A 57,671-nucleotide genomic window follows, 5' to 3' on the forward strand; every position below is an offset into this window, starting at 1 on the left:
CCACGGAAAGCGTCCGCCGGTAGTGATGAGATCGTGAGATATCTTACTTTTCTTTTAAAAAAGGCTGTTGAGAATACTTTCTCAACAGCCTGAGGCATCCGAACAACATTTGTTCGGATGCCTTTGTGGTTACTATTTTTTTCAGTTTTCTTAATAAAAATCAGGTTAAGTTTTTGGGATAAACCAGGAGCCCATGTGAGTTTTCTCTTCGATATAGTCAATTCCCAAAGCCTGTAATTCCTGCTTTAATTTCTGAGATACTTCCTCAGTTTCAGCGAAGGCAGAGTATCCGGATTGAATAGATTTTATCTTCTCCTGTGCTAATTTACTTCTGCTGATGACTTTCATCTTACACGCCTCCTTTTTAAATTAGCTCTTCTTTAGTCAGCTGTTAATTATTCGAGGGTTACCATGAATATTAGTGGAATTTTTAACTAACGTCACAACCTGTAAAGAAACAGTACTTTTGTGATTTTTTTCGCGAATGATCAAGTTTTGTCATAGGTATTCAACTATAGTATACCCATTCTAACTCCTTAATGGAACTAAGATATCTCTATTTTCAGAAAAAAGTCAAATTTTTATTCAGCTGGAACAATTTTCACTCTCATTTCCAATGAGGGCAGCAGAAACAGCTGTTCCACTTTAAGCTGGTACCTTTTTTCGTTAATGATAAATATTTTGTTTTGAACCGTCTTAAGCAAAAAGTAGTGAGAGTTGGCAACTGTTTCAATATCTTTGTTTCTCACATCTTCCAATTCGCTTTCTACTGCACTCCTTAACTCATGAAGCGTGAGTTCACTCAGCTTAACTTCTTCCTCATTTATAAATTCTATTTTAATATCCTGAACGGTCAATAAGCGCTGGTTCTCTTTATTTCGCTCATCCTTGTCTTCTCTTAATATTGCTATCGTTTTCTCATGCTTTTCAATTTGGGTTTGCTGATCCCCGATTTCAAGAACCAGTTTTTCATGAACACCGCCAAAGTGATATAAAAAAAAAGTCCATCCAAACAGCAGGCCTATGAAAAAACCGGCAAAAAAACGCTGCCAGCTTTTATCTCTGTAATATGGTGGAATTCTCATTTGAACCCCTCTTGGGTAATCCACTGAATCAGTACTGTTCCGCTGTGTGCCCCAGATAATGCTGCGAAAATCATGATTAATGTTTTAAAGATGTCTGCATGGGTGCCTTCAAATATTCCCCGTTCAAGTGTGGAAATTGCATCAAATGTCCCTCCTATGGCAGCTACGAGCGCCCATATCTTTAAACTGGAGGCTAAATCGTACATAATAGATAAAGGAGGTTTACCAATCAGGTAGGCGCCTATTCCCCCGACTATGGTGCCGCCTATTATAACTCCAAAGGCTACAAAGAAATCGATTACAAGTGTAGCCAGAAAATCCTTATCCATAAAGAGTCCCCCTTGCCAAACAGGCTCATACTTAATGAGTATGGACTGGCAGAGACAAGTATGACAAAATAATTTCATATAAAACAAACGTATGTTTGTATATAATGTAAGTTAAATGATTTTTAAAATAAGGTTTAATTAGAAAATGCATTTGCTGCAAAATTTGCAGTGGTGCTCATAGAAGGAGGACACCTGATGGCTTTCGTTCATCTGCATGTACATAGTGAATACAGCCTTCTCCAAAGTGCAGCAAAAATTCCGGCTCTAGTAAGGGAAGCAGCAAAAATGGGATATAAGGCGATGGCATTAACAGATATTGATGCGATGCATGGCGTCATTCCTTTTTATAAAGAATGCCTTGAACACGGAATTAAACCGCTGATCGGTGTTGAACTTGGGGCGGCGGAGAAACATTCTGAAGCGAGAGGGGAAGCTCCGCACCGTCTCCTGTTCATTGCCCGGAATAATAAGGGTTACCGCGCGCTGTTAAAATTAACGAGCAAAGCGCAAACGAAAGAAAATGCAGCCGTACCTTATATTACCTTTGAAGAACTTGAAAGTGACCTTGAAGGTGTAATTATAATCAGCCCTTTTGAAAATGGGGAAATTCAGCATTTAGTTGAACAAGGAATGAAAACAGAAGCTGATAAGCTTTTGGCTATGTTCCGGCGGCTGGCAGGGGAGGAAAACGTTTATATTGAAATCCAGAATCACTGGAGGAGGCAGGAAAGAGAACGGCTGCTGGCTATTCGTGACTGGCTGCTTGAAAATCAGGTTCCGGCAATAGCAAGCAACCATGTGCATTTTATAAAAAAGGAACAGATTGATGCTCACCGGACCTTGCATGCTATCAGGCTTGGAGAATCTCTTTCTGAACTCCCGGAATATATTTCTTCTCAAGAATATTATTTAAAAGACAAGGATGAAATGAAGCAGGCTTTACCATCATGGCAGGAGGCAATAGAAGAATCAGGACGAATAGCAGAACGCTGTCATGTAGAGATACAGCTTGGTACCCCCGTGCTGCCCCACTTCCCTGTCCCGGAAGGACAAAGCGCAAGAAATCTGCTTCACTCCCTCTGTGTCAAAGGGGTTAAGGAGAGATACAGCTCACCTGACAGCTTTGTATGGGAAAGGCTGAAGTTTGAGCTGAACGTTATTTCTAATATGAAATATGAAGATTATTTTCTTATCGTAGCTGACTTTATGAATTATGCTCATGAAAAGGGCATAATGACAGGCCCCGGCAGAGGTTCTGCCGCAGGTTCATTAGTCGCCTACGTATTAAAAATAACTAACGTTGATCCTGTAAAATACGGGTTGCTCTTTGAACGGTTTCTTAACCCTGAACGTGTTTCAATGCCCGATATTGATATTGACTTCTCCGACCAGCAGAGAGATGAAGTGATTCATTATGTAGCAGACAAGTATGGGAAAAATCATGTGGCTCAAATTGTCACTTTTGGAACTCTCGCAGCAAAAGCAGCTATAAGAGATGCAGGAAGAGTGTTAGGCATTGAGCCTTCTAAAATTGACAAGGTGGCTAAGTTAATTACTGGCCGGTCTAAGCTCAGGGAAGCTGTAAAAGAAAACACCGTGTTAAAAGATCTTGTAACTGCCGATGACGAGCTGATTGAACTGTTTAAAATCGCAGGTCATATAGAAGGGCTGCCGCGTCACATTTCCGTACATGCGGCCGGAGTAGTAATCAGTAAGGAACCGTTGACAGATGTCGTGCCTCTTCAAAAAGGGCATGAAGGTCTCTTTTTAACCCAGTATCCTATGGGAGACCTGGAAGATATCGGGCTTTTGAAAATGGACTTTCTAGGCCTTAGAAATCTAAGTTTTATTGGCCGCATTTTAAATCTCATTTATCAGCGTACGGGTGAAAGATTAAGTATTAGCAGCTTTCCGCCTGATGATAAAAAAACGTTCGACTTATTAGGCCAAGGAGACACGAGCGGAATTTTCCAGCTTGAGTCTTCAGGGATGAAAAGTGTGCTGCTCAGGTTGAAACCGAGCCACTTTGAAGATATCGTCGCTGTAAACGCTCTTTACAGGCCAGGACCAATGGAAAATATTCCATCTTACATTGAACGAAAACATGGGCAAGCCGACGTCACATTTCCTCATCCGGATTTAAAAGAGATATTAGAACCAACCTACGGTGTACTTATTTACCAGGAACAAATTATGCAAATTGCATCTAAAATGGCCGGCTTTTCACTGGGCGAAGCTGATGTATTAAGAAGAGCTGTCGGTAAAAAGAAGAGGGAAGTCCTGGAAGAAACAAGAGCCCAGTTTGTAAATGGGTCTGTGAAAAAAGGATATTCTTATTCAGAGGCTGAAGAAGTTTATAACTTAATCGTCCGCTTTGCAGATTACGGCTTCAACCGCAGTCATGCCGTGGCGTACAGTATGATTTCATACCAGCTCGCCTACTTAAAAGCCAACTATCCTCTGGAGTTTTTAAACGGATTAATGGACATGTTCATTCACCATCAGGAGAAACTTGCTGATTATATAGCTGAAGCAAAACGAAAAGGTATATCTGTAAACAGACCATCTATAGTTCACAGCCTTGACCTTTTCCATACAAAGGACGGAACCATATGGATTGGCCTTGCGGCTTTAAAAAATGTCGGCTTGCCGACAGTAAAAAAACTTATTGAAGAAAGAGAGAAGGGCCATTTTGAAAGTTTATTTGATTTATGTGCAAGGTTACCGGGAAGGTTACTGCCGCGCAGAGCCCTTGAATCCCTAATATTTTCCGGCACACTGGATGATTTTAAAGTGGACAGGGCTGTGCTGATGGCCTCTCTTGACGATGCGCTTGCATATGGGGAGAAAGAGAGAGAGAAACAGACAGACGGTCAACAGGCGTTATTTTTTGAAGAAGCAAGTTCCCCTGTTTATACGAAGGTGTCTCCTCTGTCTGTAAAAGACCGGCTCCGTTATGAGAAAGAGGTGCTTGGTTTTTATGCTTCCGGGCATCCAGTTGGAGAAGAGGCAAAATGGCTGGCAGAATATGGGCGTAAAAGAATTTTTGATGTAAAAGAAATTAATGATGCTTACAAGTCAGTAAGAGTAGCGGGTTTTATTGAAGATATTAGAGTCATACAGACAAAAAAGAAAGAACAAATGGCTTTTTTACGTTTGTCCGATGATTCAGGTGAAATGGAAGTGACAGTCTTTCCAAAAATTTTCCGTTCTTTTAAGACAAAACTTCAAAAAGAAGAAATGATTTTTGCTGAAGGGCGGATGCAGGAACATAAAGGGGACTGGAAACTGATCTTGGATAAATGTATCAGCCTCGAAGACCTGAAAAGGAAAAAGCAGGAGCAGGACAAACCGGTCCTGTATTTATTTATATCAAAAGTCCAGGAAAAAAAGGGAATCCTTGAAGAGTTAAAAAAAGTGCTTCAGGATACTCCGGGAGAGGTGCCGGTCGTTCTGAAATATGAATCAAGCGACAAGGCGCTCAGATTGTCAGAAATGTGGAATGTGAGAGACGACGAGGCTTTTATCCTAAAACTTCAAGGGCTTCTTGGAAGCAGTAATGTTTATCTTAAAAAACCAAGGGTGTAACCAACAGGATAATTTGGTATAATGTTAGTTGTTTAAGGGGTGGTCAGACCACTAAATTATCGGGAAAAAGGGAGATGGGGTTTGTGACGACACTAAGAGAAGAAGCATTACATATGCATAGGGTGAAAAAGGGGAAAATTGAAACGAAAGCAAAAGTACCTGTCCGGAATGCAGATGACTTGTCGTTAGCTTATTCGCCAGGAGTTGCAGAACCATGTAAAGAAATATTTGAGGATCCGCAGACAGTTTATGATTATACAGTAAAAGGAAATATGGTCGGCGTTATTTCTGACGGTACTGCCGTTCTAGGTTTAGGGAATATAGGACCTGAAGCGGCTATGCCTGTCATGGAAGGCAAGGCTGTCTTATTTAAGTCATTTGCAGGTGTAGACGCTTTTCCAATCTGCCTGAACACGAATGATGTGGATACCATTGTTAACACTGTAAAATTAATGGAGCCGACTTTCGGCGGAATTAATCTGGAAGATATTGCAGCTCCAAAGTGTTTTGAGATTGAGCAACGGTTAAAAAAAGAGATGAATATTCCAGTATTTCATGACGATCAGCACGGCACAGCCATTGTGACAGCTGCCGGCCTGCTGAATGCCTTAAAACTGTCCGGTAAGTCACTGGCAGAAATTAAAGTAGTGGTCAATGGTGCGGGAGCTGCCGGTATAGCAATCATTAAATTATTAAAAAGTATGGGATGCAAACATTTCATTTTATGCGATTCCAAAGGGGCCATCTATGAAGGACGACCTTACGGGATGAATAATCTAAAACACGAATTAGCTCAGGTTACTAATTCAGAAAAACTTGAGGGCCCTCTTGAAGAAGTTATTAAAGGCACAGATGTATTTGTTGGAGTGTCCGTCGAAGGAGCTCTTACCAAGCAGATGGTGGAGTCTATGAACGAAGCGCCTATTATATTTGCTATGGCTAACCCGGTTCCTGAAATCATGCCGGAAGACGCAAAAGAAGCAGGGGCCAGCGTAATAGGCACAGGAAGGTCAGATTTCCCTAACCAGGTTAATAATGTACTGGCATTCCCGGGAATTTTCAGGGGCGCTCTTGATGTTTATGCCACCCATATTAATGAAGAAATGAAGGTAGCGGCTGTAAAAGCAATTGCTGACCTTGTCGGCGAAAATGAACTTAATTCAGATTACGTCATTCCGGCACCTTTCGACCCGAGAGTAGCTCCGGCTGTTGCTAAACATGTGGCACAAGCTGCTATGGAAACAGGCGTAGCCAGACGGCAGGTCAACCCGGACGACGTAGCAAAGAAGACAAAAGAGCTGACAATCATTGACGGAAACGAAGAATAGCCTGCCTGCTCTGCGCATATGTCATAACAGGGTTCTCTTATTTTTTAAAGAGAACCCTTCCTGCTCAATAGAATGCGTTTTCAGGGGGGACAGGGAGAAGATATGAAGAGTGAAGCTGGAAAGGTATATCTGAATATTCTAAAAGAAATCAATCAAATTATGAGCCATGACCAACTTAGCGCCGGAGACAAACTTCCATCAGAAAGGGAGCTGGCTGAGCGTCTTCAGGTAGGGAGGTCATCTGTACGGGAAGCGTTACGGGCTCTTGAACTGCTTGATCTGATAGAGACTCGGAAAGGGGAAGGGACCTTTATTCAGGAGGCGGGCAGCCACCGGCTTGCTGAGATTCTTGCCAGTTTCTTTCTTAAAGATGAAAAAGCAAGACAGGATGTGACAGAAACCCGAAGAATTATTGAAATAGAAGCCGTCAGATTAGGATGTCAAAGAGCGGAAAAAGACCAGCTGGACAAGCTGCAGATGCTTATTTATGAAGCGAGAGATAAGTGGTCAGAAGGAGAAATACCAGTAGATGAAGATTATCTCTTTCATAAAACGTTAGTCCAGTCCAGCCAAAATATACTGCTTTATAATATATGGCGCCCGTTGGTCGAATACGCTAAGATTGCTTTAAAGGACTCGCTTGGCAGAGAAGGAAGAACCGGTTTTTCTATTAAAGAGCATGAGATTATTTACGAAGCCTTGCTCGCCGGAGAGGAAGAAAAAGCAGTCTCCGCTTTAAAACATCATTTGGAAAACAGCCGTTTCTAAGTCTTTTTTTGTTTATTTACTGGACTTATACCGGCAGATGAACTTGAATTCATTAGTGGGAAAGTGTATGATGGAACAAATTTCTGGAAAAATTAGTTAGGTGATATGATGCGGCCGTCAGAGGTCCGCATGGACGTTTTTTTAAATGAGGTGAAAGTGTGATAAGAGATTTATTTTCTAAGAAAAAAAAATATGCGACCATTCCTTCTGAACAAGCGAAACAGGAAGTTCCGGAAGGATTAATGACTAAATGTCCCCAATGTAAATCCATTATGTATATAAAGGAATTAAGAAAAAACCAGATGGTGTGTGATCAGTGCGGCTACCACCACAGGGTTACTTCTTCTGAAAGAATAGCCATGACACTTGATGAAGGGAGCTTTGAAGAATTCGATGCTGAGATGATTTCAAAAGATCCCCTCCAATTCCCTGAGTATGCCGATAAGTCAGCAAAGGACAGGGAAAAGACAGGTCTGAATGAAGCAGTCATAACGGGTAAAGGAACAATTGAAGGAATGGGAGTAGTCATAGGTGTGATGGATCCGCGATTCCGAATGGGAAGTATGGGCTCCGTGGTAGGAGAAAAAATGTCCCGGGCTATTCAGCGCGCGGTTGATGAAAGAAAGCCGTTTATTATGTTTGCTGCTTCAGGCGGCGCGAGAATGCAGGAAGGAGTTTTCAGCCTCATGCAGATGGCTAAAACAAGTACTGCATTAAACCGCCTCCACGAAGAAGGTTTACTATTTATAAGTGTGATGACCCACCCTACCACAGGAGGGGTGTCTGCCAGCTTTGCCTCACTTGGGGATATTAATTTAGCAGAGCCTCAAGCGCTAATAGGGTTTGCTGGACGGAGAATTATTGAGCAGACAATCCGCCAGAAGCTTCCTGATGACTTTCAGACTGCTGAATTTCTGCTGAAACATGGCCAGCTCGATCAGGTGGTGGCCCGTAAAGAAATGAAAAAAACGCTGCAAAACATTATAGATATCCACAGGCCGGCTCACACGGGTATAAAGGAGGACTGAGAGGGATGGCTGAACAATTGCCATTTGAAAAACCAATTATTGAACTTAGAAATAAGATTTCGGAGTTGAAAACTTTTACGCTGGAAAAAGAAATTGATCTGTCAGGTGAAATTGAAAAGCTGGAGACCAGACTCGAACAGCTGGAAGAAGATATTTACGGCAATATGGGCGGATGGGAGCGAGTGCAGCTTGCCCGCCACAGTCAAAGGCCTACTACAATGGATTATATAGAAAGAATTTTCACAAATTTTATGGAACTTCATGGTGACCGCTTCTACGGAGATGATGAAGCCATTGTAGGAGGGATCGCCAAATTTGAAGGGGAGCCCGTAACAGTTATTGGCCATCAGCGCGGGAAAGGCACGAAAGAAAATTTAAGAAGAAATTTCGGAATGCCGCACCCTGAAGGCTACCGTAAAGCTTTAAGACTAATGAAACAGGCAGAGAAATTTAAAAGGCCTGTTATTTGCTTCATTGATACAAAAGGAGCTTATCCTGGTCAGTCGGCTGAAGAAAGAGGACAAAGTGAAGCGATCGCAAAAAACCTGATTTCCATGGCGGGATTAAAAACTCCTATTATATGTATTGTAATAGGTGAAGGAGGCAGTGGCGGAGCCTTGGCACTTGGCGTGGGAGACAGAATTTATATGCTTGAAAATTCCACTTACTCTGTCATTTCTCCTGAGGGGGCTGCTGCTTTGCTGTGGAAAGACTCAGGCCAGGCAAAACGTGCAGCTGAAACGATGAAAATTACCGCACCTGATTTAAAAGAGCTTAACCTTATTGACGATGTTATTCCTGAGATTCGCGGCGGCGCCCACCGTAATGTCGATACCCAGGCTGGCTATATCCGGCAAACCTTAAAAACGGCGCTGTTGGAGATGTCAAAATATGACTCTGGCGAACTTGTGAACAAACGTTACGAAAAATTTAATAATATTGGCGAATTTGCCCATGTAAACGGTGTCATGCCTGCGGAATAAGACATAAGCTTTCTCTGATTAGGGAAAGCCTTTTTGTATGAAGTCTGATCTCTATTGTGTTTAATAAATGAAAGTGTTATTTTTAACACATATTAAATAACAGATGCTGAAACTAGAGGTGAATAAGACTATGAAACGAATTGGTGTATTAACAAGCGGTGGTGACTCACCGGGAATGAATGCAGCCATACGTGCTGTCGTTAGAAAGGCGATTTTCCATGGCGTGGAAGTTTACGGTATTTATCAAGGCTATGCCGGGTTGATCAGCGGAGATATTAAGAAACTTGAACTGGGTTCTGTAGGCGATATTATCCATCGCGGCGGAACCATACTTTATACAGCGCGCTGTGAAGAATTTAAGACACCGGAAGGTCAACAGAAAGGTGTAGACCAGTTAAAAAAATTTGGAATTGAAGGACTTGTAGTCATTGGCGGGGATGGTTCTTTCAAAGGTGCCCAGAAACTGGCTGAACAAGGTATTCCAGCCATTGGAATCCCTGGAACAATCGACAATGATATTGCAGGAACTGACTACACGATAGGTTTCGATACAGCACTGAATACAGTGATTGAGGCAATTGATAAAATTCGCGATACAGCAACATCCCATGAGCGGACATATGTCATTGAGGTCATGGGGCGTGATGCAGGTGACCTTGCTCTGTGGGCAGGGCTCGCTGACGGCGCAGAAACAATTATGGTTCCTGAAGTCGACGAGGATATGGATGTGATTATTAAACGTCTGAAACGTGGACACGATAGAGGAAAGAAACACAGCATCATTGTAGTTGCAGAAGGAGCAGGGTCCGGTGTTGATATAGGTAAAGAAATTCAGCAGAAGACGGACTTGGAAACACGCGTAACTGTATTGGGGCATATTCAGCGGGGAGGCAGCCCAACCGCCCAGGACCGGGTACTCGCAAGCCGGCTTGGAGCTTTGTCCATCGAACTTCTTCTCGACGGAAACGCTGGAAAAATGGTAGGGATTGAAAACAATGAACTTGTAGCTCACAATTTTGAAGATGCTTTAGCGAAGGAACATTATCTTGATGAGAAAATGTACAAACTTTCCAAGGAATTATCAATATAGTAATAAAATGCTCCCATAGAGAGTGTTCTCTCTAAAATTTAACCGTTGGCTGGGACAACTAGTTTGTCCTGGTTTTCGTGTGGGAAAAAGACAAGTGAATCAAATTAGGATCGTAAAATTAGAGGAGGACAAAGTAATGAGAAAAACTAAAATTGTATGTACGATCGGCCCAGCAAGTGAATCGAAGGACAAATTAACAAATATTATTAAAGCCGGTATGAATGTGGCCCGCCTTAACTTTTCACATGGCGATTATGAAGAGCACGGAGCGCGGATCGAAACCATTCGTGAAGCAGCTAAAGAAACAGGAGAAAACGTTGCTCTTCTACTCGATACTAAAGGTCCGGAAATCCGTACACAGACGCTTGAAGGAGGAGAAGCAGAGCTGGAACAGGGCAGTACGGTACGAGTCTCTATGACTGAAGTTGTAGGAAATAAAGATGTTATTTCAGTCACTTATCCTGGCTTAATTAATGACGTTCACGTCGGTTCCTTCCTTCTTTTAGATGACGGTTTAATTGAGCTGAAAGTAACAGAAATTAAAGAAAACGAACTTATCACTGAAGTAGTGAACAGCGGGGTACTGAAAAATAAAAAAGGCGTTAACGTACCAAATGTCAGTGTTAACCTGCCGGGTATTACAGAAAAAGATGCGAATGATATTATCTTCGGTATTGAACAGGATGTTGATTTCATTGCTGCCTCTTTTGTGCGCCGGGCATCGGATGTACTGGAAATCCGCGAACTGCTTGAAAAGCATGATGCAGGGCATATTCAAATTATCCCTAAAATCGAAAACCAGGAAGGTGTCGATAACATTGATGAGATCCTGGAAGTTTCTGATGGTTTAATGGTAGCCCGTGGAGACTTGGGAGTGGAAATTCCAGCTGAAGATGTGCCTCTTGTCCAAAAAGTGCTAATTAAAAAATGCAACAAGCTGGCTAAACCGGTCATTACTGCGACTCAGATGCTTGATTCCATGCAGCGCAATCCGCGCCCTACACGTGCTGAAGCCAGTGACGTGGCAAACGCGATTTTTGACGGTACAGATGCGATCATGCTTTCTGGTGAAACAGCTGCAGGGACATATCCTGTAGAATCTGTGCAAACAATGAATAATATAGCCCTTAAAACTGAAACTGCTTTAAAATATGAGGATATTTTGCGTAAACGTTCCAAAGAGAGCGAACACACGGTAACTAACGCAATTAGCCAGTCAGTTACTCATACAGCGCAAAACCTGCGTGCTGCAGCTATTTTAACATCTACTGAAAGCGGACATACAGCAAGAATGATTTCTAAATACCGTCCGGAATCTAAGATTGTAGCTGTTACCAGCAACGAACGTGTGTCCCGTTCATTAGCACTTGTGTGGGGCGTTCATTCTCAAGTTGGTCCTGCAGTCGAATCTACCGATGAAATGCTTCAATTGTCAGTGGATGAATCCCTGAAAACAGGCCTCGTAAAAAATGGTGACCTTGTTGTTATTACGGCTGGCGTACCTGTCGGAGAGAAAGGGACGACAAACTTAATGAAAGTGCATGTGATCGGCGAAGTAGCAGCTAAAGGCCAGGGAATTGGCCGTAAATCTGCTAAAGGAAATGTTGTAGTGGCTAAAACAGGAGATGAGGCTCTTTCTAAGACTAAAGAAGGAGATATTATTGTCATTACAAATACTGACCGCGATATGATGGACGCTTTTGAAAAAGCTTCAGCGGTTATTACTGAGCAAGGCGGTTTGACATCCCACGCAGCGGTAGTAGGCCTTAACCTTGGTATCCCTGTTATAGTAGGTGTTGAGAATGCAACATCTATATTCAGTGACGGCGATGAAATTACAGTAGACAGCCAGCACGGAAAGATTTACAAAGGACAAGCAAGTATTTTATAATAAGATACAGAAAGAGAAGGGATACTCTCCCTTCTCTTTTTAAATAAGAGTTAAGCTTTAAAAATGTTTATAGGGGCGGGATTTCAGCGGAGCGCGCCAGAGCATATGATTAAAAGCTTAACGAGAGGAAGAATGAAAATGGGAAAACTATTTTTACTTTTATTAATCGTTGTTCCTGCTATGGAAATTGGTGTATTAATATTATCGGGTAATACACTGGGGATTCCGGTAACCATATTACTTATTATTCTTACAGGGGTCCTCGGTGCAGCTCTTGCAAAAAAAGAAGGCTTAAATGCCATCAGGACAGCCCAATTGCAAGCTTCTCAGGGACAAGTGCCAAGCGGTGTTCTTTTGGACGGTATTTGTATATTAGTAGGTGGAGTTGTTTTGTTGACGCCTGGTTTTATTACAGACGCCTTAGGCTTCTTTCTGTTAATTCCCCAAACAAGGACTGTGTTTAAAGGTTTTTTACAGAAAATATTCCAAAAAGCTGTTCAATCAGGCAGTTTCGTGTATGTGTCGAATAACCGGTGGAACAGAAAACCATAATGGAAATTTTAAGAATGTCACAAAAGTCTGCTTTTGTGACATTTTTTTATGAACAGGCTCTATTCATAAATGAATTCATTCTTTGCCTGTAGTGCAGTCTTTTGCAGGGAGTGTACCAGCCTATTTATTTCTCAATAAAAGTTTTAATTTCTCCTGCTATATTTGCTCTGTTTAATGATTGGATAAAAATTAAAATAAATGGTCCTATTAAAACGCCGCCGAAACCAAATATCTGGTAGCATGCGAAAATGGTGAACAGCATGACAAGAGCTGGCACCCCCATATGATGGGAGACTATTTTAGGTTCGGAAATCTGCCTTTGAAGGACTACCACTCCATATAATACAGACAGGCCAATGGCCATATGCCATCCTTCATTAAGAAATGAATATATAATCCAAGGCAGGAACACCAGACCTGTCCCGGCATAAGGCAAAATATCAACTGCAGCAATAAGAAGAGCGGCCGTGAAGGCGTGGTCTACCTTCAGTATGAGAAGTCCGGCAAATACAATAACGCCTGTTATTACCACCAGGGTCAATTGTGCCATAAGATAATTCCCAAGCGCTGATTTCCATTCTTCTTTGATTCTGACTAAAAAACGGATAATGTGCTGAGGGACATGGTTAGTTATCCCCATGACCAGTTTTGGCCAGTCTTTCGTTATAAAAAAGGAGGCAAGTAACGAAAAAAGAATCATAGTCAGTGCGTGGGGGAAAGCGACGAGAATATCCCGAAGCTGGTTGAGGATCAGCTGAAGAATTTTTCCCAGCTGATTACCTGCCTCATTTAACAGCTGTTCAAATGACTGGTCAACAGCGACGGCGGACTCGTTCCCAAGTTTTGAGGTAAATCGGGTGATGTCAGATATTAAGGGAAAAACATACTGATTAAAAAACCCATGAAAAGTGCGGATAATTTCTTCAACATAACCCGGTAAAACCCCTGTCAGGTAAGACAACCCGTGAATGAGTTCTGCAACCAGGAAAGTAATTAAAGTCATCAATAAAAGGATAAACATGCTGATCACAGTAAAAGTAGCTGCAGAGCGGTTCCAGTGCCAACGATGTTCTAAATAGTTTACAAACGGTAAAAACATAAAGGAAAACAGCACAGCCAAAATAAAGGGATAAAAATAAACAACGGATATATAGGCCACTATAATAAATAATGCAAACAGTATTGATAGTAAAAAGAGGCGTTTCCAGACTTTAAGAGAAATATCGTTGTCCATACCTTTAATCACCTGCCGTTTTCAATTCTTATAAGAATGTATGCATGTCCCCTTTATTTATGAAGGGGTATTAAGGCTGCAGGATTTGAGGGTAAAAGCCATTGTGTTAAAATAACACAGGTATGTATTCATAGAGAGAGGGAGAAAACAAATGGCAAATTCAACGATTTTTATGCTTATCCTTTTAGCCGTAGGAATATTCGCTAAAAACCAGTCCTTGTTAATTGCGGTGATATTTCTGCTTGTTGTCAAGTGGGCTGGATTAGGGGATAAAATACTGCCTTTTGCCCAGCAAAAAGGCATTCAAATCGGAGTGACTATTATTACAATTGCTGTCCTGGTACCGATTGTGACAGGAGAAATAGGTTTTAAGGATCTGCAGGAGGCTTTAAAATCTTCCTATGCCTGGATTGCTCTTGCTTCTGGTATTTTTGTAGCAGTGATTGCAGCAAACGGGATAGAATTATTACAAAATGATCCGCATATTACTGTAGCGCTCGTTTTTGGGACAATTCTTGCCGTTGCGGTATTTAACGGAGTAGCAGTAGGGCCGTTAATTGGCGCAGGTATAGCTTACATGGCTATGAGAGCAGCGGAACTTTTATCCTCTATTGGAGGATAAAAGTTCCACATGAGATAAATATTCTGATTAGTTAAAATCATAGGATAACTCTGAATCTTGGTTTGTTTTAAAAATTTTAAGTTCACAAAAATGTGAAAAATGGTATAATGATATTCGAATGATACCAACTACATAGAGAAACCTGCATAGTCTTGATGACTAAGGTTTTTTTCGTAACCGCTTTCTCTTAAACTATAATGGTCTCGTTTGTTAAACAGAGAGCAAGTTTATAAAGAAGGTATTTCAGGAAAATAAATTGACAAGGAATGGTTATTCGAGTGATGGCTCATTCAGTTTCTAAGCGGTTACCGCACTTCAGAAAGACCTTGGTATCCGGGCTGGTCCATGTAGAAAGCCCAATTTTTTGGTAAAGGAGAGGTAGCATGAGTACAACTAAAGGTTTAGAAGGTGTGGTTGCGACAACATCAAGTGTCAGTTCCATAATTGATGGGGTTTTAACTTATCATGGGTACGATATTGATGATCTCGCCGACCACGCGAGTTTTGAGGAAGTTATATATCTCCTTTGGAATAACAAGCTTCCTGCAAAAGAAGAGCTTAATACTTTTAGGAGAGAGCTGGCCGCGGCTGCAAAAGTTCCTGATGCTGTTCTTGAACAAATGAGAACGTATCCGATAGACAAAGTGCACCCTATGGCTGCACTTAGAACAGCCGTTTCTAATCTGGCTCTTTTTGATGAGGAAGCTGATGAGCAGGATGAAGAAGCTAACCGCAGGAAAGCTTTAAAGCTTCAGGCTCAACTGCCTACTCTGGTGACGGCTTTTTCCCGTATCCGTAATGGAAAAGATCCGGTAGCACCAAAAGAAGAATTGAGTTTCGCCGCAAATTTTCTATATATGTTAAATGGAGAAGAGCCTGACGAAACTTCTGAAAAAGCTTTTAACAAAGCACTCGTTTTGCATGCCGACCATGAATTGAATGCGTCAACTTTCACTGCCAGGGTATGTGTGGCTACGTTATCTGACATGTATTCAGGTGTCACAGCTGCAATAGGGGCGCTGAAAGGCCCTCTTCACGGAGGGGCAAACGAACGGGTTATGGGGATGCTTTCAGAAATAGGAGAGGTTGATAAAGCAGAATCCTATATTAAAGATGCATTAGCCAGAAAAGTAAAAATTATGGGCTTTGGACACCGCGTATACAAAAATGGGGACCCGAGGGCAAAACACCTGAAAGAAATGTCCAGGCAATTAACAGAAGTAACAGGTGAATCGAAATGGTATGATATGAGTGTGAAAATCGATGAAATTGTTACAAATGAAAAAGGACTTCTTCCTAACGTTGATTTTTATTCGGCTTCTGTTTATCACAGTCTGGGGATTGAGCATGATATATTTACTCCTATTTTTGCGGTAAGCCGTATTTCCGGCTGGATTGCCCATATTCTTGAGCAGTTTGAGAACAACCGTCTCATTAGACCGCGTGCTGAATATACGGGACCGGATCATCAAGAATGGGTACCATTGGAAAAAAGATAAATTTTGTGAGAGAGTAAAGGGAGGAGATATTCTCCTCTCTTAAAAATACTCTTTTTAAGAGAGGCCGGCTCTAAAACCGGCTGAGACTGGCAGGTAAGTTATTGCTCTGTCAGCACTACTAAATTACATATAATTCTGAGGAGGTATTTTTTTATGTCAGGTCAAAAAATTACAGTAAACAACGGTGTATTAGATGTACCAAACGAACCGGTGATTCCTTATATTGAAGGTGACGGAATAGGCCCGGATATCTGGAAAGCTGCTTCCCGGGTGATTGAGGCTGCCGTGGATAAAGCTTATAACGGAGAAAAACAAATTCACTGGAAAGAAGTACTGGCAGGGGAAAAAGCTCATGATAAAACTGGAGAGTGGCTGCCTGAAGAGACACTTGATACGATTCGGGAATATATTATCGCTATTAAAGGTCCTTTGACAACACCAATTGGCGGCGGCTTCCGTTCCTTAAACGTAGCTTTGCGCCAGGAACTCGATCTATATACATGCCTTCGTCCTGTCCGCTGGTTTGAAGGAGTGCCTTCACCTGTTAAACGGCCTCAGGATACAGACATGGTCATTTTCCGTGAGAATTCAGAAGACATTTATGCAGGAATTGAATACCAAAAAGGTACAGAGGATGTTAAAAAGCTGATTAGCTTCTTGCAGGACGAAATGGGCGCTACAAAAATCCGTTTCCCTGAGACATCCGGTATTGGTATTAAACCTGTTTCCGAAGAAGGAACTCACCGCCTTGTAAGAGCAGCTATTCAATATGCGCTTGATGAAGGACGGAAGAGTGTCACTCTCGTTCATAAAGGAAACATTATGAAATTTACAGAAGGTGCTTTTAAGAACTGGGGTTATGAATTAGCTGAAAAAGAATTCGGCGATAAAGTATTTACCTGGGCGGAATACGATCGCATCGTTGAAGAAAAAGGTAAAGAAGCAGCAAATGAAGCGCAATCAAAAGCAGAAGCGGAAGGAAAAATCATTATTAAAGACTCTATTGCTGATATTTTCCTCCAGCAGATTCTTACCCGTCCAAAAGAGTTCGATGTAGTGGCTACGATGAACCTGAACGGGGATTACGTTTCCGATGCTCTTGCAGCTCAAGTAGGCGGAATCGGTATTGCACCGGGCGCTAACATCAACTATGCTTCCGGACACGCCATCTTTGAAGCTACCCATGGGACAGCTCCTAAATATGCAGGCCAGGATAAAGTAAACCCTTCATCTGTCCTTCTTTCAGGAGTGCTTATGCTCCGTCACCTAGGCTGGGGAGAAGCGGCCGATATGATTGAAAATTCAATGGATAAAACCATTGGAGGCAAGACAGTAACTTATGACTTTGCCCGGCTGATGGATGGGGCTACAGAAGTCAAATGTTCTGAATTCGGAGACGCGCTCATCAATAACCTTTAATTAAACATGCAGATACACCAGAAAAACGAATACGTTTATTCATATCTTACGGAGGGGTGCGATATAAATGGCTATTAAACGAAGAAAGATCAGTGTGGTCGGCGGGGGATTTACCGGTACAACAACAGCATTGATGGCGGCTCAAAAAGAGCTTGGGGATGTCGTGCTGGTCGATATTCCTAAAATGGAAGATCCTACTAAGGGGAAAGCTCTGGACATGCTTGAGGCAAGCCCGGTCCAAGGCTTTGATTCCAAAATAACGGGAACATCCGATTATAGGGATACAGCTGATTCAGATATTGTTGTGATTACCGCAGGTATTCCGAGAAAACCGGGAATGAGCCGTGATGACCTTGTAAGTACTAATGCAGGCATTATGAAGAGTGTGACTAAAGAAATTGTTAAATATTCGCCTGATTGCTTCATTCTGGTCCTTACAAACCCTGTAGATGCAATGACGTATTCGGTGTTTCAAGAATCCGGTTTTCCTAAAAATCGTGTAATCGGACAGTCAGGTGTGTTAGATACAGCCAGATTTAATACGTTTATAGCTGAAGAATTAAATGTATCTGTTGAAGATGTTACCGGATTTGTTTTAGGCGGCCATGGCGATGACATGGTGCCTATGCTCCGTTACAGTTTTGCAGGCGGCATTCCACTTGAGAAATTAATTTCTCAAGAAAGATTAGCCGCTATTGTGGAACGAACCAGGAAAGGAGGAGGCGAAATCGTTAACCTCCTTGGAACGGGAAGTGCCTATTACGCTCCTGCAGCCTCTCTGGTCCAAATGATGGAAGCTATTTTGAAGGACAAGAAGCGCATCCTGCCTTCAATCGCTTACCTTGAGGGAGAGTACGGTTATGAAGATATCTACCTTGGCGTTCCCACTATATTAGGCGGAAACGGAATTGAAAAAATCTTCGAACTGGATCTTAATGAGGAAGAAAAAGAAGCTCTTAATAAATCGGCTGAATCAGTAAAAGAGGTTATGAAATTAGTAAAGTAACGGTAAATATCAGGAGAAGCCCTTGGACAAAAGGGTTTCTCCCTATTTTTTAACCGTAATGTAAGCGTTTCCTACAATTGATTTATCAGAGAGGTGAAGAGATATGTTTACTAAAAAAAGAAAGATAGGCCGTACCATCAGCCAGCTGAAACCAGGAGATGAATACAGTTCTGAGAAAAAAGTTGAAGATAAAGACATCCTTCTCTACCTCGGCTTTACAAATGATGCTAATCCGGTCTATATCCAGCACGATTACGCATCGCGAACACCTTTCCAGAAGCCGATTGTTCCTCACATAATGTTAAACGGGTATATCTCTTCAGCAGTCTCTATGCACTTACCGGGCCCTGGAAGTGTTATTTTAGACCAGAACCTGTCCTTTCCGAAGCCTTTATACCATTACGGCACGTTAAAATTAAAATTAACTCTGGAAAAAATAGAACAAAAAGAACACCAGGTTTCTATCTCTGTTCACGGTCGTGATGAGTATGATGACACTGTGGTCAAAGGGTCTCTGACCGTTTGCCCTCCTTATCCATGGAAGCCGGTTACACACGATACAGGCACGTTTGAAAATTTCTGATTCTATTGCCTGAACCTTTGCCGAAACTGGCAAAGGTTTTTCTTTTGTGGACTCCTTAGTTTAAAAAAAGCACGGTTAGACGGCGGAAAAATGACCATTCCATACATTGCTCTTACCGGCACTCCGGCGAAATAGTGCTTTGTGAAAAAAAATGAAATATAGTATGATAAATAAAAACAGTCACAAATAAAAAGCTTTGAAGATTTCAGGGGGTCAAAGCAGTTCAGGAGGAAAATAATGCAGAAAATACTTATTGTAGATGACGAAGAATCTATATTAACGTTGCTGCAATTTAATTTGGAGCAAGGCGGGTTTAAAGTAACTGAAGCCATGGATGGTAAGCAGGCTTTGGAAAAAGCAATGAAAGAAGAATTTGACCTAATTATATTAGACCTTATGCTGCCTGAAATGGACGGCCTGGAAGTCTGCAAAGCACTCCGCCAGAATAAAATATTGACTCCTATCCTTATGCTTACTGCAAAAGATGATGAGTTTGATAAGGTTCTTGGTTTAGAACTGGGAGCAGATGACTACTTAACTAAACCTTTTAGTCCGAGAGAAGTGGTGGCAAGAGTAAGAGCTATATTAAGACGCTCTCACCAACCTGCTGAAAAACCGGAGGCTGAGAGGAAAACAACTAAAGTCACTATTGGAGATGTAGAGGTTTTTCCGGAAAATTATGAAGTGTTTTTACGAGGCGAAGCTTTGGAACTGACTCCTAAAGAGTTTGAACTGCTGGTATATTTAACGAATAACAAAGGCAGAGTATTGACCCGGGATCAGTTGCTTAACGCTGTCTGGAATTACGAATTTGTAGGGGATACAAGAATTGTAGATGTGCATATCAGCCATCTGAGAGAAAAGATTGAGCCGAATACCAAAAAGCCCGTTTATATTAAAACGATTCGTGGACTGGGGTATAAACTGGAGACCCCGGTAAACAATGAATAGTTACCGCTTCAGATTAATCTTTCCATTATCATTAATCATACTTGTTGTTTTGGGTGCACTCGGTGCTGTACTCGGTCCTTTCTTTAAAGAATTTTATCATGACCGTATGTATGACAGGGTGGAAAAGGAAGCCGCTTTAATTTCTTACCATTTACAGGAAGTGACTGTCAGTGATCAAGCTTATCTGCAGGATATTATCGGTGAAATGTCAGACAGGCTTGATGTCAGGATAACTGTTATCACGGAAGACGGGGAAGTAATAGGGGAGTCTCATGAGGATCCTGCCTTAATGGATAACCATCTTAACAGACCTGAAATACAGTCGGCTATCGGCGGGGAAACCGGACGGGAAGTCAGGTACAGTCAAACGGTGGAAGAAGATTTGTTATTCTTTGCAACTCCATTAGAATTAGATGATGAGATAGAAGGGTTTCTTCGTTTAGGCTTGGAAATGGATGAACTGAATTCCGTGTACCAGAACATATGGACACTCATTTTCGTATCGTTTTTTATCGCATTCTTAGTTATTCTTATACTGACAACCAAACTTACTAATCAGATGGTAAGGCCGGTTGAAGATGCAAGAAGGGTCGCAAACGAGCTGGCAAAAGGCAACTTTTCTGCGAGAACGTTTGAAGGAGCTGACCTGGAAACGGGTGAACTGAACAGATCAATAAATGTTCTGGCTGAAAATCTCGATCAGGTAACCAAAACTTATGAAATTCAGCAGGAGCGGCTTGAAACCCTTATCGAAAACATGGGGAGCGGGCTCATTCTCATTAACTCCAAGGGGGATATCACCCTCGTCAATCGTTCATGCAAGGAAATATTTGATGAGGATACAGACAAATGGAAAAACCAGCTCTATTATAAAGCGATCAAGCATAAAGAAATAATTAAATTTATTCAGGAAATTTTTCTTACAGAAAAAAGGACCCGTACCCAGCTTAAACTGTCAATAGGCATCTACAGGAGACATGTGGACGTCCATGGAGCGCCAATTATCGGAACTGATGAAAAATTAAAAGGAATAGTTGTTGTTTTTCATGACATAACAGAACTTAAAAAGCTGGAGCAGGCGAGAAAAGATTTTGTAGCAAATGTTTCTCATGAACTCAAGACCCCTGTGACATCGCTCAAAGGGTTTACTGAAACTCTCCTTGACGGTGCTATGGAGGATGACCAGTTAAGAAGACGGTTTTTAACTATTATTTCGAAAGAATCCTCCCGTCTTGAAGGGCTGATAAATGATCTTCTGGAGCTGTCCAGAATTGAAGGCTCCAAGTTCCAGCTTAACTGGGAACAAGTAAATATTGAGACGCTGGCAGATGAAGTTTTCCTTATTTTGGCTGAAAAAGCATCCGCAAAAAAAATGAAACTGGACAAAAAAATAACAGGTTCTTCAACCATTCAGGGGGATCCTCACAGACTCAAACAAATACTGATTAATCTAGTAAACAACGCGATTGTTTATACTTCCGAAGAAGGGACTGTAACGGTGAGGGTTAAAGAACAAACTGAAACGGTACTTGTAGAAGTAGAGGACACAGGGATAGGAATAAACAAGAAAGAAGTGCCGCGGATCTTTGAACGCTTTTACCGCGTGGACAGGGCAAGAAGCAGAAATTCAGGGGGGACCGGATTAGGCCTGGCTATTGTAAAACACCTGGCGGAAGCTCACCATGCTAAAGTGACGGTTGAGAGTGAGCCTGGGAAAGGAACAGTTTTCCGGCTTATGTTTTATAAAGAACGAAAAACAGACTGACATTTTTGAGGCTTGCTGGCCATTGGCCTGCAAGCCTTTAGCAGATGGGCCCAGGTTTAAGGCAGACGCCGTCCTTCTTAACGAATAATTTACAATTCCTTTATAAGGCGTTAATAATTAACTGGTATATTAACAGTGTGAACTGTTTATATAGGTGGAACCATACATGGTTCCATGTCCGAAGGTTCCTTCGGAAGAACGAAAGTTTCCCCTTGAGCTTTCGTTCTTTTTTATTTGAGTAAATTGATGGAAAGGGCGAAGTCGCTGATAGAACTCGAATTTCGCTGATAGAACTCAGATTTCACCGATAGCTCTCCCTATTTCATTGATAGGCACCCTTTTTTTGCTGACAGGATGGCCTGGCCCGAGGCGCAAAATGATACAGGGAATCGCTGCAAATTTTTAACTGAAGGTCCGTTATTAAAGACTTACTATGTTAAAGTATTAAAAGTAAAAGGCTGCTGCCAAGGCTTGGCGGTAGCCGTTTTTTCTAATTATCATTAATTCGTGATAAAATGACGGTATCTTAAATAAATCGAGGTGTTGGATGTGAAGAAACTCGTCCTGGTAGATGGAAACAGTATTGCTTATCGCGCATTTTTTGCACTTCCTCTTTTAAATAACGAAAAAGGGGTCTATACAAATGCCGTGTACGGTTTTACAACTATGATTATGAAAATTTTAGAAGATGAAAAACCCTCTCATATGCTTGTAGCTTTTGATGCAGGTAAAACCACTTTTAGACATGAAACGTATAAAGAATATAAAGGGAAACGCGAAAAAACACCTCCGGAGCTTGCGGAGCAGCTCCCGGTGATGAGGGATTTGCTAAAAGCTTTTAACATCCGCTATTTTGAAGCAGAGAACTATGAAGCGGATGACATTATTGGAACTCTTTCAACTCGTGCACAACAGGAAAACAAGGATTGGGACATAAAAATATATACGGGCGATAAAGATTTACTCCAACTTGTTACTGATAAAGTTCACGTGGCGCTGACGAAAAAAGGAATAACAAATGTCGATACATATGACTTGAATATGGTGGACGAGAAATACGGTATTAAGCCGGAGCAGATTATCGATATGAAGGGGCTGATGGGGGACAGTTCTGATAATATACCAGGCGTACCGGGTGTCGGCGAAAAAACGGCCTTAAAACTACTCAAACAGTACGGAACAGTCGACGGAGTATATGATGCGTTAGAAGAAGTGTCAGGGAAAAAATTAAAGGAAAGACTCGAGGAGAATAAAGACCAGGCTTTCATGAGCAAAAAACTGGCTGAAATATTTCTTGAAGCGCCGGTTGATGTGGCATTTGATAACTTAAAAATGGGGGAACCCCAGCATGATAAACTGACTGAACTGTTCAAAGAGCTGGAGTTCGCCTCTTTAATGGACAGAATTGGAGCAGAGGACACAGAAGAACAGGAAGAGATCGAAGCCCTGGAAATCCAGACAGTGACAGAAGTGACCGATGATATGCTTAGGTCCCCTTCGGCTGTAGTAATTGAAGTGCTTGCTGATAATTATCACAATGCGGAAATAACCGGTGTGTCAATTTCCAATAAAACAGGTAACTATTATATTCCTACGGCAACAGCTTTAGAAAGTCATGTTTTTAAAAAATGGGCCGCAGATGAGAACAGGAAAAAATATATATTTAATGCTAAACGTGCCGTCGTCGCTCTCGGCTGGCAGGATATTATGCTCGACGGCATCTCTTTTGATGTCCAAATTGCCTCCTACTTGATTGATCCTTCCGCAGGTTCGCACGAAATGGCTGATATCGCCATAAGAAAGCAAAGCTTAAAAGTCAGAAAAGATGAAGCTGTCTATGGAAAAGGAAAAAAACGCCAGGTGCCGTCAGAAGAGGAATTGGCTCAGCATCTTGGCCGTAAAGCAGCAGCTGTATTGGATCTTAAAGATGAGCTGGAAAGTGAACTGGAAGAAAACAGCCAGCTTGAACTTTTTACTAATTTGGAAATGCCGTTGTCAGTAATCTTAGGCAGGATGGAAATGTGCGGTGTGGCGGTTGATAAAGAAGAGCTGGAAAAAATGGGAGAAACTATTGTGGTCCGGCTGGAGGAGATGGAAAAGCAAATTCACGATCTTGCCGGGACTTCCTTTAATATCAATTCTCCTAAACAATTGGGAGACGTTCTGTTTGAGAAACTGAATTTACCTGTGATCAAGAAAACAAAAACAGGTTATTCAACTTCAGCTGATGTACTTGAAAAGCTGAAGGATTCCCATGAAATCATTCCTCACATTCTGCATTACCGACAGTTAGGGAAGCTTAACTCGACTTATATAGAGGGCCTATTGAAAGTCATTCACAAGAAGACAGGGAAGATTCATACCATTTTTAACCAGGCAATTACTCAAACTGGCCGTTTAAGTTCAACTGAACCTAACTTGCAAAACATTCCTATCCGTCTGGAAGAGGGGCGTAAAATCAGGCACGCCTTCATACCAGAAAATGAAAATTCTTATATTCTGGCAGCAGATTACTCACAGATTGAGTTACGCGTGCTGGCTCATATCTCACAGGATAACAATTTAATCCAGGCCTTCAATGAGGGGATGGATGTTCATACAAAAACGGCGATGGATGTTTTCGGTGTGGAAAAAAGTGATGTCACAGCGGATATGAGAAGAACAGCTAAGGCTGTGAATTTCGGAATAGTTTACGGAATCAGTGATTACGGATTATCCCAAAGCTTAGGAATCAGCCGTAAAGAAGCCAAAATTTTTATTGAAAGATACCTTGAGAGTTATCAGGGCGTTAAAGACTATATGGACGGTATTATTGAAGATGCGAGAGAAAAAGGGTATGTGACGACTCTCCTGAACAGAAGGCGTTATTTGCCTGAACTGACAAGCAAAAATTTTAATCAGAGGACTTTTGGGGAAAGAACAGCTATGAATACGCCAATACAGGGAAGTGCAGCTGATATTATCAAAAAAGCCATGGTAGAGATGGCTGAATTTCTGGAAGAAGAGAAGATGGAGTCGAGGCTCCTTCTGCAGGTGCACGATGAACTGATTTTTGAAGTACCTGAAAATGAATTAGATAAAATGAAAAAAGCCGTCCCGAAAGTGATGGCTAGTGCTGTTGAGCTTGTGGTTCCGCTTGAAGCGGATGTATCATTCGGGAAAACATGGTACGACGCAAAGTAAATTATTAGAAGTTAAAGGTAAGCAGGTGATCAAGTATGCCGGAATTACCGGAAGTAGAAACAGTAAAAAGAACGTTAGGCGAGTTGATAACGGATGAAATTATTGAAAAGGTGACTGTAACTTGGCCTAAAATGGTCAAATTCCCAGATGATGTTCAGCAGTTTTCATCCTTCCTTGAAGGGCAGACGTTCAGGTCAATAAACAGAAGAGGGAAATTCCTTATTATTTATTTGGATGACTACGCTCTTGTATCGCATCTTCGAATGGAAGGCCGGTATGGAATATTTAATGCTGATGAGGAAGTGTCTCCCCATACCCACGTCAGGTTTCTTTTAAAAAGCGGGAAAGAATTAAGGTATACAGATGTCCGCAAATTCGGTACGATGCACCTTTTTCCTGCAGGCACAGAAAAAGACAACCGGCCTTTATCAGCTCTCGGTCCTGAACCTTTAGAAGCTTCTTTTACGGCTGAAGTGCTGAATGAACGTTTAAGTAAGACTACCCGGGCTGTAAAAACTGCTTTACTCGACCAGGCCATTATTGCAGGATTAGGAAATATATACGTCGATGAAGCCTTATTCGAAGCGGGTGTGCATCCTGAAAAACCGGCCGGTTTATTAACATCTGCTGAGATTGAAAACCTCCACCGCAGTATAAAACGGACGTTGAGCGAGGCTGTGGAGGCTGGCGGTTCATCGATCAAGTCATATGTAAACGGTCAAGGCGAGATGGGAATGTTTCAGCAGAAATTAGTTATATACGGGAGAAAAGGTGAGCGGTGCCGCACTTGCGGCGAAACCATTATCCGCACAGTAGTCGGCGGCAGAGGGACCCATACGTGCCCCCAGTGCCAGGTGAAATAAAAGAATATTTTTCTGAACCCACGTACTTTGGATGGGCTCCTGCCATATAATAACTTAGCAATAGATGGAAGGAGTTCATCCAAAATGACCGGATCCTTATCATTATTCTTGCTGGCTTTTGCTGTCAGCTTAGACAGTTTTGGAGTCGGAGTCACATATGGTCTAAGAAAAATGAGGATGCCATTTATATCAATATTATTGATTATGCTGTGTTCCGGCGGGGCTGTTTTATTAGCAATGTGGATCGGAGGAGGGATTGCGTCCTTCTTATCTCCGGGATACGCAGAAACCCTGGGAGGGGCTCTATTAATACTGATCGGTTTATATGCTTTATACCAGGCTTTTAAACAATCTCCTAAGAAACCGAGAATAAAAGAGGAAATGCTGATGAATTTTGAGCTGAAAAGGCTGGGGATTGTCATCAACGTGCTGAAAAAGCCGATGGAAGCTGATTTGGACGATTCCGGTTCAATAACCGGTCCTGAAGCATTTCTTTTAGGGGCAGCTTTGTCACTGGACGCTTTCGGGGCAGGCATGGGTGCTGCTTTGCTTGGGGTGTCCCCATGGTTTTTAGCGATCAGCGTCGCTCTTTCGTGCGGGATGTTTTTAACCTTAGGAAAGATAAGCGGCGAGCGCTTATCCCAATCTGAGAAGCTGAACCGGCTCTCATTTTTGCCGGGGATTTTACTTATTGTGATCGGACTCTGGCAAATATAATCCTTAAAGGAGGCCAATTTGTGATATTAGGATTAACAGGGGGCATTGCTACTGGAAAAAGCACTGTCTCTGACATTTTTAGAAACGAAGGAATTCCCGTGATAGATGCAGATATAGCAGCAAGGGAAGCAGTTGAGCCGGGGGAAAAAGCCTATCAGGATATTATTAACCACTTCGGGCTCTCCATTTTAAATGAGGACGGTACAATCAACAGAGAAAAATTAGGGGAAATTGTTTTTAATAATGAGAAAGAACGAAAAGTTTTAAACGGAATTGTTCATCCAGCTGTCAGGCAAAAAATGAAGAAAGAGGCCGAATGCTGCAAAAAAGACGGGCACTCTTTAGTTGTAATGGATATTCCTCTCCTGATTGAAAGCGATCTGTTCCACATGGTTGATGACGTCCTGGTTGTTTATGTGAATGAAACTATACAGCTTGAACGGTTAATGGAGAGAAATTCATATTCAGAAGAAGAAGCACTCAAGCGGATAAATGCTCAACTGTCAATTGAAAAAAAGAGGTCATACGCTTCCTATGTTATAGATAATTCAGGCAGCAGAGAAGAAACTCAACAGCAAGTTAAAAGGCTCCTTAAAAAGTTCGAAAACAATTAGTATAACCTTTTTAATTCAGACCTGGTGACGGATCGCCGGGTCTTTTTTGTACTTTAAAAAATGAATTTTAAAGCCATGAAGCTTATACTTGCTGGGCTTAAGTCTTTTGATTTTTAGTGTACTTAACTAATAATTAAAAAATCCTGAATAGTTTTTAACAAAAAGCCCCTCTTTATTCATATAATATGTTATACTAATTTTCGATTAGTTAATAATTAATGTGACATATATACTTGGAGGGATGCTTAATGACTCGTGTAGCAATTAATGGGTTTGGCCGAATCGGACGGATGGTTTTCAGAAAATGTGTGAATGATAAGGACATTGAAGTAGCAGCAATTAATGCGAGTTATCCTGCTGAAACCCTTGCTCATCTGATTAAATACGATACCGTGCATGGAACTTTTAATAAAAGTGTGACTGCAGAAGACGGAGCTTTATTAGTTGATGGCCGGAGAATTGAGTTATGTTCAAGAAGGGATCCTGAACAGCTTCCTTGGAAAGAGCTGAATATTGACATTGTAGTTGAAGCAACAGGGAAGTTTACCTCGAAAGAAGACGCTTCTCTTCATCTGAAGGCTGGAGCTCAAAAAGTAGTTATTACGGCACCGGGCAAAAACGAAGATGTCACAGTTGTTTATGGAGTAAATGAAGAGATTTATGACCCTGAATCTCATCACATTATCTCTAATGCCTCTTGTACGACTAATTGCCTCGCTCCGGTAGCAAAAGTACTTCACGATACCTTTACTGTCCAGTCCGGAGTAATGACTACCGTGCATTCATATACAAATGACCAGAAAAATATTGACAATCCTCATAAAGATTTACGGCGTGCAAGAGCTTGCGGACAGTCTATTATTCCAACGACTACAGGGGCTGCAAAAGCAATTGGAAAAGTACTTCCTGAACTGAAAGGGAAGCTGCACGGCATGGCTTTAAGAGTACCGACACCCAATGTGTCACTCGTTGACCTTGTAGTAAATATTGAGGAAGAGACTTCTGCAGAAGAAGTAAATGCAGTACTGAGGCATGCGGCCAGCCAGTCAATGAAGGGCATCATAGAGTATACTGACGAACCACTTGTATCTACAGATTTTAATGGGAATGCCCATTCTTCAATTATTGATGGTCTCTCGACAATGGTTGTGGATGGCAGACAAATTAAAGTCTTAGCCTGGTATGATAATGAGTGGGGTTATTCATGCCGAGTTGTAGATCTAGTAAAGTATGCCGCCGAACGGCTGCCGGTAAAAACTGAAGTGCATGCGTCCTGAAATAACATCGCTCAGGTGTTTATAATTCCAGAAGCAGCAGTGGGATATCCGGCCTTAATAAACTCCTGTAAAAAGTTTATATCTGCGGATGAAAAGTGATTGCAAAGTAATACTAAACAAAGTATACTAATTTCCGTGAATAAGCTTTTTAGAAGAATCAGTCATTACTAAAAGGGTCAGGATCTCTCTGAAATAACTTTCCCCCCGGTAACCGAGATTCTTCCTGAAAAAAGCATGACTTAATAAAGGGGGAATACATTCATGGAAACAATGGGACGTCATATTATCGCAGAACTTTGGGGCTGCAATACAGATAAATTGAACAATTTGGCCTTTATAGAGCAGTTATTTGTAAAAGCTGCTCTGCATGCAGGGGCAGAAATAAGGGAAGTGGCATTCCACAAATTCGCCCCGCAGGGAGTAAGCGGAGTAGTCATTATCAGCGAATCCCATCTCACTATCCACAGTTTTCCCGAGCACGGGTATGCCAGCATAGACGTTTATACATGCGGAGACCGGATTGATCCGGCGAGTGCAGCAAATTATATTGCAGAAGCTTTAATGGCTGAAACGTCTGAAGTGGTTGAAGTGCCCCGGGGAATGGGACCTGTAAAGCTTAAGGAGAAAAACACGGCAGGAGCCGCTTCATCATAATGGTATAGAACGCTCTTTCCTTATAGGGACGGGCGTTTTTTCTAATTGAACAATTATTAATTTACTGCTATCCTTAATAGTAATGAGGTGGGATGATATATGGGATTTAAACAAACTTTAAAAAAAATATTCAGCACCAGCACCGAAACAAGCGAAAAACATTCTAATGAAGATTTACAAACCCATTATTATAAATCAATGAAAGATAAAACGATCCGTGAAGTGGAAACAATGCTAAGAAACCGCCAGGGCTTTGACGTCGCTTCTGTTTCTGAAGAGCATGGGGAAATTATAGTTCATGTAAAACATGGAAAAAAAGCATTTCTTGTGGCCACTGTCATTATGGTGAGACCTTTCCGAACAGCAGTAGACTTTTCGGCATCCACTGAAACCATGCTTTTCAGTGATTTTGGATACAGCCGGAAACTAATCATTGAATTATATAAAGAATTAGATAAAAGACTGCAGTTTGTTGGGACAGGTTTAGGGGATGACCTCGTTTAAACCTTCCGGCACTGTAATATCCTATATAACTTTTTTACTTATTTCAGGGCAGCCTGTTTCTATATAACTCCCAGCCCTGAACGAGAGAATGGAGTGAATTCCTGATGATATGTCCAAGCTGTCAGCACAATGGAACAAGGGTTTTGGATTCAAGGCCGAGTGATGAAGGCAGATCCATACGACGGCGGAGAGAATGCGACTCGTGCGGCTACCGTTTTACGACCTTTGAAAGAGTAGAAAAAACGCCTCTTATTGTCGTTAAAAAGGACGGAACCCGTGAGGAATTCAGCCGGGAAAAATTGCTTAGGGGATTAATTCGGGCCTGTGAAAAGCGCCCTGTTCCGTTAGAAAAACTGGAAAACATTACTGATGACGTTGAAAAGGAAATTCGCAACCAGGGGCTGGCAGAAGTGAGCAGTGACCATATAGGCGAAAAAGTTATGGAATCGCTGGCTGTAATAGATGATGTGGCTTACGTCAGGTTTGCCTCTGTTTACCGGCAGTTTAAAGATATTAATGTATTTATAGATGAATTAAAAGAGCTTATAAATAGAGAAAATAATAATTAATAGAGATAAATGGAGCCTAGCTGCTCCATTTTTCTCTATTAATTATAAAGCAAGAAGGAAAGCTAAGGTGAAAAAAGGATGCACTGGAAAGAAATTCTTCCATCGAACAGATATATTGCTTATATGTCTTATAACTGGAATACTTCAGACCATGAAGTATTAACGCTTCTATATCAGCCTTTAATCGGTTCGCTGGCATACAGCCTTTATATGACTCTGTCTCTTGATGTCCAAAGACAGCCCTCAAAAAAGGTTGAAAGGACTCATAAAACACTCATGACATCTACCGGCCAGCACCTTGACCATATTTTTTCAGAAAGGAAAAAACTTGAGGCGATTGGGCTCTTGTCTGTTTACAGGGAAAAAATAGAAGGTGAATTTGTATATTACTATCATCTTCACCCTCCAATGGATGCTTCAGGTTTTTTTAATGATGATTTATTAAGTGTGTTCTTATACAACAAGCTGGGGAGTAAAGAACAGTACCGGGAGCTGCGACAATACTTTTCTGTTGAAGAAGTCAATACAGGAGATCTGGAAAATGTCACCCAGGGATTCAATCAGGTTTTTACTTCCATTCATCCTTCGGAAATGAGGAGCACGACTCCCGATATGCTTGAAATGTTATCGTCTTCTTCTCCTTTGGCAGGTCGCAAAGCTTCGGATTCCCACTATAATTTTGCCGAAGATGGCTTTGATTTTCAGCAGTTTATATCGTATTTACCTTCATTTATTCCTAAGGCGGAAATAGAGAACACGAAAAACCAGCGGTTAATTTACCAGCTCGCTTTCATGTACAAACTGAAGCCTGAAGAAATGGCGCATTTAATTCAAGATGCGATGCTCCATTCTGAGAAACTGGATGCGGACCAGCTTAGAATTCAGGCCAAACGGCGTTACAGGATGAATGAACAGGATGAACCACCTAGACTGGGACTGCGAATACAGCCGGAAGAACTTAAAAGCCAGGCTGGCCCTCCTCAGACACAAGAAGATAAAACCATTCAATATTTCGAGACTACCGCACCCATTGAATACTTGGAAGAGCTTAGCGACGGAGCAAGAGTTTATGAAGGAGATATTGATATCATTGAACGGCTTATATTTGAATATAAACTTTCACCAGGGGTAGTGAATGTTCTACTGGATTATATCTTTATGGTTAATGATAAGAAATTATCCAAAGCGTTAGCATTTAAAATTGCGGGACACTGGAAACGCAAAAAAATTAAAACTGTTAAAGAGGCAATGAGTTTAGCAAAAAAAGAAAACCAGAAACGGCAGACCTTCCAGGAAAAAGGGGACAGGCCCTCCTACCAAAAAAAGAGCAGCTCTTCAGCTCAGGTCAGAAAAGAACCTTTGCCTAAGTGGATGACGGATAATAACTGGAAGAAAGAAGAAGCAAGTGAACAGGAGCTTGAAAAAGCAAAGAAAGAAGCTGCCAAGTACAGGGAAATGTTAAGGAAAAAGAAGCAGCAAAAGGAGGAGTCGTAAATGGATTCCATCAAACAGTCGTTTCGCCAATTTTCAAATGAACGGTTTGAACAGCGGTTCGCAGAGATAAAACGTGAGGTACTGGATGACAGGCACGTAAGGTCTTTTTTAAATTCCAATCCGGGACTCACAAAAGAACAGACGGAAAATGGTATTAATGAATTGTACCAGTATAAAGAACAGTGGAAAAACTGTGATTATTGTCCGGGCCTGGACGAATGCCCTAACCTGATGAGCGGTTATCAGCCTGTGCCAGCTCTGTACAGGGGCGAAATTCAACTGGAATATAAGCCATGTCTGTTAAAGAAAAAAGAAGATGAGAGAAGAAGGCAAGCTTCCTTCGTTCAAAGTTTGTATATCCCTAAAGAAATGACAGAGGTGACGTTCGACGATTTTCATGAAGACAACCCGTCAAGAATTGAAGCTTGCACGAAGGCTATGGCTTTTTGCGCTGATGTCAATCCCGGTGAAGATGGGCAGGGCCTTTACATTCACGGACCCTTCGGAGTAGGGAAATCATTTCTGGTAGGTGCCATCGCCAACTATTTAGCAGAAGCTGAAACCTCTACAATGATTGTTTACGCTCCAGATTTCTTCCGGGAACTGAAAAATGGCATCTCAGACGGTTCTTATCAGGATAAGCTTAACTTAGTCAAGCAGGCTCAAGTGTTAATTCTGGATGATATCGGAGCTGAGACAATGTCAAACTGGATCAGAGATGATATATTAGGAGCGTTACTTCAATTTCGGATGATGGAAAAACTACCGACAATATTTACTTCGAATTTTAATTTAGATGAGCTTGAAATCCACCTGTCTTCGACTCAACGAGGAGGAGTAGAAAGAGTGGATCAGTTAAAAGCAAAGCGTATACTTGAAAGAATACGCCATCTGAATAAAGTAATAGACATGAAGGGTGAAAATAAACGGGAAAAATAAGAATATATTCAGTAAAGGGATATATTAAACGAAAATGATAAAAATGTGTTACCATATAGGGAGAAAGTTAGCATTTGGGAATGGGGGAAAACACCAATGAGTATTGATCATATTCTTGAACGGGCAAGAAACGGCGAACGGATCTCAGTGGACGATGCAATAGAACTTTATAAAAGCGACGAAGTAGAAAAAATGGGTGAAGTTGCTAATGAAATGATGAAAAAATGGCATCCTGAACCGGAAACTACGTTTGTTATCGGCAGAAATGTGAACTACACAAACTTATGTGATACATATTGCCGCTTTTGCGCTTTTTACCGTCCTCCTAACGCAAAAGACGGATATGTGCTCGATAATGAAGAAATTTTTAAAAAGATCCAGGAAACAATTGATGTAAACGGCACAGAAATTTTAATGCAGGGAGGGACGAACCCGAATCTCCCTTTCAGCTATTATACGGATCTTCTTAAGGAGATTAAAAAGCGTTTTAATATTACGATGCATTCTTTCTCACCGGCTGAAATTTATAAAATGGTTGAAGTGTCCGGTCTGTCTTTAGATGAAGTTCTGGCTCAGCTGCATGAAGCAGGGCTTGATTCTGTACCTGGGGGCGGCGCTGAGATTTTGGATAATCGCACACGGAGACGGATCAGCCGTCTGAAAGGGACCTGGGAGGAATGGATTGACTGCATGAAAGCGGTCAGGAAAGCAGGGATGCACGGAACGGCGACAATGGTCATCGGCTTTGGGGAAACTTACGAAGAACGGGCGCTTCATTTACAGCGTGTCCGGGATGCACAAGATGATGCAGATTGTTTTCTCGCCTTTATTTCCTGGACCTTCCAGCCGGAAAATACGAACATGAAAGGTGAAAAAGTGACTCCTAGAGACTACTTGAAAAACCTGGCTATCTCCCGTATTTTCCTTGATAATATCGCAAATTTCCAGTCTTCGTGGGTGACGATGGGGCCTGAAACAGGGAAGACTTCTCTTTCCTACGGCTGTAATGATTTCGGAAGCACGATGATGGAAGAAAATGTAGTTTCAGCTGCCGGGGCGACATATAAAGTTGATACTAATTTAATTATCCGTTTGATTCGTGAAGCAGGCAAAACTCCTGTCCAGCGTGATACTAAGTATAATCATCTTCGTGTCTTTAAAGACGGCGAAGTAGCTGAAAATGATTTTGTGATGCAAAATTAATATAATTACCATCCATGCCTCTCGTACAGAGGCATGGATTTTTTACTTTGTGAAACTTCAAATCATATTTAACGAGCCTTTCCATATATATGTACTAGTGTGAAGAGTTGAAATTCAGCTGGGTAAAAGCCGCTTAGACCCTCAACTCGAAATGGACGATTGGGAGGGGCTGCTGTTGTTAACTATTGATTATAAGGATTCACGAATAGGTGAGGCCTTTTACAAGCAAACGAATGAATCTTTATTAACGCTGCTGAAACATGATTATGGCAAGGTAGCAGTTGATCTTAAAAAGAAAGATAACAGAACAATTTTATTAATGGATGGGTTGGAATCTTTAACTTCAGATCAGAAACAGGGTATTATTAGTGTTTTCACGAACGTGACAGTAGCAAATTATTTCACTAAATGGATGAGAGAATGGCTTCAGGAAGCTTTTTATTATGAAGATGAAACAGAGATACAGGCGATAATTCAGACTGCGAAAAATATATCTCTGCCTTCACCAATGGAGAAACAAAGGTATTATTCATTTGATTTTTTAGGGTGGCAACGCGAAATTTATTATAAACTTGCGCCGTTTGTTGAGAACCATGTGTCTTTCTCGTTTGATTCTTTTCTATATTTCCGTTTAAAACCTGTCAGGGAAAAACTCCTTTATTTAGCCGAAGATGCTATTGATGAGTACAAAATGGAACTTGATTACCAGCTGATGCTTAACCGATGCAGGGATCTGCTGAGAAAACAGGCTCCCCGTGTACGTGTGGTCTACGTTTATTTGAAAGATAAGATAGAATTTATGGATGAAAAAAGAAAAAAAATTTCAATTAAGCAAATTTATCAATGGCTTGAAACAGTCACAACTTTTGAAAGGTCTCTCCCTGTTCATGAGAGAATTATCGGCCCGCTTGTAAGCATGGCACCTGAAAAAATAGTTGTTGATTCTGCAAACTGTGATGATGATTTATACCATACGCTCAAAAATATATTTGAAGAACGAATCGTGCTGGCTGATTTGCAGAATAATTGGCAGGCCTGTGCGCCGATAAAAGACTCTTCTTCTTTTCCGTCTTGATTTTATTAAAAGACATGCTTATAATACTATCCATAAGCAAGTTAACATCAAGGCTATGAAGAGGACAAAAATGATGCCGACCTGCCGCACCAGAGAGGGAAACCATGGCTGGAAGTTTCCTGTGAGCAACGCATGATTTACCACCTCAGAGCTTCAATGTGGAACGGAAATTATCTGAGTATACATTGACGGTCTCCCCGTTACGGAAACAAATGAAGCTGGATGGCTTTAAGCATTCAGGAAATAGGGTGGAACCACGGTCTCACACTCGTCCCTTGATTGAGGGACGGGTGTTTTTTATTGTTCTTTAAGAAAGTTTAAGGTGAAAGAAATTCTGAGGCTTCCGCGAGCAGCTGCGGTAAGTGACGTTTTTCTCAATTCTATTCATTCTGTTTCTCAGAACTTAAAATAATAAAGGAGTGTTAACTGATGGCAGAATTAAAAGAAAAAGTGACCCTTACTTTTCCTGATGGAGCAAAAAAGGAATTTGATGAAGGAGTCACTACAGAGGAAATAGCTGCCTCTATTTCCCCGGGATTAAAAAAGAATGCCCTTGCAGGCAAATTGAATGGAGAGCCTGTCGATTTCAGACAGCCTATTACTAAAGACGCGCAGATTGAAATAATTACTTACAATTCAGATGAAGGACTGGACATTTTAAGGCACAGTACAGCCCACTTAATGGCACAGGCGGTTAAACGCCTTTACGGAAATGTGAAGTTAGGCGTCGGCCCTGTCATAGAAGAAGGGTTTTATTATGATATTGATATGGAGGAGACGTTAACCCCTGAAGACCTCCCTAAAATTGAGAAAGAAATGAAACGCATTATCGATGAAAACCTGGAAATAAAGCGTGTAGAAGTAACTCGTGAAGAGGCTGTGGCCCGGTATAAGGAAATTGGCGACGAATTAAAACTTGAGCTGCTGGAAGACATTCCCGAAGGCGAAACAATCAGCGTATATGAACAAGGTGAATTTTTTGACCTTTGCAGGGGTGTCCACGTGCCCTCTACCAGCAAGCTGAAGAAATTTAAGCTTATGCAGATTAATGGAGCCTACTGGCGCGGTGACAGTAATAATAAGATGCTGCAGCGTATTTATGGCACGGCTTTTCCTAAACAGTCGCAAGTAGACGATTATTTAAAACTGCTTGAAGAACGAAAAGAACGGGATCACCGGAAACTGGGGAAAGAACTCGGTATCTTTACAGTTAACCAGAAAGTCGGGCAAGGGCTGCCGCTTTGGCTGCCAAAAGGAGCTACTATACGCAGGACGATCGAACGTTATATTGTAGATATTGAAGAACGTCTCGGCTACGACCACGTGTATACACCGGTACTGGGAAGTGTAGATCTTTATAAAACTTCCGGACACTGGGACCATTATCAGGACGATATGTTTCCTGTACTGGAAATGGATAATGAAGATCTCGTCCTGCGGCCGATGAACTGCCCGCACCATATGATGATCTATAAAAATCAGAAACACAGCTACCGTAACTTGCCGCTGCGAATAGCGGAACTAGGAACTATGCATCGCCATGAAATGTCAGGAGCACTTGCCGGCCTCCAGCGGGTGCGGGCAATGACGTTAAATGACGCCCATATTTTCTGCCGTCCAGACCAGCTTAAAGCAGAATTTATTCGGGTGGTTGAATTAATCCAGGCAGTGTATAAAGACTTTGGAATAAATGATTATTATTTCCGTCTTTCTAACCGTGATCCTGAAGATAAAGAAAAGTATGTGGATAATGATGAGATGTGGGTAAAAGCCCAGGATATGCTTAAGGAAGCAGTCGATGAGATGGGAGTAGACTATATTGAAGCTGAAGGAGAGGCAGCGTTTTACGGACCTAAGCTTGATGTTCAGGTTAAAACAGCTCTGGGTAAAGATGAAACGTTATCAACTGTTCAGCTGGACTTCCACCTGCCTAACCGTTTTGATCTCACTTATACAGGTGAAGACGGAAAAGATCACCGCCCTGTAGTTATTCACCGGGGTGTCGTCTCCACGATGGAGCGTTTTGTCGCTTTTCTAATTGAAGAATATAAAGGTGCTTTCCCTACATGGCTTGCCCCTGTACAGGTACAAGCTATTCCGGTAAGTGATGTGCATATGGATTACGTAAGAAAAGTGGAAGACGAGTTAAAGAAAGAAGGTATTCGGGTCCACGTAGATGTACGGGAGGAAAAACTCGGCTATAAAATCCGGGAGGCCCAAATGCAGAAAATTCCTTACCTGCTCGTCCTCGGAGACAAAGAAATTGAGGCTGAAGCTGTTAACGTCCGCCGCTACGGTCAAAAAGAAACAGAAGAAGTCGGTCTTGCACAGTTTGTTAAACAAATAAAAGAAGAAATAACCAGTTACAGCCAGTCGTAAAACATTAAACGAAAGCTTTTTTAGATTCTTTAAGAAGACCAGGGGCTTTTTTTCAGCAAATCAGCCAAGTTAAATAAAATTTAAAAGTGAAACCACATCAGTGTTTGACATGGCTGATCCCCTGTGGTACATTATTCAAGTGAACAAAATACAGGAAACAAAGCAAGAAGAAGCGCCCGCTTCTCACCTGATTGGCAATTGGGCTGACAGGTTACGAATTATTTTCGGAGACATATGTCGAAGTGTGGGCGCATTAAGCACCCACGCTTTTTTGTATTATCTTTTGTTTCATTAAACCAGATGAAACATGAAAGAGGAATATCTTGCTTTGATCCGCAATTATTATGGAGGTGGCTCAATATTAGTAAGGATATGTTCGTTAACGAAAACATTCGCGCCCGTGAAGTAAGGCTGATTGGCGCTAATGGAGATCAAATTGGTGTTAAGTCAAAACAGGAAGCTCTTGATATGGCTAAAAACGCAGAGTTGGATTTAGTTATGGTTGCACCAAATGCGAAACCGCCCGTCTGCCGGATTATGGATTACGGGAAATATCGTTTCGAGCAACAAAAGAAAGAAAAAGAGGCCCGTAAAAAGCAGAAAATTATCAATGTGAAAGAAGTACGCTTAAGCCCGAATATTGAAGAGCATGATTTCAATACGAAACTTCGTAACGCCCGTAAATTCCTGACAAAGGGAGATAAAGTGAAAGCGGCAATCCGTTTCCGGGGCCGTGCGATCACTCACTCTGAGCTTGGGCGGGATGTGCTCATGAAATTAGCAAAAGAGTGCGAAGATATCTCAACCATTGAATCAAAGCCGAAGATGGAAGGGCGCAGCATGTTCCTTATTCTCGCCCCTACGGCTGAAAAGTAAACCGTTTGACCGCTGATCTCGTTTGATTGGCAGCAAGACAACAACCGACCGTAAATTCACCCGACAACAACAACGATTACCCGGACAGGAGGAATTTAGAATGCCTAAAATGAAAACCCACAGTGGGGCATCCAAACGTTTTAAAAAGACTGGTACTGGTAAACTGAAGCGCGGACATGCGTTTACAAGCCACTTGGCTGCTAACAAATCCCAGAAACAAAAGCGTAAGCTTCGTAAATCAGGGATCGTCAGCAAAGGTGACCAGAAGCGTATCGGAGAAATGGTTAAATAACACTGAAATTTAAACTACGTAGATTTTACTTATAAAGGAGGGATTACGATGGCTAGAGTAAAAGGCGGATATGTTGCCCGTCGTCGTCGTAAAAAAGTTTTAAAACTTGCTAAAGGTTATGTAGGATCCAAGCATAGATTATTTAAGACAGCACAAGGACAGGTGATGAAATCATTTCAGTACGCTTACCGCGATCGCCGTCAGAAAAAGCGTGATTTCCGTAAGCTTTGGATTGCCCGTATTAATGCAGCGGCAAGACTGAATGGTCTTTCATACAACCGTTTCATGCACGGCCTTAAGCAATCAGGAATTGACATGAACCGTAAGATGCTTGCTGATTTAGCTGTAAACGATGAAAAAGGTTTTTCAGACCTTGCAGAAAAAGCAAAAGCAGGCTTGAAGTAATTTTAAATTAACTTTTCTAAAGGGTGGCGCATAAGATTGTTTAATCAATCTTTTGCCGCCCTTTTCTTTTGCATCGGGATATTAAGAAGGGGCCGGTCTTATGCCGTTTAATATAATAACAGGACTAATCATCTTTTTTATTCTCACTAACATTACAGGAATTATAATGATGGTTTCAGATAAAAGGAGAGCAGGAAAAGGGGCATGGCGTATTTCCGAAAATACTCTTTTATTTACCGCCTTCTCCGGAGGGGCTCTTGGCATGCTGATCATTTCAAAAATGATCAGGCACAAAACGAGAAAACTTAAATTTAAAATAGGGCTGCCGGCGATCTTTGTGTTACAATTAATTATCTTTACAGCTCTTTATATCCTGTTGGATTGACACAATATATAAAGCATGTGTATTTCCGTATAGACATACACTTAAATTGAGAGGAGGATGACTGCAGCATGGACGACTTCATAGAAGCGATTCCTCACCTGATAAAAGAAGCAGGGTGGCTTGGGCCTGTTCTGTTTATACTGGTCCATTTAATCAGGCCGCTGTTATTCCTTCCCGTTATTGTCATTTGCATATTGGGAGGTTACTTATTCGGTTTCGTGTACGGCACCCTCTATTCTGTTGCCGGTCTCTCATTAATGAGTTTAGTATTTTACAAACTTGTTGATATATTTCCTTCTTTCAGGGCCCGTATTTTAAAACTGAAAAAGAAAGTGTTTAAAGACCGGAATTTGACAATCGGGCAAGTTATGATTTTGCGAATGATGCCTTTTATTCACTTTCATTTGTTATCTTTATATTTAATGGAAATGACTTCAACCTTTAAGGAATATATGCGTTATTCAGTCATAGGTGTGATTTTGCCGTCTATGCTCTATACAGCATTCGGCCAGGCAATTACTGAAATGCCCTGGTATTTATCCGTGATCTTTTTCTCGATTCTGGCAGGTGTCTTCTCTTATTTAGGTAAAAGGGGCACGGCAGTATATAAGTGGAACCGTTTTTTTTCACACAAAGCAGTTGAGAGAGGTTGAGAGAGGATAAAGGCCTTAAAAGCTGGGAGAAAAGAATAGGCACCTAAAGAAATCCGAAGAAATATCTTAATAATTCTTCGGATTTTTCGCTTTGTACTCAGGTCGTCTAATCAAAAAAAACGCGAAGGCACTAAACGGCTTCGCGTAAAAGCAATTATTTAAATGTTCTCATTGCACCTTTTACTTTCCCTGGCGCTCCAGCCGTTTCAGTAAATCATTAATGGGACTTCTCCATTCGATTACTGCTTTTGGATAACGCAAAAGCAGTTCTTTTTCAATAAATTTAAAATCCCGGCGACTTAAACCTTGGAGCTGATTGATATCTTCTGTTCTGACAATAATAGAAGTGACTTCGAAAGAGTCATCTGTTGCCCCAAGAAATTTTTCCCCTTCGAACATGGCGCTGCCAAAAGTGAAAAATACATTTTTGCGTACGTTATCCGGCTCGTCTAATAAATAAAAACGGCCATCCCGGTAAGCCTTTTCCAGCTTACGGCGCGGATCAAATAAATACTTAATAACACTGAAGATTATAATTCCTACAGCTATGAGGAGGAATATGCGAAATAGGATCACGGTGATCATGATCATCTCTCCTTCAAAGGGTCTTTTTAATAAGATTCCCTGATTATTTATAAAAAAAAACGAGATATGAAACCTGTCTTGTTATATGCTACGATTGGAAAAAGCACAAGGTTTCATAAAATATAAAATATTAGTTGGCAAACAAAACTTTTTACTATTAAAGTATAGTTAATCTTTACAGAAGAAACAAGAAGAAGGTGTATGAGAATGGATTTTACAGAATTATTTATGATGCAGAAGAAATTAGACCGTTATATTGAGGCAAAAAACGGCCTGGAAAGTGAACCTTTGCTTGAAAGAAAACTTATGGCTTTTCAAGTAGAACTTGCAGAGCTGGCAAATGAAACAAGGAGTTTTAAGTTTTGGAGCGGAAAAGGCCCGTCAGAAGATGAGATTATTTTAGAGGAATATGTGGATGGTATTCATTTTCTTTTGTCGGTTGGAATTGAATATGGGTTAGATAACGAATTTAGCATCCATTACCCTGTCTTGAATAAGGCTTCAGAAAACTGCCTTGTAAAAAGCTTTTTTACGGTAATGGAAGACTTGCTTACCCTCAGAAAAGAAGAGACAAAGGAAGCCTATGAAAGACTGTTTTCAAATTATTTAAAAATTGGAGCTGAGCTTGGTTTTGGACCAGAGGATATTGTTCGTTCCTATGAACAGAAAAATGAAGTCAACCGGCACAGGCAGGATGAAGGGTACTGACTAAAAGTATTTCGTTTTACGAAAAAAATTGAGAAAACGTTTTTTTATAGTTATAATAGATAAGTACATAATTTTTTGAAAATAAAGGGAGGCACTATTAATGGAAGAAATGTTAAAGATGCTGAAAGATTTAACAGACGCTAATGGGATACCTGGAAATGAAAGAGAACCGCGTGAAGTAATGAAAAACTACATAGCACCATTTGCCGAAAGTGTGGAGACAGACCATTTAGGGAGTTTGATAGCTAAAAAAACCGGCACTGTTCAGGATGGACCAAAAATTATGGTGGCAGGGCATCTTGATGAAATCGGCTTTATGGTCACACATATCGATGACCGGGGTTTTATTAAATTCCAGCCTGTCGGCGGCTGGTGGGAGCAGGTAATGCTCGCACAGCGTGTAACAGTGATGACCCGCAAAGGGAACATTCCAGGGGTGATCGGTTCTAAACCGCCGCATATATTACCTCCTGAAGCCCGAAAAAAATCCGTCGACAAAAAAGAGATGTTTATTGACATCGGGGCATCGAGTAAAGAGGAAGCAGAAGAATTTGGTGTTCGCCCGGGAGACTCTGTCGTACCGGTTTGTGAGTTTACTGTAATGAAAAATGAAAAAATGCTTATGGCAAAAGCCTGGGACAACCGGATTGGGTGTGCGATTGCTATTGAGGTACTTCGCCGATTAAAAGATGAAGATCATCCAAATACCGTGTATGGTGTAGGAACAGTCCAGGAAGAAGTAGGCCTGCGCGGCGCCCGTACATCTGCCCACTATATTCAGCCGGATATTGGTTTTGGAGTAGACGTTGGGATCGCTGGAGATACACCAGGTGTGACTGAAAAAGACGCACTTGCTAAGATGGGGAAAGGTCCTCAGATTATTATGTATGATGCGTCCATGGTTTCCCATAAAGGCCTCCGCGATTTCGTTACTGATACTGCGGATGAAAAAGAGATTCCATACCAGTTTGATTCAGTCCCTGGAGGCGGAACGGATTCAGGAGCGATTCACTTAACAGCAAATGGAGTGCCGGCCTTATCTATTACAATTGCAACCCGGTATATCCACACTCATGCAGCTATTCTTCACCGCGATGATTTTGAGAACGCAGTGCAGCTGATCGTTGAGGTTATTAAGAAAATGGACCGGAAGACGGTTGATCAGATTACATTTGAATAAATACCTGGAAGGCGCTGAATGATAAAAGCGGCTGTCAGATTACCGATTCCCCTGTTTTACAAACAGGGGTTTTTCTTGTGGCGATGAAGGGGTATGCCTCATGTATACATAAGAATTATGATTATTTATTGACGATTGTCGTATGAAATTATTATACTTCACTAAGTGTTTTTACTATTTATACTATTAAAAGTTTGGGGTGTATATATGCAATCTAGAATTTTTCGTCTTACGATTATTTTTATTTCCTCAGTAGTAGTCGCTTTTGCTTTTAACTTTTTCCTTCTTCCCCACGAAGTACTTACCGGTGGGGTAACAGGGCTTGCGATGGTATTTGGCCTTATGACTCCGGTCAATACCGGTTACTGGATTGTCCTGTTAAATATTCCAATCTTAATTTTAGGCTGGATGAAACTGGGGAAAGAGTTCATTGGAAACAGTGTCTTCTCTGTTGTGGTAACGTCTATTGCTTTAATTTATATTCCTATAATTGAAGTCACCCAGGATGCCTTGCTATCTGCAGTATTTGGCGGCGTTATTGCCGGGGCGGCTATCGGGGTTATCATCCGCTTTTACAGTTCCACCGGAGGATTTGATGTAGTCAGTCTCGTCCTGATAAAAAAATGGGACGTTCCTTTAGGAGGGCTTATTTTTGCCCTCAACAGTATTGTTGTTTTTATTTCAGGTTTTTTCTTCGCCTGGGAACTCGCGCTCTATACGATGCTTTCTATTTATATAACAGGGCTAGTTATTGACCGGGTGCACACCCGCCACATTAAACTAAGCTTAATGGTAGTGACAAGCAAAGGAGATGAGCTTAAAAAAGAACTCCTTGCGAATTTAGTCCGGGGGATTACGGTTATTGAAGGACAGGGAGCATATTCAGGAGAAAGAAAGAAAGTCCTTTACACAGTCATTACCCGTTATGAATTGGCAATTATCAGGCCGATATTAAAAGAGATCGATCCGCAGGCGTTTGTCAGTGTCAGTGAAAGCATGGAAGTTATGGGAAACTTCAGGAGGGACTGAAGTTTCCTGTCTCCCCGCTCCCCTGTTTCATCTTTTTACCGGAGTTTTAGTTTAGATGAAAAAGAAAAAGCCTTGAAGCTAAAGTTGCTTCAAGGATCTCTGTAGTGACTTATTGCAATCCCTTTGAAATACGTTCAGTCATAGACTGTTTTTCTTCCTCGTTTGCTTCTTTCCAGAAGACTTCCATTAATACTCCTAATCCAGGCAGCATTTTTTCTTCTCCGCTTTGAATAGCATCAACGATCGTAGCCTCTACATCTTGTTGGCTGCTTCCTGAGACATTTTGTAAGATAGCCCCGCGCAAATTAAAGTTAGTAGTCATTTTACATTTCTCCTTTTTTAATTTATAGAGAATTAAATCGTTTTGATTTGTTAATTCTGTTATAGTATGGATAAAACCTGTAATGAATATGTAACCTGAAAATTTCAGGAGGCTTTTTGTTCCACCCCCTCAAGTTCTGAGATGAAAGGAAAGAAGTTTTTATGGAAATTATTGAGTCAGCTCAAAACGCAAAAATTAAAGCATGGAAAAAACTTCATACTAAAAAAGAAAGAGATAAATCAGGCCTTTTCTTGATTGAAGGAAAACATTTAATTGAAGAAGCGTTAAAATCCCAGTTAAACATAAAGGACTTAGTCATCCAGGAAGGGCGTCAAATGCCTGAAGAGTGGAATGTTAAAGAGCTTACAAAAGTCTATGTCACAGACCGGGTGATGAAAGAATTAGCAGAAACGGAAACACCCCAGGGGATTGTAGCAGTCTGTGAACAGCCTGAGAAAGAAAACCTTCCTTTGGATGACGGAAAATACTTATTTATAGATGCTGTACAGGACCCTGGAAATTTAGGGGCGATGATCCGTACAGCTGACGCTGCAGGGATGTCCGGAGTTGTTCTTGGTCAGGGAACTGCCGACCCTTACAATGGGAAAGTAATTCGTTCAACTCAAGGATCACTGTTTCATTTGCCGATTCAAAAAATGAATCTTGAAGAAGCAGTGGAAATCTGTAAAGAAAACAAACTGCCTGTGTTTGGAACCAGCTTAAAAGGCAGTACCTACACAGCCATTCAGCCCCAGAAGAAGTTTGCACTTATTGTCGGTAATGAAGGCAGTGGAGTAAATCCCGGACTGCTTGAACAGACAGACCAGAACTTGTATATTCCCATCTTTGGCGAAGCAGAATCATTAAATGTAGCCATTGCGACAGGAATATTACTGTACCATTTAAGAGAAAATTAAATTTCCGTTTGCGAAATTGCTATAAACCTTATATAATATTCAACATATATGACTTGAAAAGACAGCGATGGAGAGTAGTACGCCGATTTTCATCCCATTTAGGGAGGAAGTGCCGCAGACTGGAAGCACTTCTATGGGACAACGGCCGAATTCACTCCGGAGTCGACACCGGAATAGGGCACTCCCCGAAAAGGTGATCCGGCAGGAAGGCCGTTATCTTCTTAAATGAGTGAATCCGCCAGTTGAATTCCGGCGTATTAACAAGGGTGGTACCGCGAGCCTTCGTCCCTTACCTAAGGGGGGAGGCTCTTTTTGTTTGCCTCAAATATACATTAGTTAGAGGAGGAAGATTATGTTAGACCGTCTACAGGAGCTTCACGATGAAGCCATGAAAAAAGTTGCTGAAGCAGAGGACTTAAATGATTTAAAAGAAGTGCGCGTTGCCTATTTAGGAAAGAAAGGACCAATTACCGAAGTCATGAAGGGAATGGGCAAACTTTCTGCTGAGGAACGCCCAAAAGTAGGACAGAAAGCGAACGAAGTCAGGGAATCTGTAAAAAGTTATATTGAAGAAAAAGAAAAAGCCTTTGAAGAAGCGGCTATGCTTGAAAAGTTAAAAAAAGAAAGTATCGACGTGACGCTGCCTGGCCGTCCTGTTTCCAAAGGGAGCCGCCATCCGTTAACCTCTGTTGTTGAAACCATTGAAGACGTATTTATAGGTATGGGCTTTAATGTAGCAGAAGGTCCCGAAGTTGAAACGGATTATTATAATTTTGAGTCGCTTAACCTGCCTAAACATCATCCGGCAAGGGATATGCAAGACACTTTTTTCATCACTTCAGATCTCTTGTTAAGAACGCAGACCTCTCCGGTTCAGACACGAACGATGGAAAAACATGAAGGCCAGGGTCCTGTGAAAATCGTTTGTCCTGGGAAAGTGTACAGACGTGATGAAGATGATGCGACCCACTCGCACCAGTTTATGCAAATAGAAGGTCTTGTCGTTGATGAAGGAATCCGCATGAGTGATTTAAAAGGAATTTTTGCTACATTTGTTAAACAATATTTTGGAGAAGAGCGGGACATTCGTCTCCGTCCAAGCTTTTTCCCTTTTACCGAGCCATCGGCCGAACTTGATATTTCCTGTGCAATGTGCGGAGGCAAAGGTTGCCGGACATGTAAACAAACTGGATGGATTGAAGTGCTGGGAGCTGGAATGGTACACCCAAATGTGCTGAAAATGGGCGGATTTGATCCGGACCAATATTCAGGGTTCGCTTTTGGCATGGGGGTAGAACGGTTTGCCATGCTGAAATACGGAATTGACGATATTCGTCATTTCTATACGAATGATAAACGGTTTTTAAACCAGTTTACCCGCGTTTAATTAAAACTGAAAGGGATCAAAGCAATCTAAAGGAGGAAATGAAGTGTTAGTTTCATATAAATGGCTGAAAGAATATGTTAACCTGGATGATTTAACACCGGCTGATGTTGCCGAAAAACTGACAAGAAGCGGGGTAGAAGTAGATGCTGTTCACTCGTTAAGTGAAGGCATCACCAACCTTGTTGTCGGGAAAGTGATGACTTGTGAAAAGCATCCTCAAGCTGATAAATTGAATCTGTGCCAGGTAGATGTTGGAGAAAGTGATCCAGTGCAGATTGTCTGTGGAGCCAGTAACGTTGGAGAAGGGCAATTTGTAGCTGTAGCAAGAGTAGGTGCCCGCCTCCCTGGAGGAATGAAGATCAAACGGGCAAAACTTCGAGGAGAGGTTTCAGAAGGAATGATTTGCTCATTACAGGAACTGGGTTTTGAAGGGAAAGTCGTTCCAAAGAAATATAGTGAAGGCATCTTTAATTTTCCACAGGAAATGATTGCTGGGGAAGACGCAATGGCACCGCTTGGGCTGGATGATACCGTTCTCGAACTGGATCTAACTCCTAATCGTTCCGACTGCTTAAGTATGATAGGGGTAGCCTACGAAGTAGCAGCTATTCTGGGACGGGAGGTTAATGTTCCCGAGCCTGCCATTGTAGCCTCTAAAGAAAAAGCGAGCGATCACATTTCAGTTAAAGTCGAGGCTTCCGGGGATAACCCTTATTATGGGGCAAATGTTATAAAAGGACTTCAAATAAGCGAATCACCCCTTTGGCTGCAGACGGCGCTGATGGCAGCAGGAGTAAGGCCTGTTAATAACGTGGTGGACATCACTAATTATGTCCTTCTCGAGTACGGACAGCCCCTCCATGCTTTTGACCTGGACAGGTTTGGGTCTGAGGAAGTCGTAGTCAGACGGGCGGCTGATGGAGAGAAAATAGTCACTCTGGACGATACAGAAAGAACACTTTCAGGCGACCACCTTGTTATTACAAACGGGAATGACCCTGTAGCTCTTGCTGGTGTGATGGGAGGAGCGACTTCTGAAGTTGAGAATGGGTCTGTAAATATTTTACTGGAGGCCGCTTATTTCAGCCCTGCCTCTGTCAGGAAAGCTTCCCGTGACCTGGGATTGCGCAGTGACTCAAGCGTACGCTTCGAAAAAGGTGTTGATCCTAACAGCGTAGCCGAAGCAGGAGCAAGGGCAGCTTCACTGATCCAACAGCTTTCCGGGGGAGAAATCCTTGAAGGCCCGGTGGAATTTGATGAGTTAAATAAGAATAAAAAAGAAGTAACGATTACTTTAAATAAAATTAACAGTGTCCTTGGCACGCATATGACTGCCGAAGAAGTATCTCAAATTTTTGATCAGCTTCAGTTTGGGATTGATGAGAAGGACGGCGAGTTTTCTGTGACAGTTCCTACAAGACGCCAGGATATCTCTATTGAAGCAGACCTTGTTGAAGAGGCAGCACGCCTTTACGGTTATGATAATATCCCGGTAACTTTGCCTAACACCCCTTCTACCCCGGGAGGTCTGACGGCTGAACAGCTGAAAAAAAGAAAAGCCCGCCGGTTTCTTGAAGGAGCAGGCATGCTTGAAGCGGTAAATTATTCATTAACAACAGCAGAAAAAGAAGCGTATTTTAAAGAAGAGTCTAAAAGCCGTGTGAAAGTTGCCTTACCTATGAGTGAAGAAAGAAGCGCTTTACGGACAACGCTGATTCCTCACTTGCTGGATGATTTGAGTTATAATAAAAACCGAAACATTTATAATGTGTCTCTTTATGAAATGGGGACTGTCTTCCATACAGAGGAAGAGACAGTAACCGTCCAGCCTGAAGAAAAAACATTTTTGGCCGGTGCGCTGATGGGATTATGGCAGGAGCACAGCTGGCAAGGTGAGAAAAAACCTGCAGACTTTTTCGTATTAAAAGGAATTGTAGAAGGGCTTTTGAAAGAATTAAATATAACTGGAGAGATCCGTTTCGTACAGTCAGAAACAAGAGGCCTTCACCCTGGCCGAACTGCCTCTCTTTATATTGACGGAACCGAAGCCGGTGTTCTCGGGCAGCTTCACCCTGCCACAGCGAAAGAGTGGTCGCTTCCTGAAACATATGTTTTTGAACTGGATCTCAGTACTCTTATGAGCTTCCCGGCAGAAGCTGTCCGTTATGAACCGATCCCGCGCTATCCTGGGATGGACAGGGATATAGCTCTGGTAGTTGAGGAAGATATAAAAGCAGAAGAACTGGAAAAAGTAATTGTGGCCCATGGAGGCAGCCTTTTAAGTTCAGTGTCTGTTTTTGACTTATATCAAGGGGAAAACCTTGAACCTGGGAAAAAGTCTCTCGCGTTTTCTCTTCGGTACCAGAACCGTGAAAAAACGTTGACAGAGGAAGAAGTAACTGAAGTCCATACAAAAGTCCTTCAAGCGTTAGAAGAAAAACTTGGAGCCAAACTGCGTGCTTGATCCTTAAGAGCGGGGATAAAATTTTTAAGTCAAAAGAATAGAACCCTAAAGACATCGGGACAAATTAAGCGTATTTTGTCCCGATGTTCTTTTTGGTAAAAGTAGTGATTTCATTCTGACAGGCGCACGTTCTTTAAAGAGCTTGTTTTTAACTAATTTAAAATTCATGCTATAGGACGGTTGCAACGCTCACTCATTTTTACGACAATAAAGAGAGAACCAGATTAAGGAAGGAACAGATATATGTTTAAAGTGACGTCTATTGTCAGAATGAAAGAGGAAAAGCCATTAGCGTGGAATGTGATCTTCAAGGTGGATCACTCTGTTATGGAATATGCAACAGATATAGTATATGCGGCTAAAAGAAACATTTGGGTAGCCAATTCTTTTATTACACATGATTTGTCTTCCCTCATGGCTGTAAAACGGTGTGCTTTTTGTATGGAAGATAAAATAGCCTGCGGAGTGTTAAGCAGGGAACATCAGGAAGTAATGGATTCCATGGTGACAAATGAAGAGTTTCTGGAGAAGCTTAATTCTATTCTTCCTCACGTTAATGATTTACCTGAGACAGTGACCATTGAAGCGAGAAAGCCTGTCTGGGATGAAATTCTGTATGAAAACTTTACACATAAGCTTTTATTAAAGAAAAGAGACTGAGAATGAGAAAAGAAACAAAAAGACATCGGAACACTATTTAAATGTGTTCCGATGTCTTTTTAATAAAAATAATAATTTCAGTGTGGCATTTTATATGAACGCTAAAGTACCCGCTGAGTATTTGAGAAATGCCATTTCGTCACTTTATAGAGGGTGTCTTTCCCTTTGTTTAATAAGATCTGCTTCGCCGCTTTATCGACGTGAGGGCCTGCTCCTTTAGGGACAGGAGTATTTAATAGCTGTGATATTTTATCCATCTCCTGTAAAAAAGAATACCGTGCGAGAATAGAAGCTGCTGCTACCGCAGGATGAAGCCCTTCAGCTTTAGTTGCAAAGTAAATAGGCTTTTCAGAGATCCATGCTTTTTTTTTAGCAGCCAGGTATTTAAAGTAACCATCCGGGGAAACAAACTGGTCTACTAAAACTCCTTCATAGTGGAGGCCCTTTTCTTTGCATTTTTCCATCACATTTTCAATCGCCTGGTGATGGAGAAGGGCTTTCATTTGTCCCTGGTTCATCCCTTGTTCCTGCATACGGTTATATTTTTCATTATTTAAAACGAGAAGGCTGTAAGTGCATTCTTTTAATAAACGAGGCGCAAGCTCTCTGATGGTTTCATCTTTAATCGTTTTTGAGTCGCGCACACCCCAGCTGTCAATCGTGCTCATTTGCTCTTCTGTTAAATGGACGCATACGACAGTTACAGGTCCGAAATAATCCCCGGTTCCTGTTTCGTCACTTCCTAATACGATTTTTTCTTCAATTTTATCCGGGGGATAATATGAATGATTGTCCACCCGGGCCGATCCTGTTTTTTTCACAGGTTTTTTTTTGTCAGTTTTTACTCCTTCTTTACCTTTCCACTTGGCAGCTTCGGAGGGGGCGCCTTTTCCTTGAAAAAGGACTTTCCCAGATTGATAGGCGGTAATATTACAGTGGCCGGTTTTCGCAGCAAAAACCGCACCTTGCGGGGTTTTTTCCTTTAAGGAAGACATATAATGCTTCTTTAACATTGCCAGATCTTTTTTTTGAACTTTTAAAACTTCATAACTCATAAACTGAGCCGCCTTTCCTGTATTCTTTAAAACAGTTCCTTAAACAGTATAGACAATATAATAGTAATTTTCATCTCTAACAAGGAAATAACATTTATATTTTCATCCACGATGTGACATGTTATGATATAAATTAGGATTTCTATGACGAACGGGGGCTTATTGGTGGGAGAAGAAGAAAAAAAACGTCGAACAGAAGTGACGATTTATAACCAGCAATATACCATCGTCGGTGAAGAGAGTTCAGAGCAGGTCAGAGCCATTGCTGAACTCATTGATGGGAAAATGAAAGAGTTGAAAGAACATAATCCGTATTTGGATTCTACCAAATTAGCTGTTCTAACAGCAGTAAATATTGGTAATGATTATTTAAATGTTCTAAAAAAAATGGAAGAAGAATAGAAAGATGAGGACTTAAAGATGCTCAGTTTGTTTTTGTTTATAATATTAGTTATCAGTTTTTCTGTCGGTTTCCGCCGGGGATTTATTCTGCAGTTAATGCATCTTCTGGGCCTGGTGGTTTCTTTTATCGTAGCTTATCTCTATTACGAGGATGTCGCACATTATATAAGACTGTGGGTGCCATTCCCGCAATTCGGTGAAGGAGAGGAACTTAACCTTCTCGTTGATTCGTTTAGCATGGAAATGGTTTACTATAACGGGATTGCTTTCGCACTTATATTTTTCCTGACTAAGATTGTTATGCAGATCATTGCGTCGTTATTTGATTTTGTGGCTCACATTCCGGTCCTGAGCTTTATTAATGGATGGCTCGGGGGGCTGCTCGGATTTCTTGAAGGACTTGTGATGATTACTATTCTCTTGCATATAGCAGCATTAGTTCAAGTGGATGTCGTTCAGGCTGCACTCCAAAATTCTACTTTTGCGCAAATGATTTTTGAATACACTCCTATCATTTCAAATGAGTTGAAAGAATTGTGGATAGAAGGAAGAAATAATTAACTTCCCGTCATGGACGGGAGGTTTTTCTTTTAAAGAAAGGAAGAAGCCATGTCACTTTAACTCCTTCTGCTTGCAGATAAGCAGACGAATTGGCTATGATGAAGAAGGAAAAAAGCGATTGGAAGAAAAACTCAGCGAGGTGAATAGCATGAGTCAAATGAATAAAAAAGATGTTTTGAACGCATTGGAACGTATAGCTGTCTATTTAGAGATTAAAGGAGAAAATGCTTTCCGCGTCTCTGCTTACCGTAAAGCCGCACAGGCTCTGGAACGGGATGAAAGGCCGCTTTCTGAAATTGAAGATCCATCAAAACTTAAAGGTATCGGTAAAGGGACAGCTGGTATAATAAACGACTTACTCGAAGAAGGTGAAACCTCTCTGCTTAAAGAGCTGGAAAAAGAGATTCCAGATGGACTGCTCCCATTACTCAAACTTCCGGGATTAGGCGGTAAGAAAATCGGAAAGCTTTACCAGCAATTAGAAGTAACCGACGCCGGGACCTTAAGGAAGGCTTGTGAAGCAGGCCAAGTTCAAGAGCTGGACGGGTTTGGAAAAAAAACTGAACAGAAGATCCTCGAAGCTTTGGAAGAACTCGGAAAACGCCCGGACAGACTGGCCCTCGCTCAAGTGTTGCCTGCCGCCTTCGACTTGAGGCAACGTTTAGCCAGTATAGATGAAATTGAAAGATTTGAATTAGCAGGCAGTTTTCGCCGGGGGAGAGAAACGGTAAAAGACCTCGATTTTATTATTTCCACTGAAGATCCAAAGACTGTTGGTAAAAGGCTCGTTTCCATGGATCACATTACAGAAATTATCGGACATGGAGATACGAAAGTGAGTCTGGAACTTCAATACGGAGATATCATCGTGCCTGTTGATTTCAGAATGGTTAAAGACGAATCATTTGCAACAACGCTCCATCATTTCACCGGTTCAAAAGATCATAATGTCCTTATGCGCCAGCTTGCTAAGGAACGTGATGAAAAAATCAGTGAATATGGTGTAGAAGAGGATACGGGGACCGAGCATCATTTTTCTACAGAGGAAGAATTTTTTGCCCACTTTGGTTTGCCGTATATTCCGCCGGAACTGCGGGAAGGAATGGATGAGCTGGAGCGTTACGATGAGAAGTATGAGCTAATCGAACAAGATGACATCCGTGCTGATCTCCATATGCATACGACCTGGAGCGATGGTGCCCAGTCGATTAAAGAAATGGTAAACGTCTGCAGAGATAAAGGCTATGATTATATGGCGATTACAGACCACTCGGAGTATTTAAAAGTTGCCAATGGCCTGACAGCAGAAAGGTTGAAACGACAGCATGAGGAAATTCGTGAACTGAATGAGTCTATGAAAGATTTCACTATTTTTACAGGCGTGGAAATGGATATTTTACCTGATGGCACCTTGGATTATCCTGATGAGGTACTAAAAGAAGTCGATTTTGTCATTGCATCCATTCACTCCTCTTTTCAACAGAGTGAGAGAAAAATTATGGACAGGCTCGAAAATGCCTGCCGCAATCCCCATGTTGCCATGATAGCCCATCCTACAGGGAGGCTGATTGGACGCCGTAAAGGTTATCCTGTAGATATGGAACGGTTACTGGAGGTGGCAAAGGAAACAGGTACAATTCTGGAACTGAATGCCAACCCTCATCGTCTTGATTTATCTGCAGAATGGCTGAAAAAGGCTCAGGATAAAGGCGTGAAACTAAGTATAAATACCGACGCCCACAGGTTTGATATGCTCGACTACATGACACTCGGGATAAAAACCGGAAGAAGAGGCTGGTTGAAACAAGAAACAGTTGTTAATACGTGGCCGGCTGACCGTTTTAAAAAACTTATTTGGAAAAACAGATAGAAAGCAGGAGGTGCGCCCCAGTGATCGAAAGGGTTTGCCGTATATTAGAATACGATAAAATGAAAGACCAGCTGATTCAATTTGCCAGTTCTTCGTTAGGGAAACAACGGGTAAAAGATTTACAGCCGTCTTTCAACTTTGAATATATAAAAGAAGCTCAGCAAAGGACCTACGAAGGGGCTAAAGTCATCCGGCTGAAAGGGCAGGCCCCCCTTGGAGGCATTAGGGATATCCGTGCTTCGATTAAACGCTCGGAAATCGGAGGCTTGCTGAATGAAAAAGAATTACTGGATATTTCCTCAACCATTTATGGGAGCCGCCGGTTCAAAAGTTTTGTGGAATCTCTGATAGAAGATGAGATCGAACTCACGATCCTTCCTGATTTAGTCAGCGGAATCGTTCCGCTTACTGACCTGGAACGGGAAATTAACCAGGCTATAGATGAGAATGGCGGTGTTTTGGATTCAGCAAGTGCTGCTCTAAGGTCAATCCGGCAGCAAATCCGTTCCCACGAATCAGGTATCCGTTCCAAACTGGAAAGCATCACCCGCTCTTCAAACGGAAGAAAAATGCTTTCAGATGCCATTATTACTATTAGAAATGAACGTTATGTAATTCCTGTAAAGTCGGAGTACCGCAGCCATTTTGGAGGAATGGTACATGACCAGTCTGCTTCGGGAGCTACTTTGTTTGTGGAACCTGAAGCGGTCGTTCAGCTGAATAATCAGCTGAGAGAAGCGAAAGTGAAAGAAAAACAGGAGATTCAGCGTATTCTTCAGGAGCTCTCAGCCAGAATCAGCGAGCATGTTGAAGAGCTGGCAGATATAGTCGCCATTATGAGCGAAGTGGACTTTATTTTTGCTAAAGCGTTTTACAGCGACTCAATTAAAGGAATCCAGCCAAAGTTAAACGAAGGCGGATTTATTAAAATGACGAAAGCCCGTCATCCTCTTATTCCAAACGATGAAATAGTACCAATTGATGTAGAGCTCGGAGGGGACTTTTCTTCCTTAGTCATTACAGGACCGAACACAGGGGGAAAAACGGTGACTCTAAAAACAGTCGGACTGTTAACACTTATGGCCCAGTCTGGTCTGCAAATTCCTTGTGAAGAAGGATCATCGGCTGCCGTGTTCCAAAAAATATTTGCGGATATCGGGGATGAACAGTCTATTGAACAGAGTTTAAGTACATTTTCTTCTCACATGACAAACATTGTGCAAATTATGAATGAGGTAGATTTTCAGTCTCTTGTCCTCTTTGACGAATTAGGAGCCGGGACAGACCCTACAGAAGGGGCTGCACTTGCCATCTCAATTCTCGATCATGTCTATAATGTGGGAGCTAAAGTGATTGCTACCACTCATTACAGTGAACTAAAAGGATATGCTTATAATCGGGAAGGCGTTATGAATGCAAGCGTAGAATTTGATGTGGAAACTTTAAGGCCGACCTACCGTCTGTTAATAGGGATCCCGGGACGAAGTAATGCATTCGCCATCAGCAGGCGGCTTGGCTTAACTGATAAGATTATCGAGGAAGCGAAGAGCCATATAACAGCTGACTCAAATAAAATGGAACAAATGATTTCATCACTTGAGGACAGCAGGAAGAAAGCTGAGAGAGATGTCAGCGAAGCAGAAGAACTTCGGCTTGATGCCGAAAGGCTTCACAGTGAGCTCGCAGCCGAAATGGAAAAGCTGGAAGAAGAGAAACAAAAGGTCCTTCAATCTGCAGAAGATAAAGCTGCAAATTCAGTCAGAAAAGCAAAAGAGGAAGCTGAACAGATCATTGCAGAGCTTCGGGAAATTCAAAAAAATAACCCTAATATTAAAGACCATGAGCTGATAAATGCTAAAAAACGCCTGGAAAAAGCTGAACCAAACCTTGCAGGCACCAGGAAAAAGCCTGCCCCAAGAAGGGAAAAGCCAAAAGTAGACAAACTTATTCCAGGGGATGAAGTGAAAGTGGTCAGCCTTGACCAGAAAGGCTATATTGCAGAAAAAGTTAATGATAAAGAATACTATGTACAGCTTGGTATGATGAAAATGAAAGTGAAGAAAGATGACCTTCTCTATATCAACCGCCCTAAAGCAGTAGAAACAAAACCTTTGGCTGCTGTCCGCGGAAAAGAAGCACATGTAAAAACAGAACTGGATTTGCGCGGGGAACGGTATGAAAATGCTATGATGGACGTGGAAAAGTATTTAGATGACGCTGTACTGGCCGGGTACCATCAAGTGTCCATTATTCATGGTAAAGGAACAGGGGCGTTAAGAAAAGGCGTACAGGAGCTGTTGAAAAACCATCGGAATGTTCAGGAAACGCGTATGGGGACCCAGGGAGAAGGCGGGTCTGGCGTAACGGTTGTGTCACTTAAATAATCCAGGAGGACTTCAGCATGGAAGCCATCTTTACACATGACTATATTTATACGGCCGGTGTCTACAGCATCGTGGTCCTTAGTATCATTCTCTCTCTGGCCATTTTTGAGTGGGTGACACAATACGGGACCTGGCAGGAAATCAGACGGGGCAACTTGGCTGTAGCGCTGGCGACAGGCGGAAAAGTGTTCGGTATAGCCAATGTTTTCCGCCATTCAATTATGGCAAATGATACAGTTCTGGCTATGCTTGGATGGGGAGCCTTCGGTTTTATACTCTTGTTATTTGTATATTTTATTTACGAGTTCTTATCTCCCGGGTTTAAAGTTGACGAAGAATTAAAAAACGATAACCGGGCAGTAGGTCTATTATCATTTGTTTTATCGGTCTCTCTCTCCTATGTGATAGGTGCCAGTATAGACTGATCTCTGAATTAAAGGGGTATATTTAATGGAAACTTTATGGAAAGTGCTGATTGTTCTTTGTGCCGGGTTTATGATGGCCGGTGTGGTCTATATCATATTCTTTGCTTAAGAGAAGGCTCTGTAAATATTAATTGCTGATTATGAAATTGGCTAAATTAATATAGCTGTAAGTATTTTTATTCATAAGTTTAAGCTCTGTTGGTTTCTTTTAACCGGCAGAGTTTTTCTTTGGATACAACTACTCAGAGAACTGAAAGTACAAAGCTTTGTCTGCAGAGGGGTAATATAAGTGCTTATGAATTTCCAATAATTATTAAGTAAAAATTCATAAAATTTTTACAAATGTGTTTTCTTTTGGAGGCGTTTTCATTACAATAGACAGTAAGAGGAGAATGCCTGCCTATGAAAAGGTCAAGCAACTGAGCGATTGTTCACTAGAAGGACAGTGCCGCTTACTTTTCATTGACATCTTTTTTAGAAGGAGAGGGTTATGATAAAAAGGGAGGTTATGTTATGGAAACATTAACTGAAAAGCCGTGGTTTCAGCATTATCCAAAAGAAATCCCGACGTCCATTGACTATGAAGTAGCAACTCTTCAAAGCTATTTAAAAAGAGCTGCCGAGAGGTACCCTAATAAAGAAGCGCTTCATTTTATGGGCAAGGAAATGACTTATCAGGAGGTTTACGAGGAGGCTTTAAAGCTTGCCAACCAGCTGAAATCTCTCGGGGTGAAGCAGGGAGACCGGGTCGCTATTATGCTGGCAAATACTCCGCAGGCTGTTATTTCTTATTATGGAGCTTTGCTTGCCGGAGCCATCGTGGTCCAGACCAACCCGCTTTACGTGGAAAGGGAAATTGAACACCAAATGAATGATTCAGGTGCTAAAGTTATGATATGCCTGGATCTCGTTTATCCGCGTGTAGCAAGTGTAAAAGAAAAAACACCTCTGGAGCATATTATTGTCACAGGGATTAAAGATTATCTGCCTTTCCCGAAAAACATGATCTATCCTTTTATCCAGAAAAAGAATACAGGCATTAAAGTAGAGTTGGAGTATAGTGACCGGCTTCATTCATTCGTAGATATCGTAAATAAAGGAAAAGCGGAAGAAATACCATTGGACATAGACCCTAAAGAAGACCTTGCCCTTCTTCAGTACACTGGTGGGACGACAGGGCCTGCTAAAGGTGTTATGCTGACTCACTATAATCTCGTGGTTAACACCCAGCAGTGTGAAGAGTGGATGTATGAAATGGTGCCGGGAGAAGAAATTATTATTGCAGCTTTGCCTTTCTTCCATGTATATGGTATGACAACGGTAATGAACCTGGGGATCCGTATGGGCTTTAAAATGATAATTATTCCTAAGTTTGATCCGAAAGGTATTCTAAAAGCAATCGAAAAACATAAGGCCACTCTTTATCCTGGTGCACCGACGATGTATATCGGGCTGTTGAATCATCCTGATATTAAAAAACATGATTTATCATCTATTAAAGCGTGTATAAGCGGCTCAGCTCCGCTGCCTGTAGAGGTCCAGACAAAATTTGAAGAAGCTACAAACGGAAGCTTAGTCGAAGGTTACGGCTTAACTGAGACGTCTCCGGTGGCTGTTTCCAACCTGATTTGGGGCCAAAGAAAACAAGGGTCGATCGGCCTTCCGTGGCCCGATACTGATGTCGCCATTCTTTCCGCTGAGACAGGGGAGGAAGCTCAGCCTAATGAAGTAGGAGAAATCATCATTAAAGGTCCTCAAGTTATGAAAGGTTACTGGAACCGTCCTGAGGCAACCCAGGCATCCTTCCGGGGCGAGTGGTTCCTTTCAGGAGATATGGGATATATGGATGATGAAGGGTTTTTCTATATCGTCGACAGAAAGAAGGACATGATCATTGCGGGCGGGTTTAATATTTATCC

53 protein-coding genes and 2 other annotated features (1 of these 55 running past the window's edge) are annotated in these 57,671 nt (G+C 41.6%); of the genes, 46 read left to right on the forward strand and 7 right to left on the reverse strand.

Going from position 1 to position 57,671, the window contains the following annotated elements; genetic code table 11:
• Nucleotides 1-165: 165 nt before the first annotated feature.
• The 3 genes from BMW59_RS07095 to ytrH all read right to left on the reverse strand — a co-directional run bounded on the left by BMW59_RS07095 (nucleotide 166) and on the right by ytrH (nucleotide 1,414).
• On the reverse strand, nucleotides 166-348 hold the full coding sequence (locus tag BMW59_RS07095; protein WP_093049466.1) for a YtzJ family protein: 183 nt from the start codon (nucleotides 346-348) through the stop codon (nucleotides 166-168).
• A gap of 233 nt (nucleotides 349-581) precedes the next feature.
• Nucleotides 582-1,085 carry a sporulation membrane protein YtrI gene (gene ytrI / locus BMW59_RS07100; RefSeq protein WP_093049469.1) on the reverse strand — a complete coding sequence of 168 codons (504 nt, stop codon included), beginning with the start codon at nucleotides 1,083-1,085 and terminating at the stop codon, nucleotides 582-584.
• Nucleotides 1,082-1,414: a sporulation membrane protein YtrH gene (gene ytrH / locus BMW59_RS07105; protein ID WP_093049472.1), complete on the reverse strand. Its 333-nt coding sequence runs from the start codon at nucleotides 1,412-1,414 to the stop codon at nucleotides 1,082-1,084. Before ytrH ends, ytrI begins: the two co-directional genes overlap by 4 nt.
• 195 nt (nucleotides 1,415-1,609) lie before the next feature.
• On the opposite strand from ytrH, the gene dnaE reads away from it, so the two are divergent.
• The 8 genes from dnaE (at nucleotide 1,610) to BMW59_RS07145 (ending at nucleotide 12,642) form a co-directional block, all read left to right on the forward strand.
• Nucleotides 1,610-5,002: a DNA polymerase III subunit alpha gene (gene dnaE, locus BMW59_RS07110; RefSeq protein ID WP_093049475.1), complete on the forward strand. Its 3,393-nt coding sequence runs from the start codon at nucleotides 1,610-1,612 to the stop codon at nucleotides 5,000-5,002.
• 83 nt (nucleotides 5,003-5,085) lie between these two features.
• A complete protein-coding gene (ystJ, locus tag BMW59_RS07115; protein ID WP_093049478.1) occupies nucleotides 5,086-6,330 on the forward strand; it encodes an NADP-dependent malic enzyme in 1,245 nt (414 codons plus the stop codon).
• Between the two features lie 102 nt (nucleotides 6,331-6,432).
• Entirely contained in the window at nucleotides 6,433-7,098 is a 666-nt protein-coding gene (locus tag BMW59_RS07120) for a FadR/GntR family transcriptional regulator (protein ID WP_093049481.1), read from the forward strand.
• 158 nt (nucleotides 7,099-7,256) lie between these two features.
• Nucleotides 7,257-8,126 (forward strand): acetyl-CoA carboxylase, carboxyltransferase subunit beta, encoded by an 870-nt coding sequence (accD, locus tag BMW59_RS07125; RefSeq protein ID WP_093049484.1) that lies wholly within the window; start codon nucleotides 7,257-7,259, stop codon nucleotides 8,124-8,126.
• A gap of 5 nt (nucleotides 8,127-8,131) precedes the next feature.
• Nucleotides 8,132-9,109, forward strand: coding sequence for an acetyl-CoA carboxylase carboxyl transferase subunit alpha (gene accA / locus BMW59_RS07130; RefSeq protein WP_093049487.1), 978 nt, complete (start codon nucleotides 8,132-8,134; stop codon nucleotides 9,107-9,109).
• 130 nt (nucleotides 9,110-9,239) lie between these two features.
• Nucleotides 9,240-10,199: a 6-phosphofructokinase gene (gene pfkA, locus BMW59_RS07135; protein WP_093049490.1), complete on the forward strand. Its 960-nt coding sequence runs from the start codon at nucleotides 9,240-9,242 to the stop codon at nucleotides 10,197-10,199.
• A gap of 136 nt (nucleotides 10,200-10,335) precedes the next feature.
• On the forward strand, nucleotides 10,336-12,090 hold the full coding sequence (gene pyk, locus BMW59_RS07140; protein WP_093049493.1) for a pyruvate kinase: 1,755 nt from the start codon (nucleotides 10,336-10,338) through the stop codon (nucleotides 12,088-12,090).
• A gap of 138 nt (nucleotides 12,091-12,228) precedes the next feature.
• Nucleotides 12,229-12,642, forward strand: coding sequence for an FxsA family protein (locus BMW59_RS07145; RefSeq protein ID WP_093050354.1), 414 nt, complete (start codon nucleotides 12,229-12,231; stop codon nucleotides 12,640-12,642).
• Between the two features lie 124 nt (nucleotides 12,643-12,766).
• Here the strand turns inward: BMW59_RS07145 and ytvI are convergent, their stop codons facing one another.
• Complete coding sequence (gene ytvI / locus BMW59_RS07150) at nucleotides 12,767-13,876, reverse strand: sporulation integral membrane protein YtvI (RefSeq protein WP_093049496.1); 1,110 nt, start codon at nucleotides 13,874-13,876, stop codon at nucleotides 12,767-12,769.
• Between the two features lie 151 nt (nucleotides 13,877-14,027).
• Here ytvI and BMW59_RS07155 point away from each other — a divergent pair, with 151 nt between their 5' ends.
• The 25 genes from BMW59_RS07155 (at nucleotide 14,028) to BMW59_RS07275 (ending at nucleotide 39,803) form a co-directional block, all read left to right on the forward strand.
• Entirely contained in the window at nucleotides 14,028-14,498 is a 471-nt protein-coding gene (locus BMW59_RS07155) for a DUF441 domain-containing protein (RefSeq protein ID WP_093049499.1), read from the forward strand.
• A 383-nt stretch (nucleotides 14,499-14,881) separates the two neighbouring features.
• Nucleotides 14,882-15,997: a citrate synthase gene (gene citZ / locus BMW59_RS07160; RefSeq protein WP_093049502.1), complete on the forward strand. Its 1,116-nt coding sequence runs from the start codon at nucleotides 14,882-14,884 to the stop codon at nucleotides 15,995-15,997.
• A 153-nt stretch (nucleotides 15,998-16,150) separates the two neighbouring features.
• The gene (icd, locus tag BMW59_RS07165; RefSeq protein WP_093049505.1) at nucleotides 16,151-17,416 is read left to right on the forward strand and encodes an NADP-dependent isocitrate dehydrogenase; all 1,266 of its coding nucleotides are present in this window, start codon (nucleotides 16,151-16,153) and stop codon (nucleotides 17,414-17,416) included.
• A 67-nt stretch (nucleotides 17,417-17,483) separates the two neighbouring features.
• Nucleotides 17,484-18,422 (forward strand): malate dehydrogenase, encoded by a 939-nt coding sequence (gene mdh / locus BMW59_RS07170; RefSeq protein ID WP_093049508.1) that lies wholly within the window; start codon nucleotides 17,484-17,486, stop codon nucleotides 18,420-18,422.
• A 103-nt stretch (nucleotides 18,423-18,525) separates the two neighbouring features.
• Complete coding sequence (locus tag BMW59_RS07175; protein ID WP_093049511.1) at nucleotides 18,526-19,005, forward strand: MaoC/PaaZ C-terminal domain-containing protein; 480 nt, start codon at nucleotides 18,526-18,528, stop codon at nucleotides 19,003-19,005.
• Nucleotides 19,006-19,242: 237 nt separating this feature from the next.
• Nucleotides 19,243-19,956 (forward strand): response regulator transcription factor, encoded by a 714-nt coding sequence (locus tag BMW59_RS07180; RefSeq protein ID WP_425441259.1) that lies wholly within the window; start codon nucleotides 19,243-19,245, stop codon nucleotides 19,954-19,956.
• Nucleotides 19,949-21,721 carry a two-component system histidine kinase PnpS gene (pnpS, locus tag BMW59_RS07185; protein WP_093049517.1) on the forward strand — a complete coding sequence of 591 codons (1,773 nt, stop codon included), beginning with the start codon at nucleotides 19,949-19,951 and terminating at the stop codon, nucleotides 21,719-21,721. The genes BMW59_RS07180 and pnpS overlap by 8 nt, the downstream gene beginning before the upstream one ends.
• Before the next feature lie 540 nt (nucleotides 21,722-22,261).
• Complete coding sequence (polA, locus tag BMW59_RS07190; protein ID WP_093049520.1) at nucleotides 22,262-24,904, forward strand: DNA polymerase I; 2,643 nt, start codon at nucleotides 22,262-22,264, stop codon at nucleotides 24,902-24,904.
• Between the two features lie 35 nt (nucleotides 24,905-24,939).
• Entirely contained in the window at nucleotides 24,940-25,767 is an 828-nt protein-coding gene (gene mutM, locus BMW59_RS07195; RefSeq protein WP_093049523.1) for a DNA-formamidopyrimidine glycosylase, read from the forward strand.
• Between the two features lie 84 nt (nucleotides 25,768-25,851).
• Nucleotides 25,852-26,484 (forward strand): sporulation membrane protein YtaF, encoded by a 633-nt coding sequence (gene ytaF, locus BMW59_RS07200; RefSeq protein ID WP_093049526.1) that lies wholly within the window; start codon nucleotides 25,852-25,854, stop codon nucleotides 26,482-26,484.
• A 20-nt stretch (nucleotides 26,485-26,504) separates the two neighbouring features.
• Nucleotides 26,505-27,098, forward strand: a complete 594-nt coding sequence (coaE, locus tag BMW59_RS07205) for a dephospho-CoA kinase (RefSeq protein WP_093049528.1) — start codon at nucleotides 26,505-26,507, stop codon at nucleotides 27,096-27,098.
• 248 nt (nucleotides 27,099-27,346) lie between these two features.
• Nucleotides 27,347-28,375 carry a glyceraldehyde-3-phosphate dehydrogenase gene (locus BMW59_RS07210; protein ID WP_093049531.1) on the forward strand — a complete coding sequence of 343 codons (1,029 nt, stop codon included), beginning with the start codon at nucleotides 27,347-27,349 and terminating at the stop codon, nucleotides 28,373-28,375.
• Between the two features lie 261 nt (nucleotides 28,376-28,636).
• Nucleotides 28,637-29,029, forward strand: coding sequence for an adenosylmethionine decarboxylase (speD, locus tag BMW59_RS07215; protein ID WP_093049534.1), 393 nt, complete (start codon nucleotides 28,637-28,639; stop codon nucleotides 29,027-29,029).
• Nucleotides 29,030-29,128: 99 nt separating this feature from the next.
• The gene (locus BMW59_RS07220) at nucleotides 29,129-29,533 is read left to right on the forward strand and encodes a DUF1499 domain-containing protein (protein WP_093049537.1); all 405 of its coding nucleotides are present in this window, start codon (nucleotides 29,129-29,131) and stop codon (nucleotides 29,531-29,533) included.
• 104 nt (nucleotides 29,534-29,637) lie between these two features.
• Nucleotides 29,638-30,102, forward strand: a complete 465-nt coding sequence (nrdR, locus tag BMW59_RS07225; protein WP_093049540.1) for a transcriptional regulator NrdR — start codon at nucleotides 29,638-29,640, stop codon at nucleotides 30,100-30,102.
• Between the two features lie 78 nt (nucleotides 30,103-30,180).
• Complete coding sequence (locus BMW59_RS07230; protein WP_093049543.1) at nucleotides 30,181-31,596, forward strand: replication initiation and membrane attachment family protein; 1,416 nt, start codon at nucleotides 30,181-30,183, stop codon at nucleotides 31,594-31,596.
• Nucleotides 31,597-32,535, forward strand: coding sequence for a primosomal protein DnaI (gene dnaI, locus BMW59_RS07235; protein ID WP_093049546.1), 939 nt, complete (start codon nucleotides 31,597-31,599; stop codon nucleotides 32,533-32,535).
• A 96-nt stretch (nucleotides 32,536-32,631) separates the two neighbouring features.
• Nucleotides 32,632-33,738, forward strand: coding sequence for a cyclic dehypoxanthinyl futalosine synthase (gene mqnC / locus BMW59_RS07240; RefSeq protein WP_093049549.1), 1,107 nt, complete (start codon nucleotides 32,632-32,634; stop codon nucleotides 33,736-33,738).
• Nucleotides 33,739-33,889: 151 nt separating this feature from the next.
• Entirely contained in the window at nucleotides 33,890-34,813 is a 924-nt protein-coding gene (locus tag BMW59_RS07245) for a putative sporulation protein YtxC (protein ID WP_093049552.1), read from the forward strand.
• A gap of 46 nt (nucleotides 34,814-34,859) precedes the next feature.
• Nucleotides 34,860-35,092, forward strand: a binding site (T-box leader).
• A 150-nt stretch (nucleotides 35,093-35,242) separates the two neighbouring features.
• Nucleotides 35,243-37,192, forward strand: coding sequence for a threonine--tRNA ligase (gene thrS, locus BMW59_RS07250; RefSeq protein ID WP_093049556.1), 1,950 nt, complete (start codon nucleotides 35,243-35,245; stop codon nucleotides 37,190-37,192).
• 158 nt (nucleotides 37,193-37,350) lie between these two features.
• Nucleotides 37,351-37,471 (forward strand) — a sequence feature (ribosomal protein L20 leader region).
• A 93-nt stretch (nucleotides 37,472-37,564) separates the two neighbouring features.
• Complete coding sequence (gene infC, locus BMW59_RS07255; protein ID WP_143051208.1) at nucleotides 37,565-38,068, forward strand: translation initiation factor IF-3; 504 nt, start codon at nucleotides 37,565-37,567, stop codon at nucleotides 38,066-38,068.
• A 100-nt stretch (nucleotides 38,069-38,168) separates the two neighbouring features.
• Nucleotides 38,169-38,360 (forward strand): 50S ribosomal protein L35, encoded by a 192-nt coding sequence (gene rpmI / locus BMW59_RS07260; RefSeq protein ID WP_093049559.1) that lies wholly within the window; start codon nucleotides 38,169-38,171, stop codon nucleotides 38,358-38,360.
• 48 nt (nucleotides 38,361-38,408) lie between these two features.
• Complete coding sequence (rplT, locus tag BMW59_RS07265; RefSeq protein WP_093049562.1) at nucleotides 38,409-38,765, forward strand: 50S ribosomal protein L20; 357 nt, start codon at nucleotides 38,409-38,411, stop codon at nucleotides 38,763-38,765.
• Nucleotides 38,766-38,865: 100 nt separating this feature from the next.
• Nucleotides 38,866-39,150, forward strand: coding sequence for a DUF1294 domain-containing protein (locus BMW59_RS07270; protein WP_245732989.1), 285 nt, complete (start codon nucleotides 38,866-38,868; stop codon nucleotides 39,148-39,150).
• 68 nt (nucleotides 39,151-39,218) lie between these two features.
• Nucleotides 39,219-39,803 carry a TVP38/TMEM64 family protein gene (locus tag BMW59_RS07275; protein ID WP_093049565.1) on the forward strand — a complete coding sequence of 195 codons (585 nt, stop codon included), beginning with the start codon at nucleotides 39,219-39,221 and terminating at the stop codon, nucleotides 39,801-39,803.
• Nucleotides 39,804-39,983: 180 nt separating this feature from the next.
• Here the strand turns inward: BMW59_RS07275 and BMW59_RS07280 are convergent, their stop codons facing one another.
• The gene (locus BMW59_RS07280) at nucleotides 39,984-40,388 is read right to left on the reverse strand and encodes a sigma-w pathway protein ysdB (protein ID WP_177174226.1); all 405 of its coding nucleotides are present in this window, start codon (nucleotides 40,386-40,388) and stop codon (nucleotides 39,984-39,986) included.
• 207 nt (nucleotides 40,389-40,595) lie between these two features.
• Here BMW59_RS07280 and BMW59_RS07285 point away from each other — a divergent pair, with 207 nt between their 5' ends.
• The 3 genes from BMW59_RS07285 to BMW59_RS07295 all read left to right on the forward strand — a co-directional run bounded on the left by BMW59_RS07285 (nucleotide 40,596) and on the right by BMW59_RS07295 (nucleotide 43,305).
• On the forward strand, nucleotides 40,596-41,096 hold the full coding sequence (locus tag BMW59_RS07285; RefSeq protein ID WP_093049568.1) for a dUTP diphosphatase: 501 nt from the start codon (nucleotides 40,596-40,598) through the stop codon (nucleotides 41,094-41,096).
• Between the two features lie 100 nt (nucleotides 41,097-41,196).
• A complete protein-coding gene (locus tag BMW59_RS07290; RefSeq protein ID WP_093049570.1) occupies nucleotides 41,197-42,276 on the forward strand; it encodes a M42 family metallopeptidase in 1,080 nt (359 codons plus the stop codon).
• Nucleotides 42,277-42,483: 207 nt separating this feature from the next.
• Nucleotides 42,484-43,305, forward strand: a complete 822-nt coding sequence (locus BMW59_RS07295; protein ID WP_093049573.1) for a YitT family protein — start codon at nucleotides 42,484-42,486, stop codon at nucleotides 43,303-43,305.
• Nucleotides 43,306-43,414: 109 nt separating this feature from the next.
• Here BMW59_RS07295 and sspI read toward each other — a convergent pair whose 3' ends face one another.
• On the reverse strand, nucleotides 43,415-43,627 hold the full coding sequence (gene sspI, locus BMW59_RS07300; RefSeq protein ID WP_093049577.1) for a small acid-soluble spore protein SspI: 213 nt from the start codon (nucleotides 43,625-43,627) through the stop codon (nucleotides 43,415-43,417).
• A gap of 161 nt (nucleotides 43,628-43,788) precedes the next feature.
• Between sspI and BMW59_RS07305 the strand changes: the two genes are divergently transcribed.
• The 4 genes from BMW59_RS07305 (at nucleotide 43,789) to BMW59_RS07320 (ending at nucleotide 49,055) form a co-directional block, all read left to right on the forward strand.
• Nucleotides 43,789-44,544 carry a TrmH family RNA methyltransferase gene (locus BMW59_RS07305; protein WP_093049580.1) on the forward strand — a complete coding sequence of 252 codons (756 nt, stop codon included), beginning with the start codon at nucleotides 43,789-43,791 and terminating at the stop codon, nucleotides 44,542-44,544.
• 352 nt (nucleotides 44,545-44,896) lie between these two features.
• On the forward strand, nucleotides 44,897-45,931 hold the full coding sequence (gene pheS, locus BMW59_RS07310) for a phenylalanine--tRNA ligase subunit alpha (RefSeq protein WP_093049583.1): 1,035 nt from the start codon (nucleotides 44,897-44,899) through the stop codon (nucleotides 45,929-45,931).
• Between the two features lie 43 nt (nucleotides 45,932-45,974).
• Entirely contained in the window at nucleotides 45,975-48,395 is a 2,421-nt protein-coding gene (gene pheT / locus BMW59_RS07315; RefSeq protein WP_093049586.1) for a phenylalanine--tRNA ligase subunit beta, read from the forward strand.
• 243 nt (nucleotides 48,396-48,638) lie between these two features.
• Nucleotides 48,639-49,055, forward strand: a complete 417-nt coding sequence (locus tag BMW59_RS07320) for a hypothetical protein (RefSeq protein ID WP_093049589.1) — start codon at nucleotides 48,639-48,641, stop codon at nucleotides 49,053-49,055.
• Nucleotides 49,056-49,156: 101 nt separating this feature from the next.
• On the opposite strand, the gene rnhC is transcribed toward BMW59_RS07320, so the two are convergent.
• A complete protein-coding gene (rnhC, locus tag BMW59_RS07325; RefSeq protein ID WP_093049592.1) occupies nucleotides 49,157-50,110 on the reverse strand; it encodes a ribonuclease HIII in 954 nt (317 codons plus the stop codon).
• Nucleotides 50,111-50,254: 144 nt separating this feature from the next.
• On the opposite strand from rnhC, the gene zapA reads away from it, so the two are divergent.
• The 6 genes from zapA to BMW59_RS07360 form a co-directional block, all read left to right on the forward strand.
• A complete protein-coding gene (zapA, locus tag BMW59_RS07330; protein WP_093049596.1) occupies nucleotides 50,255-50,512 on the forward strand; it encodes a cell division protein ZapA in 258 nt (85 codons plus the stop codon).
• A gap of 18 nt (nucleotides 50,513-50,530) precedes the next feature.
• Nucleotides 50,531-51,073, forward strand: a complete 543-nt coding sequence (locus BMW59_RS07335) for a CvpA family protein (RefSeq protein ID WP_093049599.1) — start codon at nucleotides 50,531-50,533, stop codon at nucleotides 51,071-51,073.
• A gap of 157 nt (nucleotides 51,074-51,230) precedes the next feature.
• Complete coding sequence (polX, locus tag BMW59_RS07340) at nucleotides 51,231-52,943, forward strand: DNA polymerase/3'-5' exonuclease PolX (RefSeq protein WP_093050366.1); 1,713 nt, start codon at nucleotides 51,231-51,233, stop codon at nucleotides 52,941-52,943.
• 20 nt (nucleotides 52,944-52,963) lie between these two features.
• A complete protein-coding gene (locus tag BMW59_RS07345) occupies nucleotides 52,964-55,327 on the forward strand; it encodes an endonuclease MutS2 (protein ID WP_093049602.1) in 2,364 nt (787 codons plus the stop codon).
• Between the two features lie 17 nt (nucleotides 55,328-55,344).
• Entirely contained in the window at nucleotides 55,345-55,752 is a 408-nt protein-coding gene (locus BMW59_RS07350; protein WP_093049605.1) for a DUF350 domain-containing protein, read from the forward strand.
• A 513-nt stretch (nucleotides 55,753-56,265) separates the two neighbouring features.
• Nucleotides 56,266-57,671: the 5' portion of a long-chain-fatty-acid--CoA ligase gene (locus tag BMW59_RS07360; RefSeq protein WP_093049611.1), read on the forward strand. 286 nt of this gene lie beyond the right edge of the window; only the first 1,406 of its 1,692 coding nucleotides appear in the window; it begins with the start codon at nucleotides 56,266-56,268; its stop codon lies off the right edge, out of view.

This window comes from Salipaludibacillus aurantiacus, from assembly GCF_900111295.1.
Classification (GTDB): domain Bacteria; phylum Bacillota; class Bacilli; order Bacillales; family Salisediminibacteriaceae; genus Salipaludibacillus; species Salipaludibacillus aurantiacus.

Excerpts from the sequence above, each read along its gene's own strand:
- BMW59_RS07095 (WP_093049466.1), bottom strand. The coding sequence starts at position 348 with ATGAAAGTCATCAGCAGAAGTAAATTAGCACAGGAGAAGATAAAATCT.
- ytrI (WP_093049469.1), bottom strand. The coding sequence starts at position 1,085 with ATGAGAATTCCACCATATTACAGAGATAAAAGCTGGCAGCGTTTTTTT.
- ytrH (WP_093049472.1), bottom strand. The coding sequence starts at position 1,414 with ATGGATAAGGATTTTCTGGCTACACTTGTAATCGATTTCTTTGTAGCC.
- dnaE (WP_093049475.1), top strand. The coding sequence starts at position 1,610 with ATGGCTTTCGTTCATCTGCATGTACATAGTGAATACAGCCTTCTCCAA.
- BMW59_RS07120 (WP_093049481.1), top strand. The coding sequence starts at position 6,433 with ATGAAGAGTGAAGCTGGAAAGGTATATCTGAATATTCTAAAAGAAATC.
- accA (WP_093049487.1), top strand. The coding sequence starts at position 8,132 with ATGGCTGAACAATTGCCATTTGAAAAACCAATTATTGAACTTAGAAAT.
- pfkA (WP_093049490.1), top strand. The coding sequence starts at position 9,240 with ATGAAACGAATTGGTGTATTAACAAGCGGTGGTGACTCACCGGGAATG.
- pyk (WP_093049493.1), top strand. The coding sequence starts at position 10,336 with ATGAGAAAAACTAAAATTGTATGTACGATCGGCCCAGCAAGTGAATCG.
- BMW59_RS07145 (WP_093050354.1), top strand. The coding sequence starts at position 12,229 with ATGGGAAAACTATTTTTACTTTTATTAATCGTTGTTCCTGCTATGGAA.
- ytvI (WP_093049496.1), bottom strand. The coding sequence starts at position 13,876 with ATGGACAACGATATTTCTCTTAAAGTCTGGAAACGCCTCTTTTTACTA.
- BMW59_RS07155 (WP_093049499.1), top strand. The coding sequence starts at position 14,028 with ATGGCAAATTCAACGATTTTTATGCTTATCCTTTTAGCCGTAGGAATA.
- citZ (WP_093049502.1), top strand. The coding sequence starts at position 14,882 with ATGAGTACAACTAAAGGTTTAGAAGGTGTGGTTGCGACAACATCAAGT.
- icd (WP_093049505.1), top strand. The coding sequence starts at position 16,151 with ATGTCAGGTCAAAAAATTACAGTAAACAACGGTGTATTAGATGTACCA.
- mdh (WP_093049508.1), top strand. The coding sequence starts at position 17,484 with ATGGCTATTAAACGAAGAAAGATCAGTGTGGTCGGCGGGGGATTTACC.
- BMW59_RS07175 (WP_093049511.1), top strand. The coding sequence starts at position 18,526 with ATGTTTACTAAAAAAAGAAAGATAGGCCGTACCATCAGCCAGCTGAAA.
- BMW59_RS07180 (WP_425441259.1), top strand. The coding sequence starts at position 19,243 with ATGCAGAAAATACTTATTGTAGATGACGAAGAATCTATATTAACGTTG.
- pnpS (WP_093049517.1), top strand. The coding sequence starts at position 19,949 with ATGAATAGTTACCGCTTCAGATTAATCTTTCCATTATCATTAATCATA.
- mutM (WP_093049523.1), top strand. The coding sequence starts at position 24,940 with ATGCCGGAATTACCGGAAGTAGAAACAGTAAAAAGAACGTTAGGCGAG.
- ytaF (WP_093049526.1), top strand. The coding sequence starts at position 25,852 with ATGACCGGATCCTTATCATTATTCTTGCTGGCTTTTGCTGTCAGCTTA.
- BMW59_RS07210 (WP_093049531.1), top strand. The coding sequence starts at position 27,347 with ATGACTCGTGTAGCAATTAATGGGTTTGGCCGAATCGGACGGATGGTT.
- speD (WP_093049534.1), top strand. The coding sequence starts at position 28,637 with ATGGAAACAATGGGACGTCATATTATCGCAGAACTTTGGGGCTGCAAT.
- BMW59_RS07220 (WP_093049537.1), top strand. The coding sequence starts at position 29,129 with ATGGGATTTAAACAAACTTTAAAAAAAATATTCAGCACCAGCACCGAA.
- nrdR (WP_093049540.1), top strand. The coding sequence starts at position 29,638 with ATGATATGTCCAAGCTGTCAGCACAATGGAACAAGGGTTTTGGATTCA.
- BMW59_RS07230 (WP_093049543.1), top strand. The coding sequence starts at position 30,181 with ATGCACTGGAAAGAAATTCTTCCATCGAACAGATATATTGCTTATATG.
- dnaI (WP_093049546.1), top strand. The coding sequence starts at position 31,597 with ATGGATTCCATCAAACAGTCGTTTCGCCAATTTTCAAATGAACGGTTT.
- mqnC (WP_093049549.1), top strand. The coding sequence starts at position 32,632 with ATGAGTATTGATCATATTCTTGAACGGGCAAGAAACGGCGAACGGATC.
- BMW59_RS07245 (WP_093049552.1), top strand. The coding sequence starts at position 33,890 with ATGGACGATTGGGAGGGGCTGCTGTTGTTAACTATTGATTATAAGGAT.
- thrS (WP_093049556.1), top strand. The coding sequence starts at position 35,243 with ATGGCAGAATTAAAAGAAAAAGTGACCCTTACTTTTCCTGATGGAGCA.
- infC (WP_143051208.1), top strand. The coding sequence starts at position 37,565 with ATGTTCGTTAACGAAAACATTCGCGCCCGTGAAGTAAGGCTGATTGGC.
- rpmI (WP_093049559.1), top strand. The coding sequence starts at position 38,169 with ATGCCTAAAATGAAAACCCACAGTGGGGCATCCAAACGTTTTAAAAAG.
- rplT (WP_093049562.1), top strand. The coding sequence starts at position 38,409 with ATGGCTAGAGTAAAAGGCGGATATGTTGCCCGTCGTCGTCGTAAAAAA.
- BMW59_RS07270 (WP_245732989.1), top strand. The coding sequence starts at position 38,866 with ATGCCGTTTAATATAATAACAGGACTAATCATCTTTTTTATTCTCACT.
- BMW59_RS07275 (WP_093049565.1), top strand. The coding sequence starts at position 39,219 with ATGGACGACTTCATAGAAGCGATTCCTCACCTGATAAAAGAAGCAGGG.
- BMW59_RS07280 (WP_177174226.1), bottom strand. The coding sequence starts at position 40,388 with ATGATCACCGTGATCCTATTTCGCATATTCCTCCTCATAGCTGTAGGA.
- BMW59_RS07285 (WP_093049568.1), top strand. The coding sequence starts at position 40,596 with ATGGATTTTACAGAATTATTTATGATGCAGAAGAAATTAGACCGTTAT.
- BMW59_RS07290 (WP_093049570.1), top strand. The coding sequence starts at position 41,197 with ATGGAAGAAATGTTAAAGATGCTGAAAGATTTAACAGACGCTAATGGG.
- BMW59_RS07295 (WP_093049573.1), top strand. The coding sequence starts at position 42,484 with ATGCAATCTAGAATTTTTCGTCTTACGATTATTTTTATTTCCTCAGTA.
- sspI (WP_093049577.1), bottom strand. The coding sequence starts at position 43,627 with ATGACTACTAACTTTAATTTGCGCGGGGCTATCTTACAAAATGTCTCA.
- BMW59_RS07305 (WP_093049580.1), top strand. The coding sequence starts at position 43,789 with ATGGAAATTATTGAGTCAGCTCAAAACGCAAAAATTAAAGCATGGAAA.
- pheS (WP_093049583.1), top strand. The coding sequence starts at position 44,897 with ATGTTAGACCGTCTACAGGAGCTTCACGATGAAGCCATGAAAAAAGTT.
- BMW59_RS07320 (WP_093049589.1), top strand. The coding sequence starts at position 48,639 with ATGTTTAAAGTGACGTCTATTGTCAGAATGAAAGAGGAAAAGCCATTA.
- rnhC (WP_093049592.1), bottom strand. The coding sequence starts at position 50,110 with ATGAGTTATGAAGTTTTAAAAGTTCAAAAAAAAGATCTGGCAATGTTA.
- zapA (WP_093049596.1), top strand. The coding sequence starts at position 50,255 with ATGACGAACGGGGGCTTATTGGTGGGAGAAGAAGAAAAAAAACGTCGA.
- BMW59_RS07335 (WP_093049599.1), top strand. The coding sequence starts at position 50,531 with ATGCTCAGTTTGTTTTTGTTTATAATATTAGTTATCAGTTTTTCTGTC.
- polX (WP_093050366.1), top strand. The coding sequence starts at position 51,231 with ATGAATAAAAAAGATGTTTTGAACGCATTGGAACGTATAGCTGTCTAT.
- BMW59_RS07350 (WP_093049605.1), top strand. The coding sequence starts at position 55,345 with ATGGAAGCCATCTTTACACATGACTATATTTATACGGCCGGTGTCTAC.